Annotated in this window: 48 protein-coding genes and 2 tRNA genes (1 of these 50 running past the window's edge); 23 read left to right on the top strand and 27 right to left on the bottom strand. The window is 46.9% G+C overall.

Annotation, left to right across the window (positions count from 1 at the left end; all coding sequences use genetic code 11):
- The 11 genes from NO559_RS07420 to NO559_RS07370 form a co-directional block, all read left to right on the top strand.
- Positions 1-967 carry the 3' portion of an SAM-dependent methyltransferase gene (locus tag NO559_RS07420; protein WP_258331178.1) on the top strand. The gene continues 236 nt to the left of window position 1, outside the view, so only the last 967 of its 1,203 coding nucleotides appear in the window; the start codon falls outside the window, past its left edge; it ends in the stop codon at positions 965-967.
- 130 nt (positions 968-1,097) lie between these two features.
- A tRNA-Glu gene (locus NO559_RS07415) sits at positions 1,098-1,173 on the top strand.
- A 38-nt stretch (positions 1,174-1,211) separates the two neighbouring features.
- Positions 1,212-1,288 (top strand) — tRNA-Asp (locus NO559_RS07410).
- 392 nt (positions 1,289-1,680) lie between these two features.
- Positions 1,681-2,256: a PEP-CTERM sorting domain-containing protein gene (locus NO559_RS07405; protein ID WP_258331177.1), complete on the top strand. Its 576-nt coding sequence runs from the start codon at positions 1,681-1,683 to the stop codon at positions 2,254-2,256.
- Positions 2,257-2,558: 302 nt separating this feature from the next.
- Positions 2,559-3,005: a cupin domain-containing protein gene (locus tag NO559_RS07400; RefSeq protein WP_258331176.1), complete on the top strand. Its 447-nt coding sequence runs from the start codon at positions 2,559-2,561 to the stop codon at positions 3,003-3,005.
- A gap of 57 nt (positions 3,006-3,062) precedes the next feature.
- Positions 3,063-3,308 carry a Rho-binding antiterminator gene (locus NO559_RS07395; protein ID WP_258331175.1) on the top strand — a complete coding sequence of 82 codons (246 nt, stop codon included), beginning with the start codon at positions 3,063-3,065 and terminating at the stop codon, positions 3,306-3,308.
- Between the two features lie 148 nt (positions 3,309-3,456).
- Positions 3,457-7,926 (top strand): PAS domain S-box protein, encoded by a 4,470-nt coding sequence (locus NO559_RS07390; protein WP_258331174.1) that lies wholly within the window; start codon positions 3,457-3,459, stop codon positions 7,924-7,926.
- Positions 7,923-8,282, top strand: a complete 360-nt coding sequence (locus tag NO559_RS07385) for a response regulator (protein WP_258331173.1) — start codon at positions 7,923-7,925, stop codon at positions 8,280-8,282. The genes NO559_RS07390 and NO559_RS07385 overlap by 4 nt, the downstream gene beginning before the upstream one ends.
- An 11-nt stretch (positions 8,283-8,293) precedes the next feature.
- Positions 8,294-9,667 (top strand): response regulator, encoded by a 1,374-nt coding sequence (locus NO559_RS07380; protein ID WP_258331172.1) that lies wholly within the window; start codon positions 8,294-8,296, stop codon positions 9,665-9,667.
- Between the two features lie 215 nt (positions 9,668-9,882).
- On the top strand, positions 9,883-11,283 hold the full coding sequence (locus NO559_RS07375; RefSeq protein WP_258331171.1) for an aspartate ammonia-lyase: 1,401 nt from the start codon (positions 9,883-9,885) through the stop codon (positions 11,281-11,283).
- 28 nt (positions 11,284-11,311) lie between these two features.
- Positions 11,312-11,995: an MOSC domain-containing protein gene (locus tag NO559_RS07370; RefSeq protein WP_258331170.1), complete on the top strand. Its 684-nt coding sequence runs from the start codon at positions 11,312-11,314 to the stop codon at positions 11,993-11,995.
- Between the two features lie 245 nt (positions 11,996-12,240).
- Here NO559_RS07370 and NO559_RS07365 read toward each other — a convergent pair whose 3' ends face one another.
- On the bottom strand, positions 12,241-14,334 hold the full coding sequence (locus NO559_RS07365; protein ID WP_258331169.1) for a TonB-dependent receptor: 2,094 nt from the start codon (positions 14,332-14,334) through the stop codon (positions 12,241-12,243).
- A gap of 56 nt (positions 14,335-14,390) precedes the next feature.
- Entirely contained in the window at positions 14,391-14,663 is a 273-nt protein-coding gene (locus tag NO559_RS07360; RefSeq protein ID WP_258331168.1) for a hypothetical protein, read from the bottom strand.
- 236 nt (positions 14,664-14,899) lie between these two features.
- Between NO559_RS07360 and NO559_RS07355 the strand changes: the two genes are divergently transcribed.
- The 3 genes from NO559_RS07355 (at position 14,900) to ppnN (ending at position 18,348) form a co-directional block, all read left to right on the top strand.
- Positions 14,900-15,565: an alpha/beta hydrolase gene (locus NO559_RS07355; protein WP_258331167.1), complete on the top strand. Its 666-nt coding sequence runs from the start codon at positions 14,900-14,902 to the stop codon at positions 15,563-15,565.
- A gap of 453 nt (positions 15,566-16,018) precedes the next feature.
- Positions 16,019-16,807, top strand: coding sequence for a PhoH family protein (locus NO559_RS07350; RefSeq protein ID WP_258331166.1), 789 nt, complete (start codon positions 16,019-16,021; stop codon positions 16,805-16,807).
- Between the two features lie 185 nt (positions 16,808-16,992).
- Complete coding sequence (gene ppnN / locus NO559_RS07345; RefSeq protein ID WP_258331165.1) at positions 16,993-18,348, top strand: nucleotide 5'-monophosphate nucleosidase PpnN; 1,356 nt, start codon at positions 16,993-16,995, stop codon at positions 18,346-18,348.
- Between the two features lie 71 nt (positions 18,349-18,419).
- Here ppnN and NO559_RS07340 read toward each other — a convergent pair whose 3' ends face one another.
- The 4 genes from NO559_RS07340 to NO559_RS07325 form a co-directional block, all read right to left on the bottom strand.
- Positions 18,420-19,100 carry a GGDEF domain-containing protein gene (locus tag NO559_RS07340; RefSeq protein ID WP_258331164.1) on the bottom strand — a complete coding sequence of 227 codons (681 nt, stop codon included), beginning with the start codon at positions 19,098-19,100 and terminating at the stop codon, positions 18,420-18,422.
- Between the two features lie 105 nt (positions 19,101-19,205).
- Positions 19,206-19,610, bottom strand: coding sequence for a hypothetical protein (locus NO559_RS07335; protein WP_258331163.1), 405 nt, complete (start codon positions 19,608-19,610; stop codon positions 19,206-19,208).
- A gap of 25 nt (positions 19,611-19,635) precedes the next feature.
- A complete protein-coding gene (locus tag NO559_RS07330; RefSeq protein ID WP_258331162.1) occupies positions 19,636-20,112 on the bottom strand; it encodes an FKBP-type peptidyl-prolyl cis-trans isomerase in 477 nt (158 codons plus the stop codon).
- 50 nt (positions 20,113-20,162) lie between these two features.
- Positions 20,163-21,032 (bottom strand): FHA domain-containing protein, encoded by an 870-nt coding sequence (locus tag NO559_RS07325; protein WP_258331161.1) that lies wholly within the window; start codon positions 21,030-21,032, stop codon positions 20,163-20,165.
- A 291-nt stretch (positions 21,033-21,323) separates the two neighbouring features.
- On the opposite strand from NO559_RS07325, the gene NO559_RS07320 reads away from it, so the two are divergent.
- Complete coding sequence (locus tag NO559_RS07320) at positions 21,324-23,519, top strand: bifunctional serine/threonine-protein kinase/formylglycine-generating enzyme family protein (protein WP_258331160.1); 2,196 nt, start codon at positions 21,324-21,326, stop codon at positions 23,517-23,519.
- A gap of 22 nt (positions 23,520-23,541) precedes the next feature.
- Here NO559_RS07320 and bcp read toward each other — a convergent pair whose 3' ends face one another.
- Both bcp and rmuC read right to left on the bottom strand, forming a co-directional pair.
- Positions 23,542-24,015: a thioredoxin-dependent thiol peroxidase gene (gene bcp, locus NO559_RS07315; RefSeq protein WP_258331159.1), complete on the bottom strand. Its 474-nt coding sequence runs from the start codon at positions 24,013-24,015 to the stop codon at positions 23,542-23,544.
- A gap of 53 nt (positions 24,016-24,068) precedes the next feature.
- A complete protein-coding gene (rmuC, locus tag NO559_RS07310; RefSeq protein ID WP_258331158.1) occupies positions 24,069-25,487 on the bottom strand; it encodes a DNA recombination protein RmuC in 1,419 nt (472 codons plus the stop codon).
- A gap of 159 nt (positions 25,488-25,646) precedes the next feature.
- On the opposite strand from rmuC, the gene NO559_RS07305 reads away from it, so the two are divergent.
- Positions 25,647-26,111 carry a M48 family metallopeptidase gene (locus tag NO559_RS07305; RefSeq protein ID WP_258331157.1) on the top strand — a complete coding sequence of 155 codons (465 nt, stop codon included), beginning with the start codon at positions 25,647-25,649 and terminating at the stop codon, positions 26,109-26,111.
- Positions 26,112-26,160: 49 nt separating this feature from the next.
- Positions 26,161-26,529 carry a hypothetical protein gene (locus tag NO559_RS07300; protein ID WP_258331156.1) on the top strand — a complete coding sequence of 123 codons (369 nt, stop codon included), beginning with the start codon at positions 26,161-26,163 and terminating at the stop codon, positions 26,527-26,529.
- Between the two features lie 1,425 nt (positions 26,530-27,954).
- Here the strand turns inward: NO559_RS07300 and NO559_RS07295 are convergent.
- From NO559_RS07295 to prmB, 8 genes are all read right to left on the bottom strand, one after another.
- Entirely contained in the window at positions 27,955-28,500 is a 546-nt protein-coding gene (locus NO559_RS07295; protein ID WP_258331155.1) for an NUDIX hydrolase, read from the bottom strand.
- A gap of 77 nt (positions 28,501-28,577) precedes the next feature.
- Positions 28,578-29,054, bottom strand: coding sequence for a flavin reductase family protein (locus NO559_RS07290; RefSeq protein ID WP_258331154.1), 477 nt, complete (start codon positions 29,052-29,054; stop codon positions 28,578-28,580).
- A 179-nt stretch (positions 29,055-29,233) separates the two neighbouring features.
- Complete coding sequence (moaE, locus tag NO559_RS07285) at positions 29,234-29,689, bottom strand: molybdopterin synthase catalytic subunit MoaE (RefSeq protein WP_258331153.1); 456 nt, start codon at positions 29,687-29,689, stop codon at positions 29,234-29,236.
- A 1-nt stretch (position 29,690) separates the two neighbouring features.
- Entirely contained in the window at positions 29,691-29,942 is a 252-nt protein-coding gene (moaD, locus tag NO559_RS07280) for a molybdopterin converting factor subunit 1 (RefSeq protein ID WP_258331152.1), read from the bottom strand.
- A complete protein-coding gene (gene moaC, locus NO559_RS07275; RefSeq protein WP_258331151.1) occupies positions 29,935-30,435 on the bottom strand; it encodes a cyclic pyranopterin monophosphate synthase MoaC in 501 nt (166 codons plus the stop codon). Before moaC ends, moaD begins: the two co-directional genes overlap by 8 nt.
- A gap of 48 nt (positions 30,436-30,483) precedes the next feature.
- Positions 30,484-31,635 (bottom strand): MFS transporter, encoded by a 1,152-nt coding sequence (locus tag NO559_RS07270; RefSeq protein ID WP_258331150.1) that lies wholly within the window; start codon positions 31,633-31,635, stop codon positions 30,484-30,486.
- 3 nt (positions 31,636-31,638) lie between these two features.
- Positions 31,639-32,745 (bottom strand): chorismate synthase, encoded by a 1,107-nt coding sequence (gene aroC, locus NO559_RS07265; RefSeq protein ID WP_258331149.1) that lies wholly within the window; start codon positions 32,743-32,745, stop codon positions 31,639-31,641.
- A gap of 301 nt (positions 32,746-33,046) precedes the next feature.
- Positions 33,047-33,976 carry a 50S ribosomal protein L3 N(5)-glutamine methyltransferase gene (gene prmB, locus NO559_RS07260; protein WP_258331148.1) on the bottom strand — a complete coding sequence of 310 codons (930 nt, stop codon included), beginning with the start codon at positions 33,974-33,976 and terminating at the stop codon, positions 33,047-33,049.
- Between the two features lie 193 nt (positions 33,977-34,169).
- Here prmB and folE point away from each other — a divergent pair, with 193 nt between their 5' ends.
- The 3 genes from folE to NO559_RS07245 all read left to right on the top strand — a co-directional run bounded on the left by folE (position 34,170) and on the right by NO559_RS07245 (position 37,215).
- Complete coding sequence (gene folE / locus NO559_RS07255) at positions 34,170-34,715, top strand: GTP cyclohydrolase I FolE (protein WP_258331147.1); 546 nt, start codon at positions 34,170-34,172, stop codon at positions 34,713-34,715.
- A 198-nt stretch (positions 34,716-34,913) separates the two neighbouring features.
- Positions 34,914-36,725: a sulfatase-like hydrolase/transferase gene (locus NO559_RS07250; RefSeq protein ID WP_258331146.1), complete on the top strand. Its 1,812-nt coding sequence runs from the start codon at positions 34,914-34,916 to the stop codon at positions 36,723-36,725.
- 157 nt (positions 36,726-36,882) lie between these two features.
- A complete protein-coding gene (locus tag NO559_RS07245) occupies positions 36,883-37,215 on the top strand; it encodes a hypothetical protein (protein WP_258331145.1) in 333 nt (110 codons plus the stop codon).
- Positions 37,216-37,386: 171 nt separating this feature from the next.
- Here the strand turns inward: NO559_RS07245 and NO559_RS07240 are convergent, their stop codons facing one another.
- Both NO559_RS07240 and NO559_RS07235 read right to left on the bottom strand, forming a co-directional pair.
- Positions 37,387-38,895 carry a hypothetical protein gene (locus NO559_RS07240; protein WP_258331144.1) on the bottom strand — a complete coding sequence of 503 codons (1,509 nt, stop codon included), beginning with the start codon at positions 38,893-38,895 and terminating at the stop codon, positions 37,387-37,389.
- Positions 38,896-38,933: 38 nt separating this feature from the next.
- Entirely contained in the window at positions 38,934-41,990 is a 3,057-nt protein-coding gene (locus NO559_RS07235; protein ID WP_258331143.1) for a TonB-dependent receptor, read from the bottom strand.
- A gap of 302 nt (positions 41,991-42,292) precedes the next feature.
- Between NO559_RS07235 and NO559_RS07230 the strand changes: the two genes are divergently transcribed.
- The 3 genes from NO559_RS07230 to NO559_RS07220 are packed head-to-tail and all read left to right on the top strand — an operon-like array spanning position 42,293 to position 45,182.
- The gene (locus NO559_RS07230; RefSeq protein WP_258331142.1) at positions 42,293-43,291 is read left to right on the top strand and encodes an NAD(P)H-quinone oxidoreductase; all 999 of its coding nucleotides are present in this window, start codon (positions 42,293-42,295) and stop codon (positions 43,289-43,291) included.
- 5 nt (positions 43,292-43,296) lie between these two features.
- Positions 43,297-44,442, top strand: a complete 1,146-nt coding sequence (locus NO559_RS07225) for a phosphatidylserine/phosphatidylglycerophosphate/cardiolipin synthase family protein (RefSeq protein WP_258331141.1) — start codon at positions 43,297-43,299, stop codon at positions 44,440-44,442.
- 2 nt (positions 44,443-44,444) lie between these two features.
- Positions 44,445-45,182 (top strand): endonuclease/exonuclease/phosphatase family protein, encoded by a 738-nt coding sequence (locus tag NO559_RS07220; protein ID WP_258331140.1) that lies wholly within the window; start codon positions 44,445-44,447, stop codon positions 45,180-45,182.
- A gap of 25 nt (positions 45,183-45,207) precedes the next feature.
- Here the strand turns inward: NO559_RS07220 and NO559_RS07215 are convergent, their stop codons facing one another.
- The 9 genes from NO559_RS07215 to NO559_RS07175 all read right to left on the bottom strand — a co-directional run.
- On the bottom strand, positions 45,208-45,486 hold the full coding sequence (locus NO559_RS07215) for a peptidylprolyl isomerase (protein ID WP_328488185.1): 279 nt from the start codon (positions 45,484-45,486) through the stop codon (positions 45,208-45,210).
- 107 nt (positions 45,487-45,593) lie between these two features.
- Complete coding sequence (locus NO559_RS07210; RefSeq protein ID WP_258331138.1) at positions 45,594-47,963, bottom strand: VolA/Pla-1 family phospholipase; 2,370 nt, start codon at positions 47,961-47,963, stop codon at positions 45,594-45,596.
- A gap of 19 nt (positions 47,964-47,982) precedes the next feature.
- Positions 47,983-50,067 carry a TonB-dependent receptor gene (locus tag NO559_RS07205; RefSeq protein WP_258331137.1) on the bottom strand — a complete coding sequence of 695 codons (2,085 nt, stop codon included), beginning with the start codon at positions 50,065-50,067 and terminating at the stop codon, positions 47,983-47,985.
- A 44-nt stretch (positions 50,068-50,111) separates the two neighbouring features.
- Positions 50,112-50,429: a Plug domain-containing protein gene (locus tag NO559_RS07200; RefSeq protein ID WP_258331136.1), complete on the bottom strand. Its 318-nt coding sequence runs from the start codon at positions 50,427-50,429 to the stop codon at positions 50,112-50,114.
- A 147-nt stretch (positions 50,430-50,576) separates the two neighbouring features.
- Positions 50,577-51,755: an acetyl-CoA C-acyltransferase FadA gene (gene fadA, locus NO559_RS07195; RefSeq protein WP_258331135.1), complete on the bottom strand. Its 1,179-nt coding sequence runs from the start codon at positions 51,753-51,755 to the stop codon at positions 50,577-50,579.
- A complete protein-coding gene (gene fadB / locus NO559_RS07190; protein ID WP_258331134.1) occupies positions 51,748-53,895 on the bottom strand; it encodes a fatty acid oxidation complex subunit alpha FadB in 2,148 nt (715 codons plus the stop codon). The genes fadA and fadB overlap by 8 nt, the downstream gene beginning before the upstream one ends.
- A 50-nt stretch (positions 53,896-53,945) precedes the next feature.
- On the bottom strand, positions 53,946-55,736 hold the full coding sequence (locus tag NO559_RS07185) for an acyl-CoA dehydrogenase C-terminal domain-containing protein (protein WP_258331133.1): 1,791 nt from the start codon (positions 55,734-55,736) through the stop codon (positions 53,946-53,948).
- Between the two features lie 194 nt (positions 55,737-55,930).
- Complete coding sequence (locus NO559_RS07180) at positions 55,931-56,983, bottom strand: AraC family transcriptional regulator (RefSeq protein ID WP_258331132.1); 1,053 nt, start codon at positions 56,981-56,983, stop codon at positions 55,931-55,933.
- Between the two features lie 58 nt (positions 56,984-57,041).
- Positions 57,042-57,671: IS3 family transposase (locus NO559_RS07175; protein WP_258331131.1), on the bottom strand; the 630-nt coding region annotated here is incomplete at its 5' end.

Raw genomic sequence — 57,671 nt, 5'->3', positions numbered from 1 at the left:
GGCCAGCTTTACACCTGCTAACCTCCCCCCTCATAACAGCCATATTAGCCCCTTTAAAACGGTGGCTATACCCGGCAGAAAGTTAGAGCAAATATTGGCTTTTAACCAAGCCCTGCCCAGCTCTGCTAACAGCTTAATTGAATGGTGTGCTGGCAAAGGCCACTTGGGCCGCACCATTCACCACCTTACACAACAAACTGTGCACTGCCTGGAGTTTGACCAACAACTCTGCAGCAACGGCCAACAACTGGCCCACAAGCAGCAAGCCGATCTGCACTTTCACCACCACGATGTGCTGCAAGCTTTACCGGCGTCACTGCATGGCCCAGAGTACGACCACATAGGCCTGCACGCCTGCGGCCAGCTGCACATACAACTGCTGCGTACAGCCTGCCAGCAGCAGGCCCAACACATCACCCTATCGCCCTGCTGCTACCACAAAATATCTGAGCACCTATACCAACCACTATCTTCGGCTGCCAGCGCCAGCAAACTGCAGCTCAGCCGCCAGGATTTGCAGCTAGCGCAAGAAGAAACCGTCACCGGCGGCCAACGTATACATAAGCTACGCAAGCAAGAACAACTATGGCGCTTGGCCTTTGACGAACTGCAACAGCAACTTAGCGGCCAGCCCCATTACCAACACCTGCCCTCTATCAACAAGCGTATTTTTAGCGGTAGCTTTCAGGACTTTTGCCAGTGGGCCGCCCAGCACTGCCAAATCACCCTGCCGCAACAAGTTGATGGGCCCCGGTATTTAGCGCTAGGGGAGCTACGCTTACAACAAGTAAGGCGCTTAGACTTAGTACGACAATTATTTAAACGGCCACTGGAATATTGGCTGGCTCTAGACCGCGTGTTGTATTTATACCAGCAAGGCTATCAGGTACAGCTGCTAGAATTTTGCCCCCGCGCCACCAGCCCCAGAAACCTATTGATCACCGCAACAAGGCAAATCGCTCAATAAACCAACACCCGCTGTTCAACAACTCACCAATCAGCAATTTTTTTAACTTTAAATCACATTAGGTGTTGACGTACTCGCTCAGGCTCTTATAATTCGCGGCGTTTTCAGCACATAGCTGTAGGCACTCTGCGTCCCCATCGTCTAGAGGCCTAGGACACCGCCCTTTCACGGCGGTAACAGGGGTTCGAACCCCCTTGGGGATGCCATTATTTTTATTCGCCGTATGGATACGGCGAAATTCTAAGGACCGGTAGTTCAGCTGGTTAGAATGCCGGCCTGTCACGCCGGAGGTCGCGGGTTCGAGTCCCGTCCGGTCCGCCACTTATAAGACAAACTCTCAGCCACCGTCCGGTGGTTTTTTTATATCTGAAATTTGGCCCATAAGGGGCTCGAACCCAATAGCGGGTTTGGCACGCTACGCCTACTCAGAGCTTGATCGCCAAACGCTGCGCGGGACGTGCTATCGACGATTTTATACATGACGCCCGAAGAGAACTAAAACCCACAAGGTTTTATTATCAAAAACCACAACCTCCTCCCCTAGACAACAAATTGATCAAGAAATAGACGTCAGTTTTTTTTACACAAATAACAAAAAAGCAGCAGTGATGCCAAAATATATTTAATAATATCAACGACTTAATAATCTGGCATTATTTATGCTTAACCCAGGAAAACAACACAACTCGACATACAACAAAGGAAATAAGGAAATGAAAAAAATATTAGCCCTACTACTTGGCTCGGCTATCTCTGCCAGCTCACACGCTATTTTAATGACTGAAGTCAGCGAAAATGCTTATATCACCATCGGTGGTTACGACATAGCTTGGGTGGCACCTGTTAGCCAAAATCCACACAACTACTGGCAGCCTCTTGACTACTCATACCAGTCACAATTCGGCTGGTCGGCAATGACCTTAGATGTCTACAATGAGATCGGCGGGCTAGACGCCTCTGACTTTACCGGCAGTGGCTACAACGCAACTTGGAATGGCTCTAGCTATTATGACCCCGCCACAGGCGCAAGGGCTAATTACAATAGCAGCTTAAACTCCATAGCCATTGCGACAGCTTGGTTTAGTAATGAGCATTTGCATATAGATTACTCACAGGCAATCGGCGGCAATGCTTGGAGCGGCTTAGATTTTGAAGGCAGCAGCTGCCCTAACAACTGTAACGAATCACTGGCGTTTCGTGTATCACCCGTTGCAGAACCTTCTTCAATCGCCTTGCTAGCACTTGGCTTAGCCGGTCTAGGCGTAGCTAGAAGAAAAAAATCTGCTTAATTAAGTATTATTAGGCAGGTCTTGAAAGCCTCGGTGCAAACCGGGGCTTTTTTATACCCAACGAATCACACTTTAGTGCGGCAACCCCAATTTAATCCCCCCCCCTTATAAACCCCACCTCCAAACCACACTCACAGTCACTCAACGCATAAATACTTCAAAGAATTTATACACATTTAGCCTTTCATGGACTTTAATCCTCTATGACTAAGTACTACGACTAGCTGTTTCGGTTAGCTCAGCGAGCAATACTTTGATTTTTAGTCTTTTAAACTAACATCACAGGCAACAGGGGATGTAGTATGAAAAGCTTATTAACCCTATGGGTATTATTAATGTGCGCGACTCTCAGCAACGCACAGACCTCCGAAAGCGCACTGGTTATTTCTGCGCAAGACAAAGCCCTGATATGGGGCCCCTGCCCTGACTTTATCCCTAAAGGCTGTGAAATCGCGGTATTACAAGGCGCCCCAGCCAAAGAGAATGTCGATATATTCTTCAAGGTTCCTGGCGACTTCACCATCCCCTACCACAAACACAGCTCTCAAGAGCGTATGATTCTGGTATCGGGTGAGCTAGAAGTCAGCTACGACAACCATGAGACTATGATTATAAAAAAGGGGGACTTCGCCTATGGCCCCGCACAACTACCGCACAAAGCCTATTGTAAAAAAGGGGCCGACTGCATTCTATACATAGGTTTTGTCGCCCCCCTAGATGCTATGCCTATTGAAAAAGCGCAACATTAATTAGACGACTAAAACCTCAACTATTATTAAGATTACTGGCAATTTACAAGCAGAGTCATGATCAACTGCGAACTACACGACTACATAGAAATAGCCTGTATGCAGCAACTCCCTATCAGGCTAAAGCTTAAATCAGGCTCCATCCTAAAGGGCACCGCTCTAGATACTCAGCGCAATAACAAGGGTGAAGAGTGCGTCAAAATAAACAGTGACAGCCATCACCTGCTAGTAGTCTTAGATGACCTCGCTACTATGGAGGCATTAATAGCAAACCCTCACTTCAGCTGCGTTAAATTTGATTAAGCCTTAGCAGCTAGCCCGTGACTAGAGCGCCATTTAAGCGCCGGCCAGCCCGCTCAAACAAGCCAGCGAGAATATTGAGCATTTTAATACCCAACCCTCTAGCTTTGACTATAGTTAAAGCTATTCTCCGCACTATTGGATTATAAATGTGACTAAAAGCCATAGCCCAAAAGACATAAGCAACAAAAATATGGTCGAAGCCTTAATGGAGGCCATAGTCGATGGCATCATTACCATTGATGAAAAAGGCATTATTCACTCCGTCAACCCAGCCACTGAACGGATTTTTGGCTATAAAAAAGAAGAGATGATCGGCCATAACGTCAAAATTTTAATGCCTGACCCCTACCAATCAGAACATGACGGTTATCTTCAAAACTACCACAACACCGGCCACAAAAAGATTATAGGTATAGGCCGAGAAGTACTGGGTAAACGCAAAAACGGCGAGATCTTTCCACTAGAGCTAGCCGTTAATGATATGGTCGTCGATGGCAAACCCATGTTTGCCGGCATAGTTAGGGATATTAGTGAACGCAAACAAGCCGAAGAAGCGCTTACCGCCTCTAGCAAACGCTTATCGCTGGCAACCGAAGCTAGCGGATCAGGCGTGTGGGAATATGACGTCACCTCAAACAGTTTAGTTTGGGATGATCAGATGTTTAACATCTATCGCATAGAAAAAAATGAATTTTCAGCCGTTTACCAAACATGGATAAACTCAGTACACCAAGACGATATAACGCAAGCAGAACAAGCCTTCAAACACACAGTTGAAACAGGCAAGCCTTTCGATTCCCTATTTCGCATCATCTGGCCAGACAATAGCATTCGCTATATTGAAGCACACGCACAAGCAATCACTGATAGCAATAACAAAGTACAAAGGGTCATTGGCGTTAACACCGATGTCACCGAAGCCAAATCAGTAGAATTTGAGTATCAGGCGCGTGAAAACCGTATCCGTGCGTTAATGGACACAATAGTTGACGGCATTATTGTAATAAACAATCAGGGTAAAATTTTATCCATGAACCCTGCCGCCGAAACACTCTTTGGCTACCAACAAGACGAGATACATTTAAGAAATATAAAAATGCTAATGCCAGAGCCCTATAGCAGCGCGCATGATGGCTATCTGAGGAATTATAGAAACACTAGAGTTAAAAAAATTATTGGCATTGGCCGCGAGGTAGTAGGGTTACGAAAAGATGGCAGCACCTTTCCCATGGAGTTAGCTGTTAGCGAAGCAGTAGTAAGCGGTGAAACACTATTCACAGGAATAGTTAGAAATATAAGCGAGAGAAAGCATGTATTCGACCAACTTAATTTACAAAGCAGTGCGCTAGAAGCTGCGGCAAATGCCATTTTGATAACCGATGAAAAAGGCATAATTGAATGGTCCAACTCAGCATTCACTAAACTAACAGGCTATCTACCGGATGATGTAATCGGAAAATCAACCAGAATACTAAAGTCTGGAAAAGAGCCACCAAGCCTGTTCCACAACCTGTGGCAAACCGTTAACGAAGGAAAGGTTTGGCAAGGTGAGATGTTTAATAAACGAAAAGATGGCACTCTGTATATTGAAGAACAAACCATCACTCCAGTATCTGATGATAGCGGGAAAATAACCCATTTTATCGCTATAAAACTCGACATTACAGAGCGGAAACAAAGCGAACAAGCAATTGCTGAAAAATCCAAAGCCCTAGAAATTGTAGCCGAGTATGAAAGAACCCAATCTAAGGTAATGGCTCTTTTTAACACTTATAACGATGCTTCTGAAATATTCGAACTGATGTTAAAAAACCTAGCCGAATGCCATCAATTGCACCTATCAGCTGTATTTTTATTCGATGAATGGCAGGGTAAATTCTCCTGCATAGCCAATCACGGCATACCCGGCAATATCAACAAAAAAATAGAACTGGGCGAAGGCTTAATAGGACAAGCAGCCCTTAATGAAAAACAAGTAGTCATAGGTGCAAGTGAAAGTTCTCCATTTAATATAGATGTAGGCCTATTTGAAATAAAACCCAAAACAGTGGTAATAAACCCTATACACTATGCCAGCAAAACATTAGGAATATTAGTTGTATCCAGTTTAAATATATTAGACGATAACGAATTATCTTTTCTCGACAGACTAGCTAAACAAGTAGGCGTATCACTCAATAGTTTAAATCAGTACAAGCACTTAGAAGCCTTGTCAAAACAATTAAAACAACGCGGCAAAGAAATATCATTAAAAAACACCCAACTTGAACAAAGCAACAGGTTAAAAACCGAATTTTTGGCCAACATGTCTCATGAGCTGAGAACCCCCATGAATGCCATCATTGGTTTTTCTGAAGTACTAAAAGACGAATTACTTGGTGACCTCAACGAAGAACAAAAAGACTATGTCAGCGAAATATTCCAAAGCGCCAACCACCTTTTATCATTGATTAATGACATATTAGACCTATCTAAGATTGAAGCTGGAAAAATGGAGCTGTTACTAGAACTCATCTATCTACCAGAAACATTAAACAATGCCATTTCTATAATAAAAGAAAGAGCCTACAACCATAACATATCCATAGCGGTTGACATTGATGAAACAATAAACTATGGAAAAGTTGATAGCCGTAAATTTAAACAAATTTTATTCAACCTGCTGAGCAATGCGGTAAAATTCACACCCGATGGTGGATCCGTTACCTTAAAGGCAGAGCGCACAGAAAAAGATTTATCCATATCAATTATCGACACAGGAATAGGCATATCCCAAAACAATATAGATCTTTTATTCCAACCTTTCGTACAGTTAGATGGCTCCTTATCCCGCCACTACGAAGGGACCGGGCTAGGGCTAGCCATGGTGAAGCGCCTCGTAGAACTACATGGCGGAAGTGTTGAATTAACTAGCGAGATCGACAAAGGCAGCACTTTCAAATTCACCATCCCTTATATTAGTGATGATGACTTACTAACAGAAAAACCCCCTTCTAACACCGACAGTTTAAAACTAGAGAAAGCTATCACTAACTTAGATAGCAATAGCAACAACACAGAAAACACCACTACTAACAAAAGCAACAGAGTTTTAATAATCGATGATGATGATGAGTATGTAAAAGCAATAAAAAACAAACTAGCCATTGAGGGTTGCCAAGTTTTTCACGCTCAAGATGAAAAAACAGCACTATCTACCGCCGTAGAAAAAGAAGTGGATTTAATACTACTAGATATAGCACCACGATCAATTGACAGCATTAGTATTATAAAAAAAATAAAACAACACGATAAGTTTAAAAACACCCCTGTTATATCAATGACAGCAAGTAAAACCAAAGGCCTCAATTTAGGGGCTATTAATATTTTAGAAAAGCCGGTATACAAAGATGAGTTAATCAACTCCGTTACCAAATACATCCCCAATATCGACAAGCCAAAGGTTAAAATACTGGTCGTCGATGACGAGGAAAAGGCCGTTCAGTTTTTGACTGATCAACTGGAGGGTAGTGGCTATAAAACCCTATCAGCCTACTCTGGCGAAGAAGCGATTAACGCCGTACAGGAGCACCACCCCGATCTCATTATTTTAGATCTAATGATGCCCGGCATGTCCGGCTTTGAAGTAACCGCAAACTTACGCCAAACCAAAGACTTTGCAGATATACCAGTAATAATACTGACCGCCAAAATATTAACCGAACAAGACAAAATGTGGCTAAGTGAAAACACCAACCATGTAATTGACAAATGTGGATTTAACACCATTGATTTTTTATCCACTATAAGAAAAAACTTTGATTCACCAGCTACTAGCGCACCTAAAAAACCAACTCAAAAACCACCATCATATGTGACCGAAGCCCCCCTCATCCTGATTATCGAAAATAACGATACACAAGCGAATCTGTTAAAACTTTACCTTGAAGAATCTGGTTACAATATTCAATTAGCTGAAAGCGCTCAGGAAGGGCTAGAGCTAATGCAAAAAAATAAACCGGACTTAATAACGATTGACTTATTAATGTCGGAGCTAGACAGCGTTAATTTTTTTGAAATAAAAAACAATTTCCCTGAATATTCCGAAATCCCTGTAATGGTTCTTTCATTAACGAAAGAAAATAACGACTTAGGAGCTGTAACAGCAGATGCAGTATTAAGCAAGCCAGTTCAGCGTGCTGAAATAACCTCATTAGTTGAGCGTCTACTACCCATAAAAATCGGCATAAAAAAACAAAAGCCTAAAATATTATTAATTGATGACGATCCAAAGGCTATAAAAATAGTAAGCTCCTATCTACATGAAAAGCAATATCAAGTATCTAGCGCTCTTAGCGGCATAGACGGCCTTGAATTATTAAAAAACGACCAACCTGATCTAATTATATTAGACCTCATGATGCCTGAAATTAATGGCTTTGAGGTTATTGAAAGACTAAAAGAAAACGACGATACAAAAGATATACCTATTATCATTCTTACGGCAAAAATACTAAATAGTGAAGATAGAAAAACACTGTCAAGCCAAGTTGCAGCCATTGCAGAAAAAGGCAAGATAGATCGCGATATATTACTAAAAGATGTTAACAAGGCACTACAAAGGCATCATAAGACATGACCACAATATTTGTTATCGAAGATCAAGCCACAAATATGAAGCTAATAACGGGGATATTAAGCAGAGCGGGGTTTAACGTTAAAACAGCCACTACTGCCGATATAGGCATCCCTATGATTATAGAAAATAAACCTGACTTAGTTCTTATGGATTTACACCTTCCCGGAACCGATGGAATTACGGCAACGCGAATCTTGAAAAACAATGAGAGCACCAAAACTATCCCTATCATTGCATTAACTGCCAAGGCAATGGAAGGAGACAGAGAGTCAATACTTGAAGCGGGCTGTGATGAGTATGCAGCTAAACCTATACGTTATAAACAGCTATTAGAGTTGATAAACAACTTTCTATAGCGGAGCAAAGCATGAAAGAAAGCAAGGTCCTAATTGTTGACGATGAGCCGCGCAACGTTAAACTACTATCCGCCTATTTAAAGGCCGATGGTTTTGACCCCATACAAGCCTATAATGGCGAAGAAGCTATACGCCTAGCCAAATCAGAAAACCCTGATGTTATTTTACTAGATATTATGATGCCCAATATGGATGGGTTTGAAGTTACTGCCAGATTAAAAACGGAAAAGAAAACTAAGCTTATACCTATAGTACTAGTAACCTCTTTAGATGGAGCTAATAATCGAACAAAAGGCTTAAACGTCGGCGCTGATGAATTTCTCACCAAGCCGATTAATCGCTCAGAGCTAATTGCCAGGGTAAGAGCATTACAGCGTTTAAAACAAATGCATGAAGAACTGCAAAATCGCAAAAACATTGTCTCCGCTCTATCAGATGTTGACTTTCTAAACCCAGAATATCAAAACACCATACTACTCATAGAAGACGACAATTTGCTCAGCCGCCAAATCGTTACTGTTTTATCTTCAGTAGGAATAAATTGCTCGGTAGCACATAATACTGTGTCCGCCAAAGATCATCTTAAAGAACACTCCCCAGACCTAATATTAATGGATCGTATTCTTCCTGACGGCGATGGCATGGATCTTTTAGCTGAAATCAAACAATATGAAGACCACCGTGATATTCCCATTATTGTTATTACAGCAATAACTGATTTGGAACTAAAAATATTAGGATTGGAAAAAGGCGCCGATGACTACCTAATTAAACCTATAGAAAACACAGAATTACGAGCTAGAGTAAAAGCCGGTATAAGGCGCCACCACGCCATAAAAAACCTAAAAATAAACTTGGAAAAAGCCCAGTCCTGCACAGTTACAGATAAGTTAACAGGGGTTAGAAATCGATATTATCTTGATGCGGATTTAAATCATAGAATCGCACAAGTCAATCGTTCACCAGAAAAAACATTAAGCCTTTTAATGATTGATATCGATAACTTTAAAGCCATTAACGATACATTCGGCCATCTTATTGGTGATAAAATATTGTGCATAGTAGCGGAACAACTTTCGTTGATTGCTCGAGCAGCCGACATAGTTACACGCTATGGAGGTGAAGAGTTCTGTATTGTATTACCGGAAACCAATATTGATGAAGCCTACGCAGTCGCTGAGCGCATGAGGGAAAATATGGAAAATTATGAGTTCCCCGACATAGGCGGAAAAAAAATAACCATTAGTGCTGGAGCTGCGGAATACTCTATAAACGATCAAACTGTAACTGCACTTCTAACCAGAGCGGATGACGCCTTATACAAGGCTAAATCAATGGGGCGCAATAGAGTATGCAAAGGTAAGAAGGCATCTCCACAAGAGTAGTAACGTTAAAATAACGACAGTCTTTATAGTAAATTTTCAATAATTAGCGCTACGTCAGGCTTTAGCAGCGCGCTTTGTACAACTCCCCCCCCTCCAAAAAAATACGCTCACACCTTAACAGATTAGCTCTAAATACCCCCCTATTAGCACAAGACAAAACCGCCCAAATGCAGCTACAGTTATAATCAGCACATATAACTTAGGGCCAGACCAAAATGAACAAAGATAAAACAAATACAACACCGCAATATCGCAGCGAACAGGACAGTATGGGTGAAGTGCAAATACCCGCCGACGCCCTTTACGGCCCGCAAACCCAGCGCGCTATCAACAATTTCACCCTCAGCGATTTACGCCTGCCCCGTAGCTTTATACGCGCTTTGGGTCTGGTAAAAAAAGCCTGCGCCGCCGCCAATAGCGAGCTAGGGCTGCTAGATGAAACCATGGCCAAGGCCATACAGCAGGCCGCCAGTGAAGTAGCCAAGGGCAAGCATGACTCGGCTTTTGCGGTGGATGTTTTCCAAACCGGCTCTGGCACCAGCAGCAATATGAACGCCAATGAGGTCATCGCTAAACTGGCCAGTGCCAAACTCAAACTAGCGGTGCATCCTAACAACCACGTTAATATGGGGCAAAGCTCCAATGATGTTATCCCCACCTGTATACACGTAAGCGCCAGCCTGGCCATAGCCGAACAATTGTTACCCAACCTCGCCCACCTTATGCTCACCTTGGAGCAAAAAGGCCAGCGCCATGCCGATACGGTAAAAACCGGCCGCACCCATTTAATGGATGCCATGCCCATTACCCTTAAACAAGAGCTGGATGGCTGGGCCGCACAACTGCAACACAATGCTGCCCGCATAGGCCACAACCTGCACGACTTACAACACCTAGCCATAGGCGGTACCGCCGTAGGCAGCGGCATTAATACCCACCCCCAATTTGGCAAAGAGGTGGCCGAGCAACTGCAGTTATTGAGCGGCCAGGCTTTCACTATTAGCGATGATTATTTTGCTGTTATCAGCAGCCAAGATAGCGCGGTTGCCATGAGTGGCGAATTAAAAACCTTGGCGGTAAGCCTGATGAAAATCAGTAATGATTTACGCTGGATGAATAGCGGCCCCTTAAGCGGCCTAGCGGAAATTACCCTACCCGAGTTACAACCCGGTAGCAGTATTATGCCCGGCAAAATCAACCCCGTGATACCTGAGGCCGTGGCCATGGCCTGCGCACAAGTCATTGGTAACGACAGCACCATAACAGTCGCTGGGCAATCAGGTAATTTTCAGCTTAATGTTATGCTGCCGGTTATTGCCTATAACCTACTGCAAAGCATAGAACTATTAAGCAACGCCATGCGCGCCCTAGCCGATCAAGCCGTTAGCGGTTTTAATGTTAACCATGAAAAGCTCAGTGCCAACTTAAGCAGCAACCCCATACTGGTAACCGCACTGAATGAAAAAATTGGTTACGACTTAGGTGCCGCTATAGCCAAACGGGCCTATCAAGAACAACGACCCGTGATTGATGTCGCCGAAGAAATGACCGACTATAGCCGCGAAGTGCTCAGCCAGTTACTAGACCCTAAAAAACTGACCTGCGCCAAAAAATAAACCTTTCACCAATCCGAGCAACCAGCCAATGAGTCAGTCGTATTTTCTGGCGGGCGTGTACCGTGGCCAGATCGCGCAACGCTATGGTATGACCACCGCCATAGACAAAACGCCGCTAACCAGCCCTGTGCATTTAAGCCTTACCGGCCTGACCGGTGATGAATGCGCCGACCAACGCCACCATGGCGGCCCTGAACGCGCCCTGCACCACTACCCCGCCGAGCACTACGCCTACTGGCGTGAACAATACGGCAGCAATCACGATTGGCAAGCGCCGGGCATGGGCGAAAACCTCAGTACCACCGGTATGACCGAACACAGCGTTTTTTTAGGCGACCGCTACCAATGGGGTGATGCCATTATTGAAGTTAGCCAACCGCGCTCACCCTGTTATAAATTAAACCAGCGCTGGGGCATTAAAAACTTTGCTCACACTATGCAAACCATCAGCCGCTGCGGCTGGTTATACCGGGTAATACAGACCGGCCTAGTCAGCCCACAACAGCCCCTCACTTTAATAGAGCGCCCCGCTAACGCCATGAGCCTGCAACAGGTCTGTGATATTTTTTTTGGTGACCCACTCAATACAGCACAATTGCAAAAACTGGCTCAACAAAGCCGTTTATCGGCTAGCTGGATGAGCAAAGTGCAGCAGCGCTTAGCCACTAACGAAGTGGAGAATTGGAATTTTCGCCTACTGGGGCATGGGTAGTTTTATTATCGCAATTCGATACCCACTTTTGCGGGCATGGCGATTAGGAAATTCTTCCGGACAGCAGCGGGTCTGCGCCGCCGATACAAAGATCAAAACTGACAAAGATCAAAGCAGCCATCCGCGCGAAGACTAATGGCTGCCTACATAGTGAAGGTAGATAGTAAAGGTAGAGCTAGGTATAAACTGAGGCCAGGCCCACTATCCAAGCAGATCAGTAAGCCTCAGCGCCTCAATACTAATACTTAAAAATTGACTCTAAGCCCTAGCTCAACAGAGCGCCCGGCCTCGGGTGCCGACTCGCGCAAAAAGCTAACACTGGAGCGTATTTCTTCATCGCTTAGGTTTTTCAGCTTCACAAATACTAAATACTCCTGTGCGCCGCCTTCGTTAAAGCGGTAACTGGCTCCGGCATCCCAACGGGTGTAACCGGGCGTTGCCTCCTCAAAGTCGCCGGGGCGGCTCTGCTTGGCAGCATCTATCAGCGCGACATAGGCACCGAAAGGCCCAGTACTAAAATCCAAGCGGCTACCTAAACGCCGTGGTGGCATACGGGGCACATCGGCAGAGTTGTTAAGCTCGCCACGTATGGTGTCGCCAAAAAAGCTGAGGTCGAAATCGCCACCCAGGGCAGCACCCAAGGCAAAGCTCAACTCAAACTCCAGGCCGGTAAAACTGGCATCTTGCTGCCTGTAGGCAAAGATGGCGGTTTCGTCCTGCTCGGCGCCGGTATTAGCGAGGTAAATATAATCGCTAAAGTCATTGTAATAGGCGGTAATAAAGCCCTCTATAGCATCATTTTGGTAACTCAGTGATAGCTCGGCATTATTGGCCTGCTCGGTGTCTAACTGCTCATTACCCAGCTCTATAACGCCAGATGCGGCGTGGGTAATATAGTCACCTAAACTAGCCCCTGTGTTGGAGTACAGCTCCTCAGTCACCGGTGCACGCTCCGAGCTAGATAAAGCCAAGCCCAGTTGCCAGTTATCATCCAGTTGCCACAAGGCTGAGCTGGACAAGCTCCAGCTGGTAAAACGCTGCTCGTCCACCGATTGTGGCTTATAGCGGTCGCTATCTACTCTGGCTCCCAGCTCATAGACCACATCACCGTAGTGGTAGTCCTCCACTATGAATAGGCCATAGCGGCTAATTTCAGTTTCCGGAATAAAGGCCTCTTCGCCCAAGGCCGAAAAGTCAGACTGCTGCAGCTGCAGGCCCACCGCGCCGTGCCAACCGGCTATCTCGCGGTGTACTAGCTCTATGCGCCCTTCCCAGGCCTCATTACTAAAATGGGTACCTACTGCTTTGCTACCGGTTTCAGTATCCACCTCAATTTCATCGTGGGCGTAGTCGCTGTAGCTTAGCGCCCAGCGCAGGCTTTCCAGCACATGCTCGGCTGAGCTATGGTGAGGCAGCCAAGCGCCGCGCAGATCGTAGCGTGTTTGCTCTATATCCAGGCGTATGGCCTCGGTTTCAGCCTCTTCCTCGTGCTCGTCGTGCTCGTGCTCGTCGTGATCATCATGCTCGCCGTGCTCCTCATGGTGGCCATGAGCCCCCGGAGGCAGGCCATACTCATTACTAGTACGGCTCACTGCCAGGCCTACAAATCCCTGCTCAAAGCTATAGCTGCCGCCCAAGGTGTAGCTGTCCAGCTCACTATCGGAGTTAGCAATAAAACCCTTATTGGCCAGCTCGTGCTCATCGGGCTGGGCAGCGGCATGGCCGGGGATTTCCATAGCATTGCTGCTGCGTGCCACACCGCTGAGGTGAAAGGCCAGCTGCTCACCGCCGCCTTCCAATTTCAGCACGGCGGTATTCTCATCATTCACAGAGCCATGTCTTAGCTCTAAGGCGCCACTAAACTGCTCTGGGGGCTTTTCCGGGATGCGGCCGTCTATCACATTAATCACCCCGCCTATGGCTCCGCCGCCATAGAGTAAGGTAGCTGGACCGCGCAATACCTCTATAGATTGTGCCAGCACAGGCTCTACGCTCACCGCATGGTCGGCGCTGCTATTTGAGGCATCGCCACTGCCGGTACCATTTTGTAATACAGTAACCCGCGCGCCCTGCTGGCCGCGTATTACCGGCTGCCCTACTGAGGGGCCAAAGGAGGCATTGGCCAAGCCCGGCATACTGCCCAAGGTTTCACCCAAATTACTGGTGGCCTGCTCACGCAGTTGCTCACCACTGATAACCGTAACGGGTAAGGCGGTTTGCGCCTCAGATTTATGTAGGGGGGTAGTTACTAGCACATGCTCCATTTCACGGGCTTGAGCAGCAACGGGTTCATAAAAACCACACAGCACTAGGGCTGGCAGCATCAAATGCTTTTGCATGATGTTTCCTTATCGCTTTAGGGGCCAATTACTTGGCATTGAGAGTGGTTAAACTATCAAGCAGCGTAAGGAGGTGCGCGTATGCCGCCACCATGGCGGTGTAGCAGCTGTACTAAAGAAAGAGGTTTTAAAGATGCAGGCTGAAAAGGCGCTAAGGCCAGCGGTAGGGCTATACCGCTATCCACCGCCGTAGCAGTGGTCGCGTGCAAACAAATAACACAGTCTAGCTCAACAACACCGCTTTTATGGCTGTGCTCGCCGTCCGCAAAAGCGGCCAGCAAGATTAGCAGCGATAAAGTGCAAGCTTTTAAAAACAGTGTGGGTTTCACAGTAACGTTTCTATACCTAAGTTGCGGCGAGCTTAGCAAATAAACCCTAGGCTAAACAGCCCTAAGCCTTAGTTAATATGTTGCTATTATCAGGGCGGCCGCGACGAAAAACACAACAGCGGTTTAACCCAGCGCTAATGACCGCTATCATAACCAAAAGTTTCATAAAACTACTTAAAAACTTTCATACCTAAAACGCCAATCTTTGGCTAGTACTATTTTGAGATTAAGCCCCTATGACCGCACCACTAGATTGCATCAAAATTGAACCCCGCCTACCCGCTCAAGCCAGCATTATTTGGCTGCATGGTTTAGGGGCCGACGGCAACGACTTTGCCCCTATAGTGCCCGAGCTACAACTGCCCGAAGAGCTGGCAATACGTTTTATTTTCCCCAACGCCCCCGCCATACCGGTGACTATCAACAATGGCTATGTCATGCCCGCCTGGTATGACATTTTAGAAATGAATATAGATCGCAAAGTCGACAGCCAACAATTGCGCGCCTCGGCCCAATCCATACAAGCACTGGTGCAGCAAGAAATAGCCAACGGCATAGCCAGCGACCGCATTATTCTGGCGGGCTTCTCGCAAGGTGGCGCAGTATGTTATGAAGCCGCCCTCAGCTTTGGGCAGCCCTTAGCTGGCCTACTAGCCCTTTCCACCTATTTTGCCACCGCCGACGACATAGCCATCAACCCCATACACAAAAACTTGCCCATACAGATTTTTCACGGCAGCCGCGATAGCGTAGTGCCTGAACAGCTGGGCCAAAAAGCGCAGCAACACTTACAAAGCCTAGGCTTTAACAGCCAGTACCAAAGCTTTGGCATGGATCATGAAGTGTGCTACGAGGAAATTAAAGCCATATCAAACTGGATAAAAAGTTGCTTGCAAAATTAAATTTAATAAACGCTTAAACAACTATTATTTTTAACCAGTAAATAACTTAAAAAAACAACGAATCTAACTTGACGAATCCCCCCTTACTGCATTAACTTGCAGTAAGGCTTTTAAAAAGATAAGAAAGCTAGTAAACAAGATAAAAAAGCTTTCCTATCTAATTAACAATTAATATTTGTGTAACAAGCCTTTGCAATAATTTTGATTAAACCTTGCAAAGCAGTACAGAAAATTATTGAACAAAGTTTTGGGGAAAAACCAAAACAAACAGCAAATATATTTTTTGAGCTTCGCCGCTCACAGTAACAACTGCGCCGCTTTTATACCAATACTTAAAAAGTAAAGCACGCAAAAAAGACATCTACACGTTGGCAGTTTTTTATTTGCTTACGGGTAATAGCGACGGCCGCTATCCCGCAGCAATGTGTTAAACCCAAACGGAGAGTGTCCACTATGGCGAAAAAAAATCACGCAAGACGCAGCCCTCATACTAACGACAGCGATTGCAGACGCAGTCACAAACGCTCCCGCGCATCAAGGCGTGACCACCCTCAAAGCGCCGAAATTTTAGAGCTCAACACCCGCCACCTAGAAACCGCCTACAGCCCACAACGTGTCAAATTACCTCTACAAGCCAAAACTCCTGCCCAAAAACGCTATATCAACGCCATTAAAAATAATTGCCTCACCTTCGGCACCGGCCCTGCAGGCACAGGAAAAAGCTATTGCGCCGCGGCACTGGCCGCAGAAGCTTTAGAAAGCGGAACCATAGAGCGCATCATACTAACCCGCCCCGCTGTTGAGGCTGGTGAACAGCTTGGGTTTTTACCGGGCGCGGTAGACGATAAATTTGCCGTTTACATCGAGGCCTTCAGAGACATACTCAACGAGCGCCTAGGTGCAGGCGCAGTAGATTACGGCCTTAGGCATGGCCGCATAGTCGCCGCACCACTGGCTTATATGCGCGGTAAAACCTTTAATCAAAAAACCTTTGTTATTTTAGATGAGGCCCAAAATACAACCCCGGCACAAATGAAAATGTTTTTAACCCGCATAGGAGAGGAGTGTAAGGTAGTCATTAATGGCGACATATTGCAAAGCGATATACGCGGCGCCAATGGTTTAGCCGATGCCATTAAGCGGGTTGAGGGTTTAAACAGTGTTTATGTACATCGTTTTGAGCGCGCTGATATAGTCCGCAGTGGTTTAGTACGCGAACTCATAGACCGCTATGAAAACTAAATAGCACTAACCTCGCACTGGCCATTGCCATTTCGGCGGCAACGTCGAAATGGCTCCCCCTGATAAAGTATTTAATTACTCACCGCTTTAGTGTTTGTGAGCTATTATAAGAACTAAGTGCCGCTTAAATAATCAAAAACTCAGCGGCCCCATAATTTTAATAGTTTATTGATACTAAGGTGACTATGGAAAAAGTTAAACGTGTTTTTATACGACCAAATAGCAGCTTAAACCTACTCTCCCACCGCGAAATCGACGGCCTTACCAACCCCGACAATCAAATACACGCCCTGTTTAAGCAATGCGCACTGGCGGTTTTAAATACCGGTGTAGAAGAGGACGATGCTTCGGTACTCAACCAAGACTATAATGACTTTGCTATACGTGTTATTCCCGAATCCAGGGGCATAAAACTAGAAATAGAAAATGCGCCTGCTAATGCCTTTGTTAATGGCAGAATGATTAACGGCATACAAGACCACCTGTTTTCAGTGCTGCGCGATATAGTTTATACCCACCACAAAATCACCAGCGGCGGCCGCTTTGATTTTAACAGTGACGCAGGCATTACCGACGCGGTATTTCGTATTTTACGCAATGCCGGTGTGGTAAAACCCAACCGCAGCCCTAATTTAATAGTGTGCTGGGGCGGCCACGCCATACAGCGCAATGAGTACGACTACACCAAAGATGTAGGCTACCACTTAGGCTTACGCGGTTTTGATATCGCTACCGGCTGTGGTGTAGGCGCAATGAAAGGCCCCATGAAAGGCGCCGTTATCGGCCATGGTAAACAGCAAATACGCAACGGTCGTTACCTGGGCATTACCGAGCCGGGCATTATTGCCTCTGAATCCCCAAACCCCACCGTTAATGAATTAGTCGTACTACCCGACATAGAAAAACGGCTAGAAGCATTTGTGCGACTATCCCATGGCATAATTGTTTTCCCCGGCGGGGCCGGTACCGCCGAAGAAGTTTTGTTTTTATTGGGCCTGCTGATGCACCCTGATAATCACAACATCCCTATGCCTTTAATTTTTACCGCCCCACAAGAAAGCGCCGAGTATTTTAGCAACCTCGATAATTTTATTGCCCAAACACTGGGTAAACAGGCCCAACGCTTTTATCAAATAGTGATAGGTGATCCAGAAAAAGTAGCCACGCTTTGCCAGCAAGGTATGGAGAAAGTACACAAACACCGCCGCCAAACCAATGAGTCTTACGCCTACAACTGGATGCTAACCATACCCCATGAAATGCAACAACCCTTTGACCCCACCCACGATAGTATGCGCAGCTTAAAACTGGATAGAACACAGCCCCCGCACCTGTTAGCAGCCGAACTGCGCCGCGCTTTTTCAGGCATAGTGGCGGGCAATGTTAAAGCCAGCGGCATAGAACGCGTAAAAGCACTAGGCCCGTTTCAACTCACCGGCGATGAAACCTTGATACAAGCACTGGACGAATTACTGGGGAATTTTATCAAACAAGGCAGAATGAAAATTAAGGGGGCTTATAAGCCTTGTTTTAAACTGTAAAAAGTCACTAGTTGTTAGACTACAGTCTCTAGCTTTAAAGCTAGGGGCTAACATCTAGCGACTAATGACTGCTATTCCCTATGATCCCCAAACATATTCGACAGCGCCTCTTTCTCTGCCAGGCTCACCGATAGCTCAGGTTTGCGCTCTAGCACTTCGTGGGCGACTTGGTTGCGGCCTTGTTCTTTGGCTTGGTACAGGCAGCGATCGGCGCGCTCTACAAACTGCTGGGCGCTAATAGCGCCTTGCTTAGCCTCGTATAAAGCCACCCCTAGGCTGGCGGTAAGGCCTATGTCCTGGCCATCGACCATTACGGGGATAAGGGCAATAGTCTCTCGAATACGCTCAGCCACCTGTAAGGCGGTAACTAAATCGATAGAGGGTAAGATAACCCCAAACTCTTCACCGCCATAGCGGCAAGGGGTATCTAATTGGCGGGTGGTTTTGGATAAAATCTGGGCCGTGCTAATCAAGGCTTGGTTGCCCGCTTCGTGACCCCAGTTATCATTGACCTTTTTGAAGTGATCTAGATCCACCATAATCAAAGCGGTTGCTTGCTGGCTACGGCGGGTGCGCTCCATTTCCTGCTCCAGCACATCGCTAAAGTGCCGAAAATTATACAACCCCGTCAGGCTATCGGTGCGCACTTGTTTTTGTAGCCCCTGCACCTCGTGGCGCAGAGTAAGCACCTCATCAATAATGGGGCAACTGGGCTCATTAACCGGGCACTGCGGGTTAACTTGATCGGTCACAGAGTGATCCTATAGAACTATTAATAGCTCACAATATAAATTTAAGCTGGGTGGATATCCACCCCTTAGGATTATTTTTATACAAATACGGGCTGCGGCCAAAGTTTACTGTATAGGCTCGTCTACCTCAGGCATAGGGCGGCGATTAGACAGGCGCATTAAGCCACGTATTAACCTATACATCACCCACAAGCCGGTCCCCCAAAAAACAATGATGCCCAAGGGAATACCGATTAAGGTAAACAACAGCGCAACAGCAATGGCAAACCACAGCAAGGCATACCAAAAGGTGCGTATCTGCCAGCCAAAGTGTGACTCTAAATAAGTCCCTCGCACCTCATCCTGCTTGGCATAATTTAAAATCACTGCAATCAAAGAAGGCCAACCGGTTAAAAAGGCCGTCACGATTAAGGTAGGCGTCATCAAGCCATTAATAGCGCTAAAAAGATGCAGGCAATAAATAATATAGGTAATCGTCACCAGGTTACTATTGGGCGTTATGTTATTCATTGCGCATACTCCAGGCTAGGCAACACTAAGGGTTAATAGCAATTAGCTCTACATCAAAGATTAATGTAGAGCCTGGGGGGATTTTACCCGCACCACGGTTGCCATAGGCTAACTCACTGGGGATAAACAAGCGTTTCTTTTCGCCTACCACCATGGTTTGCAAGCCTTCGGTCCAGCCTTTAATAACCTGATTTAAACCAAAGGTGATACTCTGGCCACGCTCTACCGAGCTATCAAACACCACGCCGTTAATCATGCTGCCATGATAATGTACCTCTACCCTATCGCTAGCGCTGGGGCGCGTAGTGCCGGTACCTGCCTGTAATAATAAATACTGCAAACCTGAGTCAGTAGTCTGTACCCCTTCAGCCTGGGCATTGGCAGCTAAAAAATCTTTACCTAGTTGAATATTTTGCTGAGCTGCTTGGCTATTGCCAGCAAACATTTTATAGACAGCAAATAGTAATAATAAAACAGCAATAATAATGACAATTTTAAACACGGCAGTTCCTAAATAAGGCTAATAATCAAATAAGGGCGAACTGTAACGACTTAAAGACCGTATTGCCAGATGCTATAAGCCAAGCCTGCAGCTATGATGACCACAACGCCAGCCCACAGCCAATACTTGGGCTGCGCCGCCTGCTCTTGCAACTGCTGCTGGCGCTGATCAATTTCACTTAAGTCTAAAGTCTGGCTGGGGGTTTTGCTCTCGCGCTGTACCCGCTCTATATCGGCTTGGGTAATCGCTGAGCGCACCATGGTCACATCCATATCACTGGCGGGCTTGGTCGCTACCGGCGAGTGCACAACAAAATCTAAAAAAGCAAAGCTTACCGTCTCGCCGCCGCTTAGGCTGTATTCATTGGCCCGCTCACCGTTTACAAAACAACCATTGGATGAGCCCAGATCTTTTAGCTGTAAAGTATCGCCCACTACTGTTAGCTCGGCATGCTCCCTAGAAAGATGTTTAAAGGGGATAAATAAATTAACTTCTTTAGAGCGTCCCAAAATGCTCTTATCGGTAATTAAAAAAGGTCTATCCTTTAATTTTGGGTGTTCAGCAACCAGCGTCCAGACCTTGGTTTTTTGCGGTGCAGGCTGTTGTTTAGCAGGCGCGGTAAGCTTAGCACTCTGTTTTTTGGGATCTATGATTAATAAACGCTCACCCCCTATACGTATTTCATCGCCTTCTTGCAGGGTTTGCGGCTCGGTTAGCTGGCGGCTATTAACATAGCAAACACAGTCTTGCTGCGGGGTGAGGGTAATTAGCTCATCACTCATGGCGATATGCGCATGGATAGCGTTGATGCCCAAGCCCGCTAAGGGCACATTGCAGCGGCTGTCACTACCCAAGCTAAGCTGCTCGCCCACCAGCCAGTAGCTACGGCTAGGATTATCTTTAAATTGTAGCTTTAACATAGCAAGATTTTATCTCTTATCGTTGTTATTTGATCCCGCAGAGGATGGCCAAAATTTACCCCACAATCTACATAAGCTATTCATTTTTCAGCTCTTTTCTTAAAAGTGAGACATATGCACCTTTGAAATATAGTGCCAAACGCCAGCAAGGTCTACAATGTTGTGTTGGCGCACTTCACTTTTAACCCCTATGCAACGATAAAAAGAACAACACATGCTAGCCACTTGGTCTTATCCCCCAAACATCATAGCCTTTAATATAAACAGCAGCGTTTTAATGGGGAGCTGTTAATGGCAATACCTGGTTACAGGATACTACGTAAAATACGCCAGGGAGGCATGTCCACCGTTTATTTAGCGGTACAAAAAAGCGTCGATAGAGAAGTGGCCATCAAAGTGATGTCGCCCAGCCTCAATAACGACCCCAGTTTTGGCAGCCGTTTTTATCGCGAAGCAAAAATAGTCGGCAAGCTATCACACCCCAATATTATTTCTATTTACGATGTAGGCAGTTACAAGCACTACAACTACATCGCCATGGACTACCTGCCCGGCGCGCCCTTGCAGGACACGCTTAAAAGCAAAGGTGTAAGCCCGCAACAGGCGGTTACTATCGTGCGTGAAATGGCCGCCGCCCTGCACTACGCCCACCAACAGGGTTTTATCCACCGCGACATTAAGCCCGATAATATTTTATTTAGAGAAGATGGCTCATCGGTACTCTGTGATTTTGGCATCGCCAAATCCACCAAAACCAATATGAATATGACCAATATAGGTTCGGTGCTAGGTACCCCGCACTATATGAGCCCCGAACAAGCTCAGGGCAAAAATATCGATGGTCGCTCTGACCTATACAGCTTAGGCATAGTATTTTTTGAAATGCTCACCGGCCACCCGCCGTTTACCAGCGAAGACCCTATAGCCGTTGCCGTTAAACATATGACCAGCCCAGTCCCCAAATTGCCGGGGGCTTTAAAAATATTCCAGCCCATTATCAACCGCATGCTGGCGAAAAAACCGGCGGCGCGCTATCAAAACGGCAAAGAAATTATCGATGCTTTGGATGCACTACAGCCCAAACTCAATCGCACCCACTACACCCAACACACCCAACACTCCACTTTGCAGGTATTAAATTTAGTACAGGCTTTGTTCTCGGCCCTGACCACCGCTGCCAGCTTAAGCTTTCAACGCCTACTACTCAGCCGCAAGCAATTTAGCCCCAGCACAGTGCAGTTAGACCAGCAGGAACTGGAACAAATTGATGACTTTATTTTAAAAAATAAAGAGTCCGCCATACGCAGCCGCATCATCACCAAACCCATTAGTAAAATAAACCGCGCTTGGTTTTATATACCCGCCCTATTGGCTGCCACCATTATGGGCGGCTTTATTTATTTAAATGATTACCAGCCCGAAACCCTACACGACTACGCGCAACGTCTGGACAATTTGCAGCACTCACTACAAAAACCGGCCATAACACTGCCGCAACTGCCAGCCAACCAGCCAGCCCCTGCCATCGTCTCAGAAAGCATAGTGCGCGACAAAGCGCCCGAGCAATATATCACCGCCAAAAAATACCCATTAACCATTAAAACCGAACCCCAACAGGCAAAGGTAAGAATACTCAATATCAAACCCGCCTATCGCGACGGTATAGAACTAGAGCAAGGTAAATATCATATAGAAGTAAGCGCCGAGGATTATCACAGCCAGGAGTTTTGGGTCAGTATTAGTAAACAGGGTTTAACCGAAAGCGTACGCCTAGAGCCCACTCGCCGCCTGCTACCGGCGGGCAGCATTATTAAAGACAGCTTAAGCGACGGCAGCCCAGCGCCCACCATGGTGGTGATACCCAAAGGCCAGCTGACTATAAAGGGCCAGCCAGCTTACACACTCACCGTAGATAAGCCCTTGGCTATGAGCAGTACCGAAGTTACTTTTAGCGACTACGATAAATTCACCGCCGCAACCGGCCAGCAGCCCGCTAAAGATTATCAATGGGGACGCGGCAGGCGCCCCGTAGTAGGTGTTAGCTGGCAAGATGCACAAGATTACGCGCACTGGCTAAGCGAAGAAACCGGCCAGCACTATCGTCTACCCAAGCAACAAGAATGGGAATACGCCCACCGCGCCAATAGCACATCGGCCTACTGGTGGGGCGAAAAAGCCAAACGCGGCGCCGCCAACTGTCGCCGCGGTTGCAACAGCGAGTGGAGCAAACTATTCAGCTCCTCCACCGCCCCCGTTGCCAGCTACCCAGCCAATCCTTATGGACTTTATGATACTGCCGGCAATGTCGCTGAATGGCTGGCCGACTGCGCCGAACGCGATAAGACTTCGCAGCGCTGCCTACTAGCCCTTACCGCCGGCGGCTCACACGATAGCAGCTTGAAGTATTTACAAAGCCATATGCGCAAAAAAACCGATGCCACAGTGCGTAGTGAGGCTATCGGTTTTAGGCTGGTGTTAGAGCTTTAGAGTCTCTAGTCTCTAGCGACTGCTACAAATTTTCTTTTAAATAGGCCAAGGCCACCTCGTGGTGGTTTTTGGTTTTAAACTTATCCAACACCGTCATTAAGCGACCGTCTTTACCTATAATAAAGCTGGTGCGTATTAAGCCCATAAATTCGCGGCCCATAAATTTTTTCATGCCCCAGCAGCCGTATTTTTCGGCAATGGCGTGGTCTTCATCAGACAACAAGGTGAAGTTTAGTTGTTTCTTTTCAATAAAGTTTTGCAATTTATTGACTGGGTCCGGGCTTACCCCCAGCACTACGGTATCTAAATCAGCAAACTCTTGTTGATAATCGCGTATGGCACAGGCCTGGGTGATACAGCCCGGAGTCATAGCCTTGGGGTAAAAATACAGTAAAACATTTTTTTTGCCCTTAAAGTCTTTTAAGCTCACTTTTTCGCCATCTTGGTTAAGCAGGCTAAATGCAGGAGCCATATTACCAATTTTAGGGTGCGTCATTTTATCTCCTTTGATCACTGCAAATATTAATAGGGGCAGCGGGTTAAACATGATTATTCGCTATCTTCGTCAAGCAGCTCTAAAGCGTTTAGCTCTTCTTCCGCTTGATTTAGCATTACGGTATCGGGCATTTTCTTTTTCACTTTGGCACCTAACTTTTCCAGCTTAGCGGTGCTGCCTACTAAATTACCTCGGCCCGTGCTCAGTTTATTGAGCGCACTGCGTTGTGATTCACTGGCTTTATCTAGGTGATAGGCAATTTTATTAATATCTTCAACAAAATTAACAAACTTATCGTGCATGGCACCGGCCTGGCGGGCGATCTCTTCGGCATATTTGTTTTGTCGTTCATAGCGCCAAATGCTTTGCACGGTACGCAGGGTGGCCAATAAGGTGGTAGGGCCGACTACGATAATGTTTTTTTCGTAGGCCTCGCTGTACATGGCCTGGTCGTGCTCAAAAGCCGCCATAAATGCAGCCTCTATGGGAATAAAAATAAACACAAAATCCAGGCTGCGTATGCTCTCCAGGTTTTGATAATTCTTTTGGCTTAGGCCTTGTATATGATTGCGCACAGACTGCACATGGGCCTTGAGCGCTAAGCCGCGCTCAAGCTCGTCCTCTGTTTTACAATAGCGCTCGTAATCTACCAGCGATACTTTTGAGTCTATGATAATGTCTTTGTTTTCAGGCAGGCGCACAATCACATCGGGGGCGCGACGGCCACCACCTTGGTCATTTAAACTCACTTGAGTATCGTATTCATGGCCTTTGCGCAGGCCAGACTCTTCCAATACCCGCTCTAAGATAACTTCGCCCCAATTGCCCTGGGTTTTATTATCACCTTTTAAGGCCTTGGTGAGATTGAGCGCATCCAAGCTCATTTTTTGGTTTAGCTCTTTAAGCTGACCCAGCTCTGCCGATAGCGATACTCTATCGCGGCTTTCTTTGTCGTAAACATCTTCAACTTTCTTTTTAAAGTCTACTAACTGCTCACGTAGTGGCTTAATAGTCGCATCGAGATTTTTTTGATTGGCAATATCAAAGCGCTGAGATTTTTCTTCAAATATACGGTTAGCTAAACTTTCAAACTCTTTGCTGAGCTGCTGCTTGGCATCGAGTAACAATTGCAGCTCTTTGTTGTGGCTTAGGGCTTTTTGCTCCAGCTCAGTTTTTAAAGATGACAGCTCTGCCTGTTTATTAGCCAACTGTTGTTGGGCCTGCTGTCGCTCTTGCTGCAGCTGCAGCACTTGGCTATGGAGTGAGTTTTGCTCTTTCTCTAGCGCCTCATGCTGGGCTGTTAGCCGAGTTAGCTGCTCTTTTAATAGCGCGCTGTCGGCATTAAGGCGTTGCTCAATTTCGACTTGCTGCTCAAACTGGCTATAGCGCAGGCGCGCCTTGGCAATTAAATAGCTGCTTATTGCACCTATTAATAAACCTAGGGCTAAAGCCGCCAGTAGCTGTAAGTCCATTAAACTCTCCGCATTGATATATGACTAAAGCACTATTGTATGCCTCCTATAGCTGGCAACCAACCGTTAAATTCACGGATTTAAGCTTGCGATTCAGCGCTAGGATTGATAATTTTACTAGCCTGTTTAGCAGACCTCTATAAGATCCTCAGCCTCCCTATGTTTGAAACCGACACATCTACACTGGATAAAAAAATTAGTGAACAGCTGCGCACTTTTTGTATGCAGGGCTATGAACTATACGATCAAGAGGACTATAAAACAGCTATTAGGCATTTTTACCAAGCCTGGGCCTTATTACCCAAGCCCCAAACCCAATGGCAGGAGGCGGGCTGGGTATTAACCGCACTGGGTGACAGCTATTTTAAAATAGGCAATTATACCAGTGGCATAGAGGCGCTAAAGTCTGCACTGCACTGCCCCGAAACCGAAAATAATCCCTTTATCCACCTACGCCTAGGCCAGTGCTATTACCAAAATCAGCAAATGGGTATGGCCACTATCTATTTGCAAAGCGCCTTTAAATTAGGCGGTGAAAAACCTTTTTATAAAGAAGACCGCTGTTATAGCGAACTGCTTAAAACTGAGCCGTTAAAAAGCGACTTACTTAAATCCACCAGCTAGCCTAAACTAACCCCATAACTGCTTATCCACCACCCAGCTCGGAGCGAACATGTTTCTAGAAGTAAAAAAGAACCCACAGGTCTATGTACAAAATAAAGATATGGACCAAATCAACCTGGCCCCGGTTACCAGTAACTTTCGCATTAATATGGCCTTGATAGCTGAAGTCTCTAGCTACTCACTGAAAGAGCCCAAGCAAAAGCGCACCCTTACTGGCCACGACTTTGAGCTGCCCATTAACACCCGCGTTATACACTTAGAGATGAGCTACACCCACTCTACTCATAAAACTATGCTGGACTCTACTCACCAGCATACGGTCAACGAGCGCTACTCTTATAAGCTGGTATTTCTACCTGAAGCGGAAGATGAGTTTTTGCGTATACGCAGCATTATTGATGGCCAGACCGTCGCCTAATAGCGGCCTGCGAACCGCTTAAGTTCGTCCATTACAAGGGCTGAATAGCCTAACGATGATAAAGCCCTTACCTAATGAGGGCTTTTTTATTGCCTGAGAAATCTCTAGTTGAAAGTGGGGTTACTAACCCCGATGGCTGAGCCGGATGCTGTCGCTACATGGTCTGGCCCCTCCGGGGTGCCCGTGTCCGCTACTGAGCCTTAAGGCGCTGCGCTGTCTCATCCGCTACCACGGCCAGCCCTTTTATATTTCGCGACAGCACCCGGCTCAACCCTCGTGCATCGTGCTAGCGTTTACTACTGTCGGTAAAAAATATGTACTTTGATGTACTACGATAGGCAGGTAATGACAGAAGGTTATTGCGCAATATAAAAGATGAGCGCTGAGTGAGCGCCTGAGACCGGCTGCTTTCCCCGCAGGGGAGGCGGGCTCAGGCGGGAGTGACGGTAGCCCGGAGGGCCGCCATCATGGAGCAATGACCTTGTGCCATTGCCGGGTTTAAAACTTCTCACTATGCATGCCAACGGGCAAACTTTTTTGAGGGGGGAAAGCTTAGGGCAGCACAGTGGTTTACTAAACCCGATGGCTGAGCCGGATGCCGCCGCTACATGGTCTGGCCCCTCCGGGGTGCCCGTGTCCGCTACTGAGCCTTAAGGCGCTACGCTGTCTCATCCGCTACCCCGGCCAGCCCTCTTATATTTCGCGACAGCACCCGCCTCAGCCCTCTGCCATCGTGCGAATTCTGACCTTGTAGTTAAGAAAACTATACTCTAATACCATGCGATAGGCAGGTAATGGCAGAAGGTTATTGCGGAATATAAAAGATGAGCGCTGAGTGAGCGACTGAGACCGGCTGCTTTCCCCGCAGGGGAGGCCGGGCTCAGGCGGGAGTGAAGGCAGCCTGGAAGGCCGCCATCATGGAGCAATGACCTTGTGCCATTGCCGAGTTAAAAAACTCTAGCCATGCCAACAGGTAAGATTCTTTTTTGCCAAGAATAGCTTAAGCCACACAATAGTTTATTAACGCCGACGGCTGAGCCGGATGCTGTCGCTACATGGTCTGGCCCCTCCGGGGTACCCGCGTCCGCTACTGAGCCTTAAGGCGCTACGCTGTCTCATCCGCTACCACGGCCAGCCCTTTTATATTTCGCGACAGCACCCGGCTCACCCCTCGGGCATCGTGCTAATTTTTAGTTTTGCTGATTAAGAAAACTGTACTTTGATGTTACTGCGATAGGCAGGTAATGGCAGAAGGTTATTGCGGAATATAAAAGATGAGCGCTGAGTGAGCGACTGAGACCGGCTGCTTTCCCCGCAGGGGAGACGGGCTCAGGCGGGAGTGAAGGCAGCCCCCACCTGCAGAACAGCGCCGCCATCATGGAGCAATGACCTTGTGCCATTGCCTGATTAAAAACCTTTAATAGACTAAGCCTTGGGAATTAACCGCTCTATACTAGAAGAACGCACGGGATACACACCACTCTGCCTATCCACAAAGTACTCCCGCAATAACTCAGTCACCACCGGAAAGGCCAGCTCATCCCAAGGGATTTGCTCCTCGCTAAACAAAGCTACCTCGCTGCTTTCAGCGCCAGGCTCATAATGCCCATCCTGCAGCTCACCGCGATAAAACACATACACCTGACTGATATGAGGCAAATCAAACAAGCGATAAAACGCCGGATTAATCACCGTAGCCCCCGCTTCTTCCAGGCTTTCGCGCAAGGCCCCCTGCAAACTGGTCTCTTGGTTTTCCATAAAACCGGCAGGCAAGGTCCAATAGCCCTTGCGGGGCTCTATGGCGCGCTTACACAACAGCACCTTGCCCTCATATAAGGGCAAAGTGCCGACTATCACTTTAGGGTTTTGATAATGAATATGCTCACAGGAGGAGCATACATAGCGGCGACGGTTGTCGCCCGCGGGGATAAGCTGCTCTACGGGTTCGCCACATAGGCTGCAAAATTTCATAGCGCACCTAAAAACAAAGGATTAATCACAGCGGACTCTCGAGTAAGGCTTAACGGGTAGTGCTTAGCGGCTTGCGCTTAGCGTATGGTGCCGTATTTACCCGCGTGAAATACCAAAGGTTCTTCGTTGCGGCTGTATTCCATCTCTAAAACCTCACCCACTAAAATCACATGATCGCCACCGGGGTACCTGGCCCAAATCTTACACTCCAAGCTGCTCACCGCGCCACGCAGTATAGGCGAACCGGTTTTACCTATGCGGTAATGATCATCTAACAAGGTATGTTGGTTGCGTCTGGCGTAATAATTGGATAACTCGCGCTGCGACTCTGATAGCACATTGATGGTGTAGTGGTCAGCCTTCTCAAAAGCGGCGTAGCAATCAGACGTATTTTGCAAACTCCACAACACTAATGAGGGCTCTAAGGATACAGCAGCAAATGAATTAACCGTCATGCCAAAAGGCTCAAAACCTTCGGGGTGGGCAGTCACTACACATACGCCAGTCGCAAAACTGCCCAAAGCATCGCGAAACTCACGTAAATCTAAACTCATAATAATTCCTTAATAGCACTACTCGGGGTAGTGGTGATAACTGACTTTAATAGTCGGGTATTATAGCGGCAAAGCCCGCCCTAATGCGAAGGGAATATTTAGCCTTAGCCCGGTAACGTTAGCTGCAATTAGCGGTTTTTCACGGCGGTAGTGATCAATTAGCCTCTTAAACGGTGAATTTACTGCCAGCGCTTAGCGGCTTCACCGTCACTTTCGCGGGCATCTACCCATTGCGCGCCCTGCTCGGTTTGTTCTTTTTTCCAAAACGGCGCCTGGGTTTTGAGAAAATCCATAATAAATTCACAGGCCTGAAAAGCCTCACCGCGGTGCTTACTGCTCACCGCCACCAACACAATTTGCTCGCCGGGCTGCAACAGCCCCACCCTGTGGATAACGGTAGCAGCCAGCAACTGCCAACGCTGCTTAGCTTGGCTAACAATGTCGCTAATCGCCTTTTCGGTCATGCCGGGGTAATGCTCTAGCTCCATACTGGCCACGGCCTGGCCATGGTTAACATCGCGCACCGTGCCCACAAAATTTACCACTGCGCCGGTTTGCAAACTGTGCTGGCGCAGCAGCGCCAACTCGCTGCTCACATCAAAATCGGCGGTTTGCACCCGCACCTCAAATGCCATGCTAGCCCCCTGTTACCGGCGGGAAAAACGCCACTTCGTCGCCATCGACTACGGGCTGATCATCATCCGCCACAGTTTGATTTACCGCCTGCACGCTGTTAGGCGCATTTAACACCGCCTGCCAGCTGTCGCCATTTTCAGTGATTAGCCACTGCTTAAACTCAGCTAAACTCATGTTATGGGGCATGGTCACGGCCACTTCTGGCAGCCCCAGAGCCTCTCTATAAGAGGCAAAAAATAATACTTTAACCACGACTACCCTCTACGACTGATTCCGCCCGCCAATGGCCGGACTTGCCACCCAGCTTTTCTAAAATCTGTATATCACCGATGACCATGGTTTTATCCACTGCTTTACACATATCGTAAATGGTGAGTGCCGCTACCGAGGCGGCTGTTAGCGCCTCCATCTCCACACCGGTTTGGCCTGCCAACTTGCAAACACTTTGAATAATCACCCGGTTATTAGCTTCATCGGCCTGCAAATCCACCTTAATAGAAGTAAGCATCAAGGGATGGCATAGCGGGATTAAATTGGCGCACTGCTTGGCCGCCTGCACACCGGCAATTTTAGCCACGGTGAATACATCGCCTTTTTTATGGCCGCCCTCGATAATCAGCTTAAGAGTGGCGGGTTGCATAGTCACTGTGGCCTCGGCCACGGCGACGCGCTCAGTTACCGCCTTGGCAGTCACATCGACCATTTCGGCTTGGCCGGACTCGTTAAGATGGGTAAGTTTGCTCATGGTTAACAGCACCGTTATGGGTAAGCCTTCAAGTTTACCAGTAATAGGCTAAGGATTAATCCTTACTTTTAAACCAATCACAAAAGCGAGCACACACACCAAAGCGGCAGCGACAAAGGTGTATTGCTGGCTAATATCCCAAGCCCAGCCACTAAGCACGGCTCCCAGAGCACCGCCAGCACCAAAGCTAACCCCGCTATACAGGGCCATGCCCTGCCCCTGGTGGCCACCACTAAAGCAGCGCCGCACCATCTCTACGGCAAAAGCATGAAAGCTGCCAAAGGAGGCGGCGTGCAAACACTGGGCAATAATCAAACAGGCGGTATTGTCGGCCCAATAGGCAATTAGCAACCACCGCAGCGCCGATAAGGCTATGCTGCCCAGCATAATATGCCTAAGGCTAAAGCGGTGCAGCAGCCTATACATCACAATAAAAAGCAGTACTTCGGCTAACACACCTAGGGACCACATCATGCCTATAAAGCTATTTTTGTAGCCTTTGCCCTCTAAAAACAGGCTAAAAAACGTGTAGTAAGGGCCGTGGGATAACTGCTGTAAAAAACAGCACACTAAAAACGCCAATACTGCTGGTTGCTTAATAATGCTGAGCAAGGGCTGCGCGCTTTGCGGTGCTTGCTGGGGTTGCGTGGGGGCGGCCACTAGCAAGCTGCTAAACCAAATAGCCAGCAGCAAGGCCATTAATACCCAAGGTAAATAATTGACGCTGTAAATATCAAAGCCCCAACCCAGCCCAGCCACCGCCGCAATAAACCCCAGCGACCCCCACACTCTTATTTGGCTGTAGCGCTCAGTTTCACCGCTGAGGTGATCTAGGGTAATAACTTCAAACTGCGCCAGTATGGCATTCCAAAAAAAACTAAAGCTCGCCACTACCAAGGCGAGGTTTAAAAAACTCTGCTCAAGAAAAATAAAGGCAAAACACAGGCAGGCTAAAAATGCCCCCAGCCTAACGGCGCTAATCGGCTTACGCTGGTGGCGGCACAACCAACCCCACAAGTTAGGGGCAAAGATTTTGGTGCCCATAATAATACCCGCCAAATAGCCGATATCGGTGGCGTTAAAATTATGAGCTTGCAGGTATAAGGGCCAGAACGGCAGCCAAGCGCCTAATAAGGCAAAGTAAAAACAGTAAAACGACGATAGCCGCCAGTAAGGCACTGACGGCATAGCGGCGCTCATGCTTTAGTGCTCCTCCGCACTCGCGGGGATTACCGGGGTGCTGCTATTAACATCGGCGTTTTGACCGCGGTGGCGCAGCAGATGATCCATTAGCACTATGGCCAACATGGCCTCGGCTATAGGGGTGGCCCGTATGCCTACACAGGGGTCGTGACGACCAGTGGTGATAACATCGGTAGCCTTGCCGTCCACATCCACGGTTTTACCGGGGATGAGCACACTGGAGGTGGGTTTAAGCGCAATATGAGCGACGATATCTTGGCCGCTGGAAATACCGCCCAAGATGCCACCGGCATTGTTAGAGGTAAACCCTTCGGGGGTTAGCTCGTCGCGGTGCTCGCTGCCTTTGGCATCGACACAGTCAAAACCAGCACCTATCTCTACTCCTTTTACCGCATTAATCCCCATTAAGGCATGGGCGATATCGGCATCCAGGCGGTCAAACACTGGCTCGCCTAAGCCTGGCATAACGTTGCTGGCCACCACGGTGAGCTTGGCACCTATAGAGTCACCGCTTTTGCGCAGCTTGTTCATATAGTCTTCCATCTCGGCCACTTTGCTTTGGTCGGGGCAGAAGAAGGGGTTGGTTTCTACCACACTCCAATCCACGCTTTCGGCTTTAATAGGGCCTAACTGGGAAAGGTAGCCGCGCACTTCTATGCCGTGCTGCTGCTTGAGGTATTTTTTGGCAATGGCACCGGCCGCCACCCGCATGGCGGTTTCGCGAGCCGAGGAACGGCCACCACCTCGGTAATCGCGCAGGCCGTATTTTTGCTGGTAGGTGTAGTCCGCGTGCATGGGGCGGAACCTATCCATGATTTTGGAGTAATCTTTAGAGCGCTGGTCGGTATTTTCTATCAATAAACCTATGGCAGTACCAGTGGTTTTACCTTCAAACACGCCCGATAAAATTTGCACCTCGTCGGCCTCGCGGCGCTGGGTGGTAAAACGTGAAGTGCCCGGCTTGCGTCTATCTAGGTCGGCTTGTAAATCGGCCTCGCTAATCTCTAGCCCCGGTGGGCAGCCATCAATAATACAACCCAAGGCTTTACCGTGGCTCTCGCCAAAACTGGTGACGGTAAATAGTTTTCCAATGGTGTTACCCGACATGCTGTTACTCTTCTGTTTGATAAAGTCTGGTTAAAAACGTCTTTTGAATATGGCCTGATTAGAACGGCGCTTACTGAAGCCATATTTCTTCATTACTTTGCCCTATTCACAGCACTCGCTACGCTCATGGGGCAGCGTCCTACCGGCGAAAGCCGGTATCCATATTTACTAGCTGGTTTCCGGCTCGGAGGCCGGAAAGACTTACACTTTTTGCTTAAGTAAGTGCTATTCAGCTCTGATTAATTACGTCTAATGAATAAGTGACTAGATAAAATATTCAGCGATTATACGCGATTCTGTTTCAAGCGTCAGACCCAGCGGCAAACTCACTACTATAGTGTTGCAACTCGGCTTTCGTAAACACAAACACGCCGTGGCCGCCGCGCTCAAACTCCACCCAGGTAAAAGGCACCGTGGGGTAGGCATGCTCCAGCGCCACACAGCTATTGCCCACTTCTACCACCAATAGGCCATCATCGCTGAGGTAGTTGGCCGCCTCACGCAAGATACGGCGGCTAATATCCAAACCATCATCCCCCGAACCCAAGGCCATGGCTGGCTCGTGCTGATATTCGGCGGGCATGGAGCTGACGTCTTCCAAATCCACATAGGGTGGGTTGCTGACGATAAGATCGTACTCGCCACTCAGCTCGCTAAACAAATCGGACTGTATAGCCGTGACCCTATAATTTAACTCGTATTCGTCTATGTTGCTTTGCGCCACCACTAAGGCATCGGCTGATAAATCGGCCAGTTCTACCGCAGCCTCCTCAAAATAATGTGCGCAGGCTATGCCTATACAGCCGCCGCCAGTGCATAAATCCAGTAAGCGCTTAACTGGCCGGCCTGCCAGCCAAGGCTCAAAGCCCTGCTCTATCAGCTCGGCTATGGGGGAGCGCGGTATCAACACGCGCTCATCCACCTTAAAGCGCAAGCCCGCAAACCAGGCCAGCCCTGTTAAATAAGGCACTGGTATGCGCTCGCGGCAGCGGGCGTCTATCACGGTTAATAGTAGTTTGCGTTCTTCTTGGGTAATGGTGGCGTCCAGTAAATGTTCTTCGCTACCCAGTGGCACGCCCACGGTATGCAACACTAATTGCAGGGCTTCATCCAACGCATTGTCGGTGCCATGGCCAAAATACACCCCTGACTGGGTAAATTTGGACACTGCCCAGCGCAGGTAATCACGCAGGGTGCTTAGTTGTTTTGCGACTTCACTCACCGTTTCCATTAATCAACAATACTCTTGGCTATTAATAACTTGCTATAAAAGCGCTAGTTTACCCAGTTTTACTGGCTTTTTCTTTGCTAAGCTAAATAAGTATTAGCGGGCTAGAGCTTTTGTCATCATTTAGGGCATCTGTTAGTATCTCGCCCTTACCCATCAACGGCTAATAAGCCCCTACATTTTATACAGGTTTACCGTGGAAAAAGCGTTTACTACCATCATCGAAGCCGTAGGCGAAGATAAAAACCGCGACGGGCTGCAAGACACCCCTAAGCGTGCCGCCAAGGCCATGAAGTTTTTAACCAAGGGCTATAAACAAACCGTTGAAGAAGTGGTTAATGGGGCTATGTTTGAGTCCGATTGCAACGAAATGGTATTAGTGGCCGATATAGAGCTGTACTCTATGTGCGAACACCACCTGCTGCCCTTTATAGGCAAATGCCATGTGGCCTATATTCCTAAGGGCAAAGTGGTAGGCCTATCGAAAATTGCCCGCATCGTCGATATGTTTGCGCGCCGCTTTCAGATACAAGAAAACCTCACCAACCAAATCGCCTCCACCATGATGGAAATTACCGGTGCCGAAGGCGTGGGCGTGATTATAGAAGCCAAGCATATGTGCATGATGATGCGCGGTGTAGAAAAGCAAAATTCGGTAATGCGCACCTCGTCTATGCAGGGTACTTTTAGAAGTGACGAAAAAACCCGTATGGAATTTTTAAGCTTGGTTAACGGCCGCTAACTCTCACCCACACTTGAACCCTGGCGGTTGCTGGGGTTCGTCTCTGTTTACTGCTCTGCCCCATTCTGCTTCCCTTTCTGGCAATCCACTTCCCTAGCAGGCAAAAACTACGGTACTATTGAGCATTTTTTAATCGGCATGATTCGCCAACTCAGTAGCAAGGTCGCTAAAAATCCCACTGCAGCCCAGAGATTATTAATGCCTTTATCCGTTTTTATTCAGCGTAACGCTCTATTAATAGCACTTATCACTCTTGCCTTTAGCCTCTATGGTGCCATTAGCCACCATATTGCGCCTGCCACCTTCGCTTTTTTTATTGCTGCAACCCTGGTGCAAATCTGCATTTATTGCCTACCGCTACTGGCCATCTACAAGCTCAGCCCGCGCTTACCTGCCGCTTTAGGCTACGGCTTAAGCGCAGTTTATAGCCTAGGCATAGTGTCGCTGATACTCGCTAACTATAAGCTCTACAGCCTTTACGGTTTTTACATCAATAGCTTTGTATTTAATATTATCACCACCCCTGGTGGCATAGAGGCGCTAGGTGCCAATGCCAGCACCTATCAAACTCTGGCTATGTACGGCGCTATAGGGTTAGGCCTATACGCTGTTTTTATACGCTATGTTGCCGCCGAACGGGGGTTTAAATACCTACCGCAAAAACCGTATAGCCTAGCGTTAATATCAGTCTGCTTTATTTTTCAGGGTATGAGCTATGCGGTAGCTAACCATCAAGCTGATCGCAGCATACTGAACAGCGCCAAAGCCATCGCCTGGTATATGCCCATTACCGCTAAATCTTTTTTACATAACATAGGTGTGGAAGGCCGTGCTGATGACGGCTTGGCTGGTAGCAAAAAAGGCGGGCATATTAGCTACCCACAGGTAGACCCCAATAGCCTGAGTATTAGCCAGCCTTATAATATAGTCTGGCTGGTGGCCGAGTCCTGGCGCTTTGATATGCTAGACCCGCGTATTATGCCTGCCACCTCAGCCTTCGCCGCTGATAATATTCGTTATATGCACCACTACAGTGGTGGCAACGGAACCCGCATGGGTATGTTCACCCAGTTTTACGGCCTGTATGGCAGCTATTGGTTTGATATTTTACGCGAGTGCAAGTCACCCTTGCTGATAGATACGCTAATCGCCAACAACTATCAGATGAAGGCTTTTACCAGCGCCAAGTTTACCTACCCCGAATTTGATAAAACCATATTTTCGCGCTTTTCAGATCAGCAACTACACTCCGATTCAGAAGGTCACGGCTGGCAACGTGACCAGCGCAACAGCAGTAAACTAATAGACTATATAGAAAACACGCAAGAGCCCTTTTTCACCTTTATGTTTTTTGAATCGGCCCACGCCAATTATTATTTCCCCGATGAAAATATTATAGAGCCTGAGTATTTAAAAAACTTTGACTACTTAGATACCAATATTAAAAAACATATCAAAGGCATCAAAAATCGCTACATCAACTCCAGCAATCATCTAGATGGGCAAATAGCCCGTATTATCGACAGCCTCAAACAATCGGGGAAAATTGATAACACTATCATTATCATTACCGGCGACCACGGCGAAGAATTTATGGAAAAAGGCCGCTGGGGCCATAACTCTACGTTTAGTGAAGAGCAAGTACGAGTACCCTTGGTATTACATATACCAGGGCAGGCCGCCGCACAGCAGCAGTTTTTAAGCAGCCATTTAGACTTGCCCGCTACTGTATTGCACGCCTTGGGAGTAGACTTAGACCCCAGCCTACATAGTTTTGGCCAGAGCTTATTAAAGCCAGGCTACCAGCGTGATTACACTGCTGTCAGCGATTGGCATGGTAACGCCCTAGTAACAGCCAATATCAAATATGTCATGTCATCAAAAGCCAGGCAACTGGGTGAAAACATTACTACGCTTAACGACAAACCCATTACGGCCGAAAAAATAAAACCCGAAGACCAAAAAACGTTGGCGCAATTTATTAAAGACGTTAGCCGGTTTTATCAATAAAAAACACCCTACAAAAACTGTAGTATTTTCATAGAAAGCGCTAGTGCTTTCTATGAAAATACACTACCCTATTCAGGCGAGCTATAGGTTTTTTATTACAAAAAAATGACAGCTCTAGCGCTTATCTTTATTCATAATTTATAGAGGGCGTTAACCTATGAAATACCTCCCCACCGCGGCTATAGCCAGCCTACTAATCAGCACCAGCACTGCAGCCATTGCTGGTAATGAAATATTTCAAGAGTGCTTACTAGAAGGAAAAGTGGTAGCCGACAAAGCCGAAGATGGTAAAAATATCGTACGCATAGACTTTTACAAGGCCCAACCTTATAAACCAGAGTCACGCTGTATTATTGATGGCACCTTAGAATTTAAACAACCTAAAGGCTCAATCATAGAAAATCTATCTGAGGGTTCAGTGGTGCAATATCACTATATTAAAACCACCAACGGCCAAACTAACTGGCAGTTGATTGGTGCCTTTATTTAAAACCAGCAAGCTATCACGTTTAAAAAGGGCATTTTCACAATGCCTTTTTTTATAGCTAAATTTTTTATAACAGCTAGCAACTAACAAAAAAAGGCCACAACAATTACTGTTGTGGCCAAGGAGAGGGCTGAATGAGAGCCCTAAAAACAGGTCTAAACTTTTAACAAACCGCTATAAAGAACCCGACACTATCCACGTTGAGAACCAATCATCCGAGCCTGCGGGATCTACCGCTCCGGCGTAATCAGTATCGTCCAAGAAAGAAGCATCAGCCGTGCTTTCAGGGTGGTTGGCATTAAAGGTAGCCCAGTCTATAGAGGCCAAACCCGATGCCGCCGCCGCTTGTGAAGCATAGTTAGTGTCTATAGAAGCATCAGCTACCGTAAACACACTGGTGTTAGCCCCTGAACCTAGAGTGCTTTGTACCGCGCCTGAGCCATCGACCTCAAAGTTAGTACAGTTACCCACTACGTTATTGTAGATAGTGTTAATGGTTAAACCTGGGTTAGCGCCACCAGCATTAGTGCCATCAACATTATCTTGGGCACCAGTGCCATCAAGTTGCACACAGTTAGCGATAGTGCCATAAACACCATCCGCATCTACGCCACTAAGCACTGAATTGTGAATAAAACCAGCCGAAGATTTTTTCAAAACATGCAAGGTATCTTTAGCATCAGCGTCGCCAATCAGCCCCAAGAAGGTAGCGTTAACAATAGTTGGCGCCGATAAAAAGTCAGTAGAACCTTCGGTATCAGCCTCTATGGTATTACCAGCGGCTTCGGTTTGTTTAACCAGCACGTATTGCAAGTTGCCAATGTAACCTTCATCCCAGTCGACCGAGTCATCTAGATTACCGGTTAATACCAAGTGCTTAGCGTTTACCGCGCCGCCATAAAACTCAACACCATCGTCGGCATTGCTATTTACCTGCACGTAATCAACAGTAGTACCTGAGCCAACTGCTACAAATGAAATACCGTTAATTTCATTACCGGGTGCAAACTCGTAGCCGCCCTCGGTCACCACAACGTATTTTAAGGTACCGCTGTTATCGTCTGCGGTGCTACCGCCAGCAAAACCAGACTCACCTTCAGAGTCTACATTCTGACAAGGCCCGGCATCACAACTGTAATCCGCATCATTGTGCAAACCGTAGCCTTGCAGAATCAAACCACCCCACTCGCCGGCGCCGTCATAGCCTTCATCATCAGAACTAAAGATAATTGGCGAGGATGCGGTACCTACCGCCTCAATTTTTGAGCCACGCGTGATTACCAAATTAGCAAATGTTCCCGTAGCGCCTTTAATTTCCGTACCCGGCTCTATTGTTAAGGTAACATTTAACACCGGCACATCACCTTCTAAAGTACCCTCTACCGGTGACATCAATGCATTACCATTACCTACAGTCACACGGCCATCCATATACCAAACTATATCGCTGGTTAAAGTGCGATCCTGTTTAATAGATGAAGGTAACGTACAGACATCATTACCTGCAGAGTCCATGTTTCTAGCTGAGGCCCAGTCTGGGCAGTTTTGTGATATAGAACTTGAAGTAGAACCGCCGCTGCCCCCCTCAATCGTAACGGTTGAGTCATCACCTTCAGAACAACCATAGAGGCCACCCAAAGCGGTAACAACAGCGGTTGTTAATAATAGTTTTTGTGTTTTCATAGGAAACTCCTAGTTAAGTTAACTTATTTAAATATTTTTTAAAAATTCCAATCAAACCCAGCCTGGACTTGAACCCCTCTTTCATAACGTTGAAACACTTTTCCTCCTTGGGTAAATTCAACCTCACTGTTCAATAAATTTTTCAGCTTGGCTTTAAACGACAAGTCATCACTAAACTGATATTTATAATTGAGATTAAGGTCAAAACGCGGCTCTTCGACTATATCGGGCAAGCCAGAAATACCTACATCGACTATGGTTTGGCCGTTTTGATTAGCCAGCAGGGTTAGCTCATGACCTTTTTCAATATCGTCGTAGCCAACAACAAGGTTAAAGGTATACTCAGGCTGGCCCTGCAGCTCTCGAGTTTCACCACTGCCTAACTCAACCTCTGAATCTATCCAACTGGCATTAACCGAAACAAACAAGGACTGCACGTAGGACTTATCCAGAGGAAATACTTTACGGCCATCAAATTCAATGCCGTAAATTTCAGCAGAATCTGAGTTTTGAAAGGTTCTTGAATTACCGGCTGTTCCTGAGGCGGGAAGTACTATGCGTTCTATAGGATCAGATAAATCTTTATAAAACAGTGCAAGGCTTATGCTTTCGTCATCAGACCAATATTTCTCCCATCTAGCGTCAAAGTTAGTAACTTTTGAAACCTCTAAATTGGGATTTCCACGTACCCGAAAATCAAATTCATTATCGTAGAATGTGGCGTTAGCGGTTTCTTTAAAATCAGGTCTAGAGACGGTTTCAGAAATGGCAATACGCAGCTGCTGATCTTCTTCAAAAAACCAGTTGAATGCCAGGCTGGGTAAAATCACGTCATCTTCTAACAGCGACTCAACCTGTGCCTGGTCGCCTTCTAGGGCATAGGTTTCTGTTTGTTGCTCATAATCTTCGTATCTGGCACCTAGCACCACTTGGTACTCAGAATTAATCAAGGCATCATAGGAAACAAATAGACTATTTAAATCCATTTCTGCATCATAGCTATCACTGGCTACGGTTTTATCTTGGAAGGTATAACCTGTGCTAGTATCACCGGTTACATTGCCAGCATTGATAACATCGCTAACTTGTAAATTGGGGGCATTATCATCTATTGCGGTTTGGCCACCGGTAAAACCATAGGTATTGGATTCCGACTCCCTTTCGCGTGTAATCACTTGAAAACCGGCAGACACTGTAGACTCTATATCGCCTACGGATTCTATTAGCAGGTCAAATTTACTGGAGATATCAATATTGTCGTCAGTTAACTCATCGTAGCGCCTAGTCAGATTAGGTACTTGTAAGTTATAAACATTATCCGTTCCCTCTAGATCGAAACGCACCTCACGTCTATCGGGCGCATCACGTGTAGCTCTACTAAAAGTAACTTGCCATTCATTGCTTAGCTGTTCATTGTCGCCAAAGACATGCTGGCCTCTGAATTGCTGCGATAAAAACTCGCGCTCCTGCCACTCTATAGACCAACGTATAGTTTCTTGTAGCGAGTCACTATCGTAGCCTTCAGTTAAGCGTACACTCTCCTCAGTCACTCTAGAGACTATCGTATTGGACTGATAGGTACTTTCACCGATGTTTAAGCCCAGTGATACCAGGCCGCTAACGTCTATATCATTTGAGAACTCTTCAAAGCTAAAGTTATCTTCAACTTCAGAAGAGTCACCACCACCGTAGGTTCGCCTTACCCCTTTATCTTTCTTTTTCCATTCATTCTTATAGTTCAAGGCAGCAAATGCACTCAGCTCGGCATCGGCTGAATCTATATAATAAATGTCGCCGTAGTTAATACTGAGTGACACATCAGGATTGGCCGTATCTTTAGCCAAATCCCAATTATCAAGTAGTTCTAATCCCGCGATGCGCCCCAGATTATTTTTTGCTTCTTGATTTAAAAATTCTGAGTACCTAAGTGCATCGGCAATACCTACCACCATGCCTGGCGCATCGCGTGTGCCATCATCCCAACCCAGCGCATCATAATCGCCGCTATGAGGGTCTACATAAGCGCTCTTGCCTGTTAAACCATCTACATAGCCCATAGTAAACGACAGTTTGCCTGAGTCTTCTTCCGACAGTGAACGGGTATTGATAACTAAGTTACCGCCGGTGCTTTCGCCGGGCATAGAGGCGACAAAAGTCTTGCGCACCGATAACTGCTCTACAATATTACTGGGGAATAAATCTAAGGGCACTGTGCGCTTAGAAGGGTCAGTACTCGGTAAAGTAGCACCATTCAACGTGGTGGTAATATAACGCCCACCCAGGCCACGTATAAAAACAAAGCGACTGTCTTGCACTGTTACACTGGGCACACGCACTACAGAAGCGGCCACATCACTATCACCAAAGCGGGCCAGTTGTTCCATGCCCATGGTGTCTACCACATTTGAAGAGTAACGCTCACTGTCTTCAAAAGCGGAAACATTCACTTTGGCTAAAACCACCACTTCTTCTATAGCCTTATCACTACCGCGTAGTCTAAAGTCCGACCCTTTAGTCACATTGGCGACGACTCGGTAGTCTTTAACATGCTGGCTACCTAAGTCAGGATGACTGATTTCCAGCTCATAGATACCCCTAGGTAATTGCAACTCATACTCACCATAGGCATTGGTTGTGGCGCTGTACTTTTCGCCCACCACTGTCACCATCGCGCCTACTACGGCTTGACCGTTGCTGCTCACTACACCTTGCAAACCACCTTTAGCGGCCTTTAGCTTTTGCCCGGCTGTTTCATTTTTTGAATAAGACTCTATGGCTACTTTCGGTTTAGCCCCAGAGGCTAGCGCAATATTAATATCGGTTAGCTGACCATTGGCACTATCAAAGCGAAAGCTATGTACCACCTCGCCATTGCGCAATAGTTGCACACTGTGGCCACCAGCACTTAAATCAAAAGAAACGGTGCCGTTGCCACTTATGGGCTGGCTATCGCCACCATCTACTTTGGCTGCTAAAGTTGTTACCTCACCGCTGGCGTCATTAACTTGTATCACTAGCTCATCGTCGGCATAAGCCCAAGCAGCACTGCAACTAACCGCCGCGGCGGATAAATAACTTACAATTGACCGTTTCATTAACACCCCTATTTCATCTAGTGCGCTGTTAACCGGCCTTGCTAAGTTTGCCTATTAGCTACAATACTTATTCAGCCGATATATTTATTTACGGCTATTAAAGCGTTGTAATATTTCAGTTAGGCAACAGAAAAATGAAGTTTATGTGACGTAAACATGACAGACTGACACAGCAGCGATGATAAAGCAGCAGCCACGCACGCAATCCAGTGGCCAGCTAATAGCCTAAGCACGGGCTATACAGAGCCTATGTAGCTGCTAAAATAATGCAATCAAACACCTAGATAAGCCTAACTATTACTATGCGCTATATAGACTTAATTAAATTTGGCGGCACCGAAAATCTCATTCAATCAGAGATGTCAGCCCCCACCCCCGGACCAGATGAGCTGCTAATACGGGTAGCAGCCGCAGGCATTAATCGCCCCGATATTATTCAACGTCAGGGCCTATACCCTGCGCCCAAAGACGCGTCCCCCATACTAGGCCTAGAGGTGTCAGGTATTGTTGAACGTGTGGGAGACAATATTAAACCCCAACAATGGCAGCCCGGTGACAAAGTGTGCGCGCTCACCAATGGCGGCGGCTATGCCGAATTTGTAACAGTGCCTGCGGGCCAATGCCTGCCCATGCCCGAAAATCTCAGTTATCCACAGGCCGCAGCCTTGCCCGAAACCCTGTTTACCGTGTGGAACAATGTGTTTGAACGCGCACAATTAAAAACGGGCGAAATCTTACTGGTACATGGTGGCGCCAGCGGCATAGGCACCGCCGCTATACAAATGGCTAAATGCATGGGTGCCAGGGTATTTGTTACCGCCAGCAGCGATGAAAAATGTACAGCTTGTTTAGAGCTAGGCTGCGAGCAGGCTTTTAATTATCACAGCGTCGATTTTGTGGACGCCATTAAAGAAGCAACCGAGGGCCACGGTGCCGATGTCATACTCGATATAGTCGGCGGCGATTATATCAACCGTAATATTAAAGCCGCGGCACCAGACGGCCGTATTGTTAATATCGCTTTTTTGCAAGGTAGTAAGGTAGAAGTAAATTTTATGCCCGTAATGCTTAAACGCTTAAGCCTTAGCGGCTCTACCCTGCGTTCGCAAAGCAGTGAGATGAAGGCGCATATAGCCACCCAATTACATCAGTATATTTGGCCGTTTTTAGAAAACGGTGACATTAAGCCTGTCATAGCCAAAATTTTTCCACTACATAAGGTAAAACTAGCCCATGAGCTAATGGAAAGTAACCAACATATAGGAAAAATCATCTTATCCATGGATGACAGCTACCTATAACTATTATGCAAGCAGTAACACTCAAACCCTATAGTTGGCAACAAGAAGCTTTATTTGATAATGCCGAACTCTATTTTGAGGCCTTAATAAGTGCCATCAGCCAAGCCAAACAAAGTATAGATCTTAATTTTTATATTTTTAATTACGATAAAACCGGCCGCAGCATCATCGCGGCTCTAGCCCAGGCAGTAAAACGCAAAATTACTGTGCGCGTACTCATAGATGGCATAGGCTCCTACAACTCAGGGCTAAAAGCGGCTTTAGAGCTAGAAAAACACGGCATAGAAATACGTATTTTTCACCCCCTGCCCTGGCAGCTCAGCCAATATAGACGATCTGCGTTTGAAGGTAATTATTTTCAAAAAGCACTACACTTTTTCCAGAAAATTAATCACCGCGACCACCGCAAGCTATGCATAATCGATTACAAACAACTGTGGACAGGCAGTTTTAACATCACCGACCAACATCTAAGTAAAGCTAATGGCGGTGAAAACTGGCGCGATTATGGTGTTATGGTTTGCGGCGCCAATGTCGCCGCCATCAGCAATAACTTTGACCATTTTTGGCAGCGCTCAAAAACCAAACAACACCCTAAAACCCTGCCCCATCATTTTCAGTTTTATTGGCATAATTTTAGCCACCGTTCACGCAAACGAAAAAATCATTTATTGGTTAAAAAAATCAATAACGCCAAGCAGAGAATATGGATAGTTAGCGCTTATTTCGCCCCCTCAGGCCGTATCATTAAAGCACTTAAGCTAGCAGCCCAACGCAATATTGATGTGCGAGTCGTAGTGCCACGCCACTCAGATGTGATTTTATTTCCCTATCTTGCCAATAGCTATTACCATGATTTATTAAGTTCCGGCATACGCATTTACGAATACTTACCTAGTTTTTTACACGCCAAAGCGATGATTATTGATGAGTTTTATTTATTGGGTAGTTCCAATTTAAACCATCGCAGCTCGCTGCATGACTTAGAGTTGGATATTATACTAACCCAACCTTCTAGCCAGCAGCAGTTAAGTAATTTTATACTTAGCGATATAGACCAAGCTTTTGAAATTAAGCGCGATGATTTTAAACACTCCCTGATACAAAAAGCGCTGGGAACCATTGCCCGTATGTTACGTTACTGGATGTAGCCATGAGCAAAACGATTAAGTGTTTATCCTATAATATTCATAAAGGCTTTAGCAGTAGTAACCGTCGTTACCTGCTATCTGAAATACGCCATGCCATACGTGACACCGATGCCGACCTGGTTTTTTTACAGGAGGTATTGGGCCGCCACGACAAGCACGAAAACAAACACAGCCATTGGCCCAAAGAATCACAGTTTGAGTTTTTAGCCGACCAAGTATGGCCGCACTACGCCTATGGTAAAAATGCCAGCTATAACCATGGCCACCATGGTAATGCCATATTAAGCAAACAGGCATTTAGCGAATGGCATAATAAAGATGTATCTAAGTGGCAGTTTTCGCAGCGCGGTATTTTGCACGGGGTAATAGCCGGCAGCATTTATGTGTACTGTGTACACTTGGGGCTATTTGGCATAGAGCGTAATTATCAATATAAAAAACTACTGCAGTTTATTGAGCGCAGCTGCCCTAGCGATGCACCGCTGATTATTGCCGGCGACTTTAATGATTGGCAGGGAAAATTGGACAAAAAGTTACAGCGGCAATTAAATATTAGTGATGTGCATCAAGACCACACGGGCAAGTTAGCCTTAAGCTTTCCCGCGCTACTGCCGGTGTTTCCTATGGATAGAATATATACCCGAGGATTTTCAGTACTGCACTCCGAGGTGCTTAATCACGGCCACTGGCAGCGTTTATCTGACCACTGTGCTTTATACAGCGAATTAAAGCTTGTTTAAGGTAAATGACCGTCCTCATTCGCCCTTAGTCTCTAAACACCACCTGCACCAAATGAAAACCAAACTGGGTTTTAATAGGGCCATGCACGGTTAGCACTGGTTTTTTAAAAATCACTTGGTCTATGGCCTTTACCATTTGCCCCGGCCTAACCTCGCCTAAGTCACCACCACGGCGGCCAGACTTACAGCTAGAGTGCTTTTTCGCCAACTTGGCAAAGTCCTCACCCTTAGCTAAACGCTGCTTTAATTTTTCGGCCTCGTCCTTACTACTAACCAATATATGCCTTGCCAATGCCGTCGCCATAACCTTCATCTCTTTCTTGTAGCTTGTAGCTTGTAGCTAAAAAATTCCCACCATAAAAAAGCCCGGCTAGTACCGGGCTTGCGGGATTAGTTTAACCTTAAAGCCTATTAGTCACCAGGAGCTACATAAGTATCATCGGTTATTACCACCGTGCTAGGTATGGCAAAGAAGTTAGCCACCTGGGTTTGTATTTCGGTGGTTACTGCTAAGTTGGCTGCGGCGTTAGGCGCTTCGGTAGACGCTGTAGGGTCTAACAGGGAGCCGTGTTTACCCTTGGTAAAGCGTACCAAGGCACCACCAACGGTATTGGTATCAACACCGGCTAAGCCTAACAGGGCCGCCAAAGGCTCGGTGCCACCAAAGGGTACCGCAGTGGTTTGATTAGGTATCACCTGGTCAGCTAAGTTACTGCCGCCATCGCCTATAACCTCGGTTAGGTGTACCGGTGTGCTGCTGGCCACTAAGCTAGCCGCGTAGTTATTAGGGTCACCCGAATCCACCACAGTTTGTGCGGCAAATACAAATGAAGCCATAGTCGATTGTATTTGTGTTAATTTTGCCGCTTCATTATTGGCACTGAGCTGAGCTAAAAAGGCATTGTACTGACATGTAGTATAAGCCTCTGTGCCTACCGTAAAGCCGGTACAAGCCGACGCGGGGCTGGCCATAAACGCGACTAACTCATCGGCCAAGTCACCGCCAGCGGCTGAAATCACCGCAGACTGTACTAGCGGGCCAAAACTAGCCGATTCGTTTAAGAAGGCTGCTATGCCACCACCAGCGCTGTGTATGGATATGTTTTCCACATTAAAGGTGGCATCGACTGTAGCGTTAGCCACAGCGGCAAAGCCTACCGAGCTAATACCGCCTAAGGATAAGCCAGCCACGAATACATTATCGTCATCTATGCTGGCACCAGTAACGCTCTCTAACCCCCTACGTAAACCCAACATATCGGCCATGCTTTGTTTTAAGTTGTCTCTGGCCACTAGTAAGGCACTTAGATTCATATAGTGAGTGCCAGAAACAGTAGAGGCATTGATTTCATCACCGGGATCGCCACCTAAATCAAAACCACGGCTGCCATGTAGGGGATGATCTATAGCCACCGTAGCCATACACACCGGCGGAGCAGATAAGGCAGCGGTCATTAACAACATAGCTTCCTTGGTAGAGGTAATACCATGCTGCAGTATCGCCACCTTATAGGGTGCCGAGCATGAACCGCTAGTGGGTATAGTCATTTGCACATCAATAACATCGTTAGTGCGCGCCTCGGGGATGAAATTATATTGAGTAATATGCCTGTCGCTATCTAGGCCGTAATCACGCAAAGCACCACCGCTTAAAGCATTACAGGTCGCATCATTGGGTCCCGCCGGGCCGGTAGCACCTGCAGCAATCAGTAGCCCGTTATCACACAGTGCTTTCCAAGGCGTATCGATAGGCGCCATAGGATTAGCACCTGTAGGTATAGCCGAGTAATAAGGCAAGGTGATGGTACCAGCGTAATACTGCGCCGCATCGAAGGCTGCACCAGGGTCGGAACCCAGCGCACCGGTCAGAAATGTTCTTACCGTATAGCCTTGGTCAGCTACTGTTATTGAAGGCGGTGACAATGCTAACAGCGATTTAATCACTCCCATATCATCACCCACCGACTGGGTAGACATAGCCATGGAATAAATTAAATTATCACTATTCACCGCCCCACCGGTGGCGGCAGCAATCATGCCTTCGTATATTTCTATCACGGCTTGCAGACTGGCTAAAGATGCGTTGCCCGACAAATCTTCTTCCGTATCTTTTAGCAATTGATAGGTTGCCGAAGCCTTTACCTCATTGCCGTCAGAATCACTAATACCACTGATAAATGCCACTACATAAGTTGTGTTGGCCGTTAGTGGTGTTAGAGGTAAAACAGTGAGGCTATCCTCGCCAGCCTGGGTGAAAAAATCCACCCCAAAAGTCAGTTCAGTGCCAGTAGGCGCACAAGGCAAACCAGCAGGTATGGCGGTAGGGTTACCATTGCAGGTTGCACCATTACTTTTATGTACTACAAAAATGCGCACCTTGCCGCTAATAGAGCTGGCGTCTAGGGTGGTACCCGCAGCCATATCAAAATTAACAATAATAGGCATTTGCGTAGACCAGCCATCTAAGGCGCCCAGCGCCACGGCTGGGTCAGTATAATCCGCGCCACCCGCTGCTCGTCCGGCCACTTCGTCTGGCATTTCTAAAGTGCCATCGGTGGTGCCCGAAAATAATAAATCACTGGGCAGGGGCAAGATGCCATCAGCAGGTTTAAAACTCACCCGCGATGTAGGCGTTTCATCATCGGCAGGATTAACCGAATTTTGCGTATTTTTAGAACTATTACCACAGGCGGTTAACAGCAGTGCCGTGCTAATTGTGATGCATTGTGCCCAACGCTTAACAGAATAAGGCGACACAACATTGTCATTAATAATATTCATGATATGACTCCACTTTCTGTTAGAAACGGTATAGGCCTTGTATCGCAATACTGCGACCTGGGTCTACCAAGGTGTAATAGCCTATGCTCTGAGTAAGATTCGCTGCCAATGGCGTATCGTTGGCATAGCTAATGGTTTCTTCGTCGGTTAAGTTTTTGCCCACCAAGGCCACTTCCCAACCGGCTTCGTTATCACCTAAGGCTATGCGCGCATTAATTTTGTGATAACCATCTTGCTCTATATTGGGGTCTACATTTTGAGAAGGGTTGTAATCGGTGGTAAACAATACATCTAGCGTGGTGCGCAGCTGCAGGTTATCAGCTACATCCACCACATAATCAGCGGCAAATGCACCTGACCACTCGGCTACATATTGATTGCTGTTACCATCAAAATCACATTCGCTAAGGCTGGTAGTGATACGTTCGCGCTGAGTACATTGGCCGTTGATATAATCTTTAAATTCAAAATCCAACCAGGCTAATGAACCACTTAAGGTTAAGCCTTCGGCTATTAACCAGCGGCCATCTAGCTCGACCCCTTGAGTAATAGCTTCGGCTGCGTTGCCCACATTAAAGCCCAATACACCATCGTATATACTGACTTGTAAGTCGTCATACTGGGTATAAAAATAAGCCATATTTAATTCAGCTGCGCCATCAGCCAGGCTAGTTTTTAAACCTACCTCCAGGGTTGTGGCTTCTTCCTCAGCATATTCAAAGGCGCCGGTAGGTACGGTAACGTCTAAAGCCGAACTTATAGGATTAACGATTGTTGTTGCCTGCGGGGGCGCATTGGAGCGCACATCATAACCGCCTGATTTAAAACCGCGCGTCCAAGTGACGTAGCTTAAAACATCATCACTAACATCCACTTCAAAGGACACTAAAGGCGCAAATTTTTCTACTTCGCGTTTGCCTTCCAAATCATTTCTAGCCACCTTAAACACCGCGCCTAATAAATAATCTATGCCCATGTAAGTATTAGGAATAAATAATTCGTCATAAGGCATGGTGTTGCCGCTGCTATCTTTAACTGTTAACACGCGGGTAGCTTCTTTCTCCTCATAGGAGTAACGACCCCCCAAGGTTAGTCGCACATTGCTTTCTATATTCCAGGTACCCTGCAAGAAAGTAGAGATAACTTCGGTATCTTGATCAAAAAAACGTGGCACGGATATACCGCGTAATTGCTGAGCGGCACCGGTGTTATAAACAGTAGTTAAACCGCCATCAGCGGAAAATGCCGTCGGTAATATACCCTCTAATAAATTAGGTAGGTCAGCATCTTGGCTAACAAAAAAGGCATCTTCAAAATCCAGCGTGCTATCTTGATAATACACCCCAGCTATCCACTCTATGGTTTGATCTGCAGGTGAAGTAATACGAAACTCTTGGCTGAACTGTTTGAACTCTTCTTTGGAGCGCACAAAAAACAAATCAGCGCTGGTAAAGTCGCAGTCACAAAGCTCGTCGTAGTCGTATTCTAAATGGCTGGTAATAGAGGTATAGGTATAATCATTGGCACTGTAGTTAACGGTTAAGGTCACGTTATCGGTAGTGTTTTCACTAAAATCGCCATTGGATGAGCGTTTAGCATTTTGGGTAATATCCAATACGCTAGCAGGCACGGTGTCGCTGCCGGCATTGAGCGAGTATAAGGTATCACTCCAGTTTGCTCCCATTAACGCGGGATTGAGTGATGCTTCATCGCCGGCGATTTCTATCTGCCGCCCCTCTACATCAAAGCTGCCATGTTCGATTTTTAATAAGGCATCCAAGTTAGGAGTGATATCCCAAGCTAGACTAAGCCGCAGTGTTTCCTCATCTCTATTGGGCTCATCATCGCCATCAATATTTTCTACATAACCATCTAACTGCCTATTGCGGTAGGCTAAGCGCGCAGAGAAGTCATCACTAAGGGGGCCAGACACTACCGCATCAAAAATTTGCTCGCCAAATTCCGGCTCATAGGTGCCCGACACATAGGCTTCAAACTCTTTGCTAGGCTTATTGGTAATAACACTTAAAGCACCGGCAATACTGTTTTTACCGTATAAAATATTTTGCGGCCCTCGCAATACCTCTACCCGCGCCAAGTCCAAAAAGGGCGCACGTGATAGTTGCGCGCGGCCATAGTAGGTGCCATCTACATACCTACCGACTGTTCAAAGCCCTGGTTGATGCCCGAGCCTATGCCGCGTATATAAATATTGGTACCTATGCCGGTTTCCGACATGGTGAAGTTCGGCACATAGGCTTGTAAGTCTTCGACTTTCATCACCCCGGCCTCATTCATTTTGTCACCGCTTAAAGCGCTGACGGAAACCGGCACATCTTGCAGGCTTTCCGCACGATACTGAGAGGTGACTAGCACCTCTTCCAGCATCAAATTTTGAGCTAAAGCAGAGTGATTGATTGCACCAACGGCTGTTGCTAGCGCACATAGCTTAAACACTGACTTCATGGCTTTCTCTCCATAATTATGGCTTTTGTTATTTTTATAGCTTAAAAAATTAATGAAACAGAGCTAACGCCTCTACCAATCATTGACGCCACACTCGCTTTACCTCATACCGCTAATACCTGTATTGCTACTACTATATTAAAAAAATTAATTAACCCGCTCTATCACGGTGCTAATGCCCTGCCCCAAACCTATGCACATGGTAGACACACCAAACTGCACATCTTTTTCGGTCATAACATTCAATAAAGAGCCAGAAATTCTTGCACCTGAACAGCCAAAAGGATGGCCTAGGGCGATAGCACCACCGTGCAAGTTCACTTTTTCATCCATAACATCTAACAGTTTTAAATCCTTTAATACTGGCAAGGCCTGCGCCGCAAAAGCTTCGTTAAGCTCTACCGCGCCTATATCTTCTATGCTTAAACCTGCGCGCTGCAGTGCTTTTTGGGTAGCAGGCACAGGGCCATAGCCCATAATCGAAGGGTTAACTCCCGCCACTGCCATGGCGCGTATTTTAGCTATGGGCTTGATGCCTAAGGCTTCGGCTCTTTCAGCAGACATCATAATCATCGCCGCGGCACCATCAGAAATTTGCGAAGAGGTGGCTGCCGTTACCGTGCCGTTTTTAGGATCAAACACAGGGCGCAGTTTGGCTAAATCTTGCAAGTTAGTTTCTGGCCTAATGGTTTCGTCGTGGCGCACTAAAATATTCGCGCCCATCTCATCGTGGCCAGCCAGGGGGATAATTTCCTGGCTGAATTTACCTGCCTCAGTCGCTGCGTGGGCCAATTGGTGCGAGCGCACCGCAAAGGCATCTTGCTGCTCGCGGGTGATACCCGACATGCGACCTAAAAACTCAGCAGTTATGCCCATCATGCCTGCAGCCTTGGCGACCTTTTTGCTAAGCGCGGGGTTGGGGTCTACACCGTGATCCATAGGCAAATGCCCCATATGCTCTACCCCACCGACCATAAACACATCACCTTGATTACACATAATGGCTTGCGCTGCGGTATGCATGGCACTCATGGAAGATCCACATAAACGGCTAACTGTTTGCCCGCCTGCGGTAAAAGGAATCACCGTTAATAGCGACATCATGCGGGCCATATTCCAGCCCTGCTCTTTGGTTTGGTTAACGCAGCCCCAAATCACATCTTCTATTTCTTCGGGGTTAACCTTGGGGTTGCGAGCTAATAAAGCATCCACTAGCTGCGCTGACATATTCTCAGCGCGCAGGTTGCGAAATACGCCGCCTTTTGAGCGCCCCATGGCTGTGCGCGCATAATCGACAATAACGGCTTCACGTAATTGATTAGGCATAAAAAGATTCTCCATTGGCAGCCATGGCCAGTAATTTTTCAGTGGGCTGATACAAACCACCCAAGTCACTCATGCTTTGTGCCTGCTGGCAAAATTCAGCAACACCTATACTGTCTAAGTAGCGAATAATGCCGCCTTTAAAGGGAGGGAAGCCCACGCCGTAAACCATAGCCATATCCAACTCAGTAGGGCTGGCAGCAATATTTTCTTCCAGACAACGCACCGACTCCATGGCATAGGGCACCATTAAGCGGCTCATAATTTCTTCTTCGGTTAATTCTTTGGGGCTAGCCACCTGGCCTTTTAATAAATCAAATACCGCCTCATCAACCACCTTTTTATTTTTACCGCGCTTATCTTTTTCGTAACGGTAAAAACCCAGGCCATTTTTTTCGCCCAAACGTTTGTTTTCCAGCAACACTTCTATAGCCGTTTTAAACTCGCTGGACATTCTATCGGGGAAACCCTCGGCCATTACCGCGCTGGCATGTACGCAGGTATCTATACCCACCACATCACATAAATAGGCTGGGCCCATAGGCCAGCCAAAGTTTTCTGCAGCTTTGTCTATTGCTCTAAAATCAACCCCTTCGTTCACTAACGCGGCAAAGCCTGCTAGGTAGGCAAACAACACCCGGTTAACTAAAAATCCGGGGCAGTCGTTAACGACTATGGGTTTTTTACCCATAGCCAAAGCATATTTGGTAACTTTGGCGATGGTAGCATCGCTGGTTTTTTCGCCACGTATAATTTCTACTAATGGCATGCGGTGCACGGGGTTGAAAAAATGCATGCCACAAAAATTTTCTGGTCGTTTTAACGAAGTGGCTAATAAGGAGATAGGAATAGTTGAAGTATTAGAGGCTAGCACCGCTCCCTCTTTTAAGGTCGCTTCGGCCTCGGGTAATACCGCCATTTTTACTTTGGGGTTTTCCACCACCGCTTCTATTACTACATCGACATTTTCTAACTCGGCATAGCTTAGGGTGGGGTTAATTTTACTCAGCGTTGCCGCCATTTGCTCTACGGTTACACGGCCTCGGTTAACCTGGCCTGTTAATAATTTTCCTGCTTCTGCCAAGCCCATATCTAGGCCGGCTTGAGCAATATCTTTCATCACTATAGGCGTGCCTGTAGACGCTGACTGATAGGCTATGCCGCCGCCCATGATACCAGCGCCCAATACCGCAGCTTGTGCTACATCACCGGCATCAGCTGCTGATTTTTTGGCCAACTTAGAAACATATTGATCACCCATAAACACATTAACTAAATTATGTGAGACGTCGGTAGCAAACAGTTTGGCAAAGTTTTTTGCCTCTACCGCCATGGCCTCATCGCGCTCTAAGCGGGCGTGACGCTCTATGGTTTTTACCGCCATCACCGGCGCGGGGTAATGTTTGCCGGCTTGCTGGGCGACGTAACCTTTAGAGGTTTCAAACACCATACCGCCCTCTATCATATCTAACTGTAGCGGTGAGGTTTTTTGAGCGCGGCGTTTTTGATAATCGAAATCACCACTCATGGCCAGCTTTAATAAATTTAGCGCCGCTAGTTGCACATGATCAACACTGACTACAGCATCAACCATACCCACAGCCAAGGCCTGATCAGCTTTGTAATTTTTAGCACCTGCAGCCCACTCTATGGCGTTATCGGCACCACATAAACGCGAAGCACGCACGGTGCCGCCCCAGCCAGGGATAATCCCCAATTTCACTTCCGGAAAACCAATTTGTGCACTATCGGCCATTACACGATAATCCACGCTTAAACACATCTCTAAACCGCCACCCAAAGCCATACCATTAATGGCCGCAACCGTTGGGAAAGGTAAATCTTCATAGCCATTAAACATTTTGTGGGCTTGCGCCACCATGGCTAAGATGGCCTCTTCACCTTGGCTGGCAACGTCGCCAAATTCGGTGATATCAGCACCAACTATAAAAGCCGATTTAGCACTACTGAGGATTAAGCCTTTAACGGTATTATTGTTTTGCAGTACCGCTAAAGCTTGGTCCAATTCAGCCATGGTCAGGCGATTGAGTTTATTAACAGACTCGCCCTGCAAATCGAAAACCAAGTTAGCAATACCCTCGTCACCTAAAGTGACTGATATGGCTTTACCTTCATAAAGCATGTGTAGTTCCTTGTTTTAACTATTGTATAAAATGTTTATGTCTCAATTTTTTACATGGCGAAAGGGTCAACCTGCTCACTAATTAAGTTATTGACACCCGACATCATGGTTTGCTCCAAACTGGCAGTACGCGGCAGTATACGCTGAAAATAAAACTGCGCGCTGTAAACCTTATTGCGATAAAAGTCATCATCGCTATCATTCAATTTTTGCTGTGCTACCGCTGCCGCTTTAGCCCATAAATAGGCATAAGTGATATAGCCTGAATACATCAAATAATCCACACAGGCAGCATTCACTTCATCCTGATTTTGCATGGCAGCCATGCCAATTTTCATGGTGTTATCGCCCCAGGCTTTTAATAAATTTTCCAGCGGCGCTATAAACTGTGCCATCTCGGGGTTATCGCCCTGCTCTTTGCAAAAAGCTGACATTTCAGTAATTAATAGTTTTAGTGGCTCACCGGCCTTAAGTAAAATTTTACGGCCCAATAAATCCAGCGACTGTATGCCAGTAGTGCCTTCGTACAACATAGAGATACGGCTATCGCGCACGTTTTGCTCCATGCCCCACTCTTTGATATAGCCGTGGCCACCAAAAATTTGTAAACCTAGGTTAGCCGCTTCAAAGCCAGTTTCGGTGGCAAAGGCTTTGGCTATAGGGGTTAATAGTGACAGTAGCTCTTCTGCTTTATCAGCATCGCTACCGGCGGGTTGTACTGTTTGATCACTAAGCTGTGCCACCCAGTACACCAACATGCGGGCACCTTCGGCAAACACTTTTTGAGTCATAAGCATACGGCGTACATCAGCATGTACGATGATGGGGTCGGCCTCTTTATCGGGAGCTTTGGGGCCCGATAAAGCACGCATCTGAGTTCGGTCCCGGGCATAAGCCAAGGAGTTTTGATAAGCCCACTCGGCATGCGCTAAGCCCTGCGCGGCAGTACCTATCCTTGCGGTATTCATAAAGGTAAACATAGCATTTAAACCACGATTTTCCTCCCCAATCAGATAACCGGTAGCACCGTCGAAGTTCATCACGCAGGTAGCGTTGCCGTGTATACCCATTTTATGCTCTAGCGAACCGCAACTAAGGGCGTTGCGCTCACCCAGTTTACCGTCACTAGCCACCAAAAACTTAGGCACGATAAACAGTGAAATACCCTTGGTGCCTTTAGGGGCACCCGGCAAACGAGCTAACACGATGTGAATAATGTTTTCGGCCATGTCGTGCTCGCCCGAAGAGATAAAAATCTTGGTGCCACTAATCGCATAACTGCCATCGCCATTAGGCTCGGCCTTGGTGCGTAACATACCCAGGTCACTACCGCAGTGCGATTCGGTTAAACACATGGTGCCGGTCCAGCTGCCGTCCACTAGCTTGGGCATAAACTGTTGTTTTTGTTCTTCACTACCGTGGTGGCTGATGGTGTGACAAGCACCGTGGGATAAACCGGGGTACATACTCCAAGCCCAGTTAGCCGTGCCCGACATTTCGGTAACCGCGATAGCAATGGATTTGGGAAAAGCCTGGCCACCAAAAGCTTCATCGCCTTCTAGCGCGGGCCAACCGCCCTCTACATATTGTTTATAGGCTTCTTTAAAGCCTGTAGGTGTTGTTACTTCACCGTCATACCATTGGCAGCCCTCGCTATCGCCTACGGCGTTAAGAGGCGCTAACACTTCTTCACAAAATTTTGCAGACTCATTTAGCACAGCATCCATAAGCTCTGCATTCATCTCTTGCCAGCAGTCGGTAGCTTGAAAATATTGTTCTACTTGCAGTAGTTCTTGTTGTACAAATGCAATGTCACGTAGGGGAGCTTGGTAGTGGCTCATTAGCTGTTCTCACCTCTTAAAGAAATCGTGTAGCTAGAGTGTAAGAAGTATAGACGCTATTCAATGGCCGATAGTGGCAATGGCTATGACAATATCAACCATAGGGGAGCCCGCGGGGCGGGCAGCTACAAGCGGCAAGCGGCAAGCGGCAAGCGGCAAGCTACAAGAAAAAACAACTTCGACTTTCTTGCAACTTAAAGCTTGTCACTTGCCGCTGTTGCTGAAAGCAACTTCTTCCTATATTCACCGGGCGGTAAGCCAGTCCATTTTTTAAATGAGCGGCTAAAGGTAGAAGGGTCATCAAAACCGACTAAGGCGGCTACGTCTTGGGTGCTCATATTGGGGGAGTTTAAATATAAGATCGCGGCTTCCATGCGGGTCTCATCTTTAATTTTTTGAAAACTGCTGGCTTCTTGCGCCAACTTACGGTGCAAGCTGGTAACCGACATATGCAAGCTGCTGGCGATTTCCATAGCCTGTGGTAAATCGGAGCCCATTTTTTTGGCCATTAAGGATTTAACGCGCTGCGCTACGGTGTCAGTTGAATGGGCGGCGCGGTTAAAAGCATAGTAAGGCGCCTTTGCTAAAAACTCGTCTATGTTTTGCTCTTGCTGTATGACCGGCATCGTTAAATATATGGCTGGATAACTGTAACCACAAAAATCATGTTGGTAAAAAACTTCATAGCGGTGTTTATTATCATCCTGATTAGCAAAAGTGTAATACATGGCCTGCAGTGGAATTTCGCGCCCCACCAGCCAGCTTAAAAAACCATGCCAAGCCGCTAAGGTAGATTTTAAAGTCATAGGGTCAGCAGCATCAATCAACGCGGTAAATTCATACTCGGGCAGTCGATCTAACTTGGCAATTTTTGACACCGCAAGATCACCTTCCACACTATAACTTTGCTTCACCTTGAAACCGCGGCAAAGCTCAAAAAAACGCCCGCATTCATTAATAGCATCGGCTAAGGTTTTAGTCTGTACCGCCACCCAGCACATAAAGCGCAAAGCCCCCGGTGGCACCGAGCCGCCGCTGAGCATACCAAACCAATCATCACCGCTGGTTTGAATAATACGATGGTGCAGCTGGCCATAAGCCACCGCCGAGCAGGGCTGATTGCTTTGCAGAGCCTGCATATCCAAATCTATATCAGCGAGCAACATAGCGCGGTCTATGCCGCGTTGTTCAGCCTGATTAAGCATGGCCTGTATGTAGGCGGCCGGTATGGTCAGTTGCTGTTCCACAGTTATCCCTAATTTGCCTGTTATCAAATAATCCTACCCACAAAAAGTAGACACGTTGTTACGCGCACTTCTCGTAATAAATTCGTTCGTATTCCTTAGGGCTTTTGTAGCCATTGGTAGAATGTCTCCTGACGCTGTTGTAGAACAATTCAATGTATTCAAACACGCAACTATAGGCCTCATCAAGTCCATCAAACGATTCAGTATGAATAGACTCCACTTTAAGGCGTGCGAAGAAGGATTCTATGACCGCATTATCCCAGCAATTTCCTTTTCGGCTCATGCTGGATTTAATGTCTTCATCGAGTAAGCAGCGTTGATACTCATTGGATCGATACTGCACGCCGCGATCCGAGTGTAGGATCAACCCAGGTTTAACCTGCCGCTTCGTAACGGCCATTTCAAAGGCCTCAAGGATCAAATCGGTCGTCATCGTTGCATCCATTGCCCAGCCGATAATTTGCCGTGAGAACAGATCCATGATCACCGCAAGGTAAACATGCCCTTTCTTCACTTTAATATACGTGATGTCAGAGACCCATTTCTCATTGGGTTTATCCACCGTAAAATTACGACGTAATAAGTCTTCACTAACGTGATTAAACTGATTGGGCGAAGGAAAGTATTTATAATTCTTGCCGTTACGGGCTTTTAAGCCGGACTGAGCCATTAACTTAGCAATGTGATT

Source organism: Dasania sp. GY-MA-18 (assembly GCF_024734385.1).
Classification (GTDB): domain Bacteria; phylum Pseudomonadota; class Gammaproteobacteria; order Pseudomonadales; family Dasaniaceae; genus Dasania; species Dasania phycosphaerae.
The sequence above is the reverse complement of the archived record's forward strand: the minus strand, read 5'-3'. Positions and strand labels throughout refer to the sequence as shown.

Coding starts and splice junctions, on each gene's coding strand:
- NO559_RS07405 (WP_258331177.1), top strand. CDS start 1,681: ATGAAAAAAATATTAGCCCTACTACTTGGCTCGGCTATCTCTGCCAGC.
- NO559_RS07400 (WP_258331176.1), top strand. CDS start 2,559: ATGAAAAGCTTATTAACCCTATGGGTATTATTAATGTGCGCGACTCTC.
- NO559_RS07395 (WP_258331175.1), top strand. CDS start 3,063: ATGATCAACTGCGAACTACACGACTACATAGAAATAGCCTGTATGCAG.
- NO559_RS07385 (WP_258331173.1), top strand. CDS start 7,923: ATGACCACAATATTTGTTATCGAAGATCAAGCCACAAATATGAAGCTA.
- NO559_RS07380 (WP_258331172.1), top strand. CDS start 8,294: ATGAAAGAAAGCAAGGTCCTAATTGTTGACGATGAGCCGCGCAACGTT.
- NO559_RS07375 (WP_258331171.1), top strand. CDS start 9,883: ATGAACAAAGATAAAACAAATACAACACCGCAATATCGCAGCGAACAG.
- NO559_RS07370 (WP_258331170.1), top strand. CDS start 11,312: ATGAGTCAGTCGTATTTTCTGGCGGGCGTGTACCGTGGCCAGATCGCG.
- NO559_RS07365 (WP_258331169.1), bottom strand. CDS start 14,334: ATGCAAAAGCATTTGATGCTGCCAGCCCTAGTGCTGTGTGGTTTTTAT.
- NO559_RS07355 (WP_258331167.1), top strand. CDS start 14,900: ATGACCGCACCACTAGATTGCATCAAAATTGAACCCCGCCTACCCGCT.
- NO559_RS07350 (WP_258331166.1), top strand. CDS start 16,019: ATGGCGAAAAAAAATCACGCAAGACGCAGCCCTCATACTAACGACAGC.
- ppnN (WP_258331165.1), top strand. CDS start 16,993: ATGGAAAAAGTTAAACGTGTTTTTATACGACCAAATAGCAGCTTAAAC.
- NO559_RS07335 (WP_258331163.1), bottom strand. CDS start 19,610: ATGAATAACATAACGCCCAATAGTAACCTGGTGACGATTACCTATATT.
- NO559_RS07325 (WP_258331161.1), bottom strand. CDS start 21,032: ATGTTAAAGCTACAATTTAAAGATAATCCTAGCCGTAGCTACTGGCTG.
- NO559_RS07320 (WP_258331160.1), top strand. CDS start 21,324: ATGGCAATACCTGGTTACAGGATACTACGTAAAATACGCCAGGGAGGC.
- bcp (WP_258331159.1), bottom strand. CDS start 24,015: ATGACGCACCCTAAAATTGGTAATATGGCTCCTGCATTTAGCCTGCTT.
- rmuC (WP_258331158.1), bottom strand. CDS start 25,487: ATGGACTTACAGCTACTGGCGGCTTTAGCCCTAGGTTTATTAATAGGT.
- NO559_RS07305 (WP_258331157.1), top strand. CDS start 25,647: ATGTTTGAAACCGACACATCTACACTGGATAAAAAAATTAGTGAACAG.
- NO559_RS07300 (WP_258331156.1), top strand. CDS start 26,161: ATGTTTCTAGAAGTAAAAAAGAACCCACAGGTCTATGTACAAAATAAA.
- NO559_RS07295 (WP_258331155.1), bottom strand. CDS start 28,500: ATGAAATTTTGCAGCCTATGTGGCGAACCCGTAGAGCAGCTTATCCCC.
- NO559_RS07290 (WP_258331154.1), bottom strand. CDS start 29,054: ATGAGTTTAGATTTACGTGAGTTTCGCGATGCTTTGGGCAGTTTTGCG.
- moaE (WP_258331153.1), bottom strand. CDS start 29,689: ATGGCATTTGAGGTGCGGGTGCAAACCGCCGATTTTGATGTGAGCAGC.
- moaC (WP_258331151.1), bottom strand. CDS start 30,435: ATGAGCAAACTTACCCATCTTAACGAGTCCGGCCAAGCCGAAATGGTC.
- NO559_RS07270 (WP_258331150.1), bottom strand. CDS start 31,635: ATGAGCGCCGCTATGCCGTCAGTGCCTTACTGGCGGCTATCGTCGTTT.
- aroC (WP_258331149.1), bottom strand. CDS start 32,745: ATGTCGGGTAACACCATTGGAAAACTATTTACCGTCACCAGTTTTGGC.
- prmB (WP_258331148.1), bottom strand. CDS start 33,976: ATGGAAACGGTGAGTGAAGTCGCAAAACAACTAAGCACCCTGCGTGAT.
- NO559_RS07250 (WP_258331146.1), top strand. CDS start 34,914: ATGCCTTTATCCGTTTTTATTCAGCGTAACGCTCTATTAATAGCACTT.
- NO559_RS07245 (WP_258331145.1), top strand. CDS start 36,883: ATGAAATACCTCCCCACCGCGGCTATAGCCAGCCTACTAATCAGCACC.
- NO559_RS07240 (WP_258331144.1), bottom strand. CDS start 38,895: ATGAAAACACAAAAACTATTATTAACAACCGCTGTTGTTACCGCTTTG.
- NO559_RS07235 (WP_258331143.1), bottom strand. CDS start 41,990: ATGAAACGGTCAATTGTAAGTTATTTATCCGCCGCGGCGGTTAGTTGC.
- NO559_RS07230 (WP_258331142.1), top strand. CDS start 42,293: ATGCGCTATATAGACTTAATTAAATTTGGCGGCACCGAAAATCTCATT.
- NO559_RS07225 (WP_258331141.1), top strand. CDS start 43,297: ATGCAAGCAGTAACACTCAAACCCTATAGTTGGCAACAAGAAGCTTTA.
- NO559_RS07220 (WP_258331140.1), top strand. CDS start 44,445: ATGAGCAAAACGATTAAGTGTTTATCCTATAATATTCATAAAGGCTTT.
- NO559_RS07215 (WP_328488185.1), bottom strand. CDS start 45,486: ATGGCGACGGCATTGGCAAGGCATATATTGGTTAGTAGTAAGGACGAG.
- NO559_RS07210 (WP_258331138.1), bottom strand. CDS start 47,963: ATGAATATTATTAATGACAATGTTGTGTCGCCTTATTCTGTTAAGCGT.
- NO559_RS07200 (WP_258331136.1), bottom strand. CDS start 50,429: ATGAAGTCAGTGTTTAAGCTATGTGCGCTAGCAACAGCCGTTGGTGCA.
- fadA (WP_258331135.1), bottom strand. CDS start 51,755: ATGCCTAATCAATTACGTGAAGCCGTTATTGTCGATTATGCGCGCACA.
- fadB (WP_258331134.1), bottom strand. CDS start 53,895: ATGCTTTATGAAGGTAAAGCCATATCAGTCACTTTAGGTGACGAGGGT.
- NO559_RS07185 (WP_258331133.1), bottom strand. CDS start 55,736: ATGAGCCACTACCAAGCTCCCCTACGTGACATTGCATTTGTACAACAA.